The sequence below is a fragment of the Paenibacillus pasadenensis genome, from assembly GCF_002864175.1.
Classification (GTDB): Bacteria; Bacillota; Bacilli; order Paenibacillales; family Paenibacillaceae; genus Paenibacillus_O; species Paenibacillus_O pasadenensis.
This window is the reverse complement of record NZ_NFEZ01000002.1, coordinates 114,644-160,760: the sequence shown is the minus strand read 5'-3', so window position 1 is coordinate 160,760 and position 46,117 is coordinate 114,644. Positions and strand designations below refer to the sequence as shown.

Sequence of the window (46,117 nt, the reverse complement as noted above, 5' to 3'; positions counted from 1 at the left end):
GCGCGCAAGGCCGCGAAGGGCGGCGCTCGGCGGCCGGCGCGGGGCTCCGCCCGCAAGGCGGCGCCGGGCTCGGCGCGCAAATCCGCGCGCGCCGGGCGCTCCGGCGCGCTGAAGCCGAAGCGCCGCGGCCGCCGGCGTTGAGGGAGAGGTGCCGGCGGCGGCCGTCGCTGCGCGCGGTGCTGCGGCCGCCGCGCCGCGTGCAGCGGGCTGGCGTGCCGCGCCGGTTCGGCGCCAATGCGGCAGAAGCCAAACGGAAGGAAGGCGAGCTTGCTCGTCTTTCGTTCCGTTTGGCTTCTTTATGTTGCGGATGGATCGGCCGAATTGGCGGAGTCCGCGGGAACCAAGGCACAAATGCGCCTTGGATTGGCCGAATGGGCGGAGTCCGCGGGAACCAAGGCACAAATGTGCCTTGGATTGGCCGAATGGGCGGAGTCCGCGGCGACCAAGGCACAAATGTGCCTTGGATCGGCCGAATGGGCGGAGTCCGCGGGAACCAAGGCACAAATGTGCCTTGGATCGGCCGAATGGGCGGAGTCCGCGTCAACCAAGGCACAAATGTGCCTTGGATCGGCCGAATGGGCGGAGTCCGCGGGAACCAAGGCACAAATGTGCCTTGGATTGGCCGAATGGGCGGAGTCCGCGGCGACCAAGGCACAAATGTGCCTTGGATCGGCCGAATGGGCGGAGTCCGCGTCAACCAAGGCACAAATGTGCCTTGGATTGGCCGAATGGGCGGAGTCCGCGGGAACCAAGGCACAAATGTGCCTTGGATTGGCCGAATGGGCGGAGTCCGCGGGAACCAAGGCACAAATGTGCCTTGGATTGGCCGAATGGGCGGAGTCCGCGGGAACCAAGGCACAAATGTGCCTTGGATTGGCCGAATGGGCGGAGTCCGCGTCAACCAAGGCACAAATGTGCCTTGGATTGGCCGAATGGGCGGAGTCCGCGGGAACCAAGGCACAAATGTGCCTTGGATTGCATTCGGCTTGCTTTGCCTAGGCTTTGCCGCCGGCCTCCGCCAGTTGGAGCAGCCGCCGGAACAACCCGGCGTAATAGCCGTCGTGCCGTGGGACGAAGTGCTCCGCCCGTACAGCGAGGCTCGCCGCTACCAGCGCTGGCGCTCCGTCGCCCGCATTCGCGTCGCCGCCGTCCTTGCCGCATTTTGCACTCCCGGCGTCCCTGCCTTCGGCACTCCAACCGTCGCCCGCATTCCCGTCGCCCGCATTCCCATCGCCAGCACTCCCGCCACCACCGCCTCCGGCACTCCTGCCGCCGTCCGCATCCTCGCCGCCCCCGCCTCCGGCACTCCTGCCGCCGTCCGCATCCTCGCCGCCCCCGCCTCCGGCACTCCTGCCGCCGTCCGCATCCTCGCCACCACCGCCTCCGGCACTCCTGCCGCCGTCCGCATCCTCGCCGCCCCCGCCAACGGCACTCCTCCCATCGCTCGTACCCTCGCCGCCGCCGCCCGCACTACCCCCGCCAGCCAGCTCGGCGCCTTCCGCCCTCAGCTCGCTGAGCTCGCCTTCGAACAGCCGGATCATGCCGCGCAGCGGCGCCTCGTAGACGCCGAGCACCTCCTCCGGCTGCAGCCGCAGCGACAGCGGACGCCGCTCGCAGCGGAGGGCGTACTCCTCGCTCCGCTCATGGTCGATGAACGGCTCGCCGCCCGCGCTGCCGATCGCCCTGGCCTCGCTCCAGCCGAGATAGGCGAGCTCCTCGAACGCCGCGGCGATGCCGAGCTCCTCCTCCAGCTCGCGCACGGCCTCCCGCACCGTCTCGCCCGCCGCCAGATGGCCGGCCGCCGAGATGTCCAGGAAGCCCGGATACGTGTCCTTGCCGAGCTGCCGCTTTTGAAACAGCACCTTCGGCTCGCCGGAGCCGATGCGGTACACCCAGCAGTGAAAGCTGCGATGCCGCAGGCCGAGGCGATGCACGTCCCGGCGCGAAGCGGTGCCGACCGGCATCCAGCTTTCGTCGTAGATGTCGAATTGTTCTTCCATCCGGATCCGCTCCTTTTCTCATAGCCCTAGATCGACGTGCCGGCAATCCCGCAAACACGCCCTAGTGTACGCGAGCCGGGCGCGAAATTCCAGCCCGCTCCGGCTGTAAGCGCGCCGAAATCGCGGAAGCGGTTTCTGAAAGCGCCTCCCGTCCGGCATGAAAAGGATTTTCTTTCCTGCCGTCGAATTGGGTGGAAAGCCGCAGCAGGACCGGCTCCTCGAACCGATCTCCGTCAAGGAGGCGCGCGCCCGTTCCTGGCTGCGAAAAAGAGCTCCGGCAGAAAGAGAGATGAATGGGGGAGGACCCATTTACATGAAACCATACCTGACGATCGACCATCTGATTTACCTCCTGCTCGCTTTTATCATCACGACGTTCTCCTCGTACACGATGCTGAGCATGACAGGGGGGCTTCAGCGCACTCGGCCCGGCCGCTTGTTCTGGCTCACCGGAGCTGCGGCCGTGTTCGCGCTCGGCGTCTGGTCGATGCACTTTGTCGGCATGCTCGCCTATGATTACGTCATGACCGTCGGCGCGCTGACGGTCCTGCCGCTGATCGTCACGACGATCAGCGCGCTGTTCGCGCTGTCCTTCCTGCTGCGAGGCGGCCATCCCGCCTCCATCCTGCGCCAGCTGACGGCGTCGTCCATCCTGACGGCCGGGGTGCTGCTGCTGCATCTCATGGGCCTGCTGACCCACCGCCTCGGCCATTTCCGCGTCGATCCCATCTACATCTCCGTCGGAGCGCTGTGCTTCTTGAGCGCGACCGTCGCAGCCCTCCATCTCCACGCCAAATACGGCGGAAAATTCCGCCCGCTGTGCAGCCTGCTGCTGGCATGCGGCACGCTTGCCCTTCATGTGCTGTCCCTCGCCGGGACGACCGTATCGAGAACGATGTCGCCGCCGGACTACCGGCTGGACGATTACGTCATGCTCATGGGCCTGCTGCTCGCGCTGGCCGCGATCGTCATTTTCGCCTTCAGCATCATCGCATGGGTGGCCGACCGCCGCTACGGCCTCATCAACGAGCGGTACCGGCTCATCGTCGAGAACTCGATCGACACGATCGCCGTCATCAGCGGCTCCAATTGGGAATTCATCAATCGCTCGGGCCGGCGCATGTTCGAGATCCAGAACGAGTCGGAGATGGTCGGCCGCTCGGTCTACGAATTTCTTTACTCCGGCCATCACGAGCGCATGAGCGCCTACCTGCGGCCGACCTTGCGCCGCAGCGGCAAGGAGAGGAGACGAGGGGAAAGCCCTCCGATCGAGCTCGATTGGGTAACCGTCAAGGGACGGCTCATCAGCACGGAAGTCATCCTTTCGGAATCGACCTTCGTCGGCAAGCCGATCGTCGTCGTCATCATCCGCGACATCTCGGAGCGCAAGAAGAACGAGGAGCTGCTCATCAACTCCGAGAAGCTGTACGTCGCGGGCCAGCTCGCGGCCGGCATCGCCCACGAGATCCGCAATCCGCTCACCTCGCTCAAAGGCTTCCTGCAGCTGATGGCGAGCGGCCGCTCTTCCTCTGCCGGTTATTTCGACATCATGAAGTCGGAGCTGAGCCGGATCGAGACGATCGTCAGCGAGCTGCTCATGCTGTCCAAGCCTCAGGTGTACGAGATGGACTTCGCCGACGTCCGCGTCATGATGCTCGACACGGTGCTGCTGCTGGAGTCGCAGGCGGCGCTGTACGGCATCGAGATCAAGGCGGACTACGGCGACAATCCGCTTTGGATCTACGGCGTCGATTCGCAAGTGAAGCAGGTGTTCATCAACGTGCTGAAAAACGCGATCGAGGTCATGCAGGACGGCGGCGAGATCGGCATCGGCCTGCGCCGGGAGGACGGAGAGGCCGTCATTTCCGTCATCGACCGCGGACCGGGCATCGACGAGGAGCAGCTCGCCAAGATGGGGCAGCCGTTCTATACGACCAAGGACAAGGGCACTGGACTCGGTCTTATGGTATCCTATAAAATTGTGGACAATCATAAAGGACGGATCCGCGTCTCCAGCGAGCTCGGCATCGGCACGACGTTCGAGATCCGGCTGCCCTGCCGCAGCCACAACGCGCGCAGCTCGTTCCGGGAGCCCGAGGCTCCCGCCTCGGCCGGCTGAGGCGGCTGTCCGCTATTTTGCGCGAATCCAAAGGAGGCCCCGCACCATGACGATAGGCGCCCGCGTCCTCAAGACGGGCATGGCCGTGGCGCTGGCCATTTATTTGAGCGGCCTGTTCGGCTTCGTCAATCCGATTTTATCGGCCGTATCGGCCATCTTCACCCTGCAGCCGTCGATCTTCCGCTCGTGGCAGCAGGTCAGCGACCAGTTCCAGACGAACCTGCTCGGCGCGGCGATCGCGCTTGGCGCGGTGCAGCTCATCGGCAACTCGCCGATCACCGTCGGCATCGTCTGCATCGCCGTCATCCTCATCAGCATCAAGCTCAAGATGGAGGCGACCGTTGGCCTGACGCTCGTCACCGTCGTGGCCGTGATGGAGGCCAACTCCACCGGCTGGATGTTCGCCGTGGAGCGCTTCCTGCAGGTGCTGACGGGCATGGGGGCGGCGTTCGCTGTCAACGTGCTCATCTTTCCGCCGAGTCCGCGCCGCCAGTTCCACGATCTCGTGCATCAGAGCTACGCCCAGCTGTCGCTGCTGCTGCGCACGTCGATCTCCGACGAGATGAGGGAGCAGGTGTACAACGCGGAGAAAGACAAGCTTCAAGGCACGATCGGCCGCCTCGAGGAGCGCTTCAAGGTGCTCGAGGACGAGCGCAGCTTCCGCGCGTCGAGCCGGGCGGAGAGGGCCCGCCAGCTGCTGCTGGCGAGGCAGCTGATCCGCGTCGTGAACAAAGGCGCCGACCTGCTCGAGGTCGTCGAGGAGCATTATTTCTCCGCGCCGGGCGCCGAAGCCTGGGCCGGACGGATGGACGCCCAGATCGAGGAGCTGACCAAGTACCACGAATTCCTGCTGCTCAAGCTCGACAACAAGGTCAAGCCCGGCTCGTTCAGCCAGGCGGAGTCGATTACCGGCTCGAGCCTGGCCCGCCAGCTGACGGACTACCTGCGGGACAATCCGGAGGAGCATCGCCGGCTCGTCTTTGTCGCCTCGGCGCTGTTCGAGTACGGCTACCATCTGCGTCGCCTCGAAAAAGTGATCGAGCAGGTGCAGACGCGCGAGGCGGAAGGCGCCTCGAGCCGCTGGCAGATCTTCCCGCTGCGCGGCAAGGATTAAGCGGCGGGCGGAGCTTCGGCTAGCCGCGCAGCCTCGCTGCGGACATGCCGCCCGGATGCTTCCGGCTGTGCAGCCGCCAAAAAGGCGCATTCCGTATAGACGGAACGCGCCTTTTTTGACGTATGGCGAGAGCGGGCCCAAGCGGGCGCCGGGCCTACTCGTCGCCGCGATGCTCTTTGTGCTTATGGCGGCGCGGATGCTGGAGATGGTTCTCCGGATCGTTCGCGCCGTCATGCGGAATCTCGCGCGGGTCGGTGTGGCCCGCGTGATGGTTGCTGAATTCAAGCTCGGTCAGCTTCCATTCCGTCGAGCCCCACATCGGGTCGGCCGGAAAGACGTCTCCGCGCTGCAGCTTTTCCTCGCGTCCCCATTGGTTCGTGTAGACGCCGTCGACCTCGACATGCTCGCCCGAGACCGGTTCCATTTCGTTGTGGACGGGGTTGTCCTCGTTCCTGCTCATCAAGCTTTCCTCCTGTTCCGGGCCGGCTAGACGCCGTGCTTCTTGACTGCCGCGGCGTCGGCGTCGGACTGACGCTCGCTGGCCTGGGCTTTGCCGCGGCCGGAGCGGTCGGCTTGCGACTGCGCCTTGCGCGCGGACAACTGCTTGGCGGACGGCTGCTCGCCTGACATGGCCATTCTCCTCTCGGCATTGGACTGCCTCAACAGTGTGCCGCCGGAGGGGCTGTCCTATAAGCGGGCGGAGCAGGCAACTTTCGGCAGCGCCGGGACGGCGGCCGCTACTTGGCGAGGTAGCGCATCTCGAGCTTCTTGCCGCCCAGCCACATCGCAACGACGACGACGGCCGCCACGGCGATGCGCCAAGGCGCGAGCTCGCCGATATTGAAGCTGAGCAGCGAGATGATCATGATCATGACGGCTTTGCCGAGCAGCACGGCGAGCAGGAACGTGCGCAGCGGCAGCGAGCTCAGGCCGGAGGCGATGTTCACCAGCACCGACGGGGAAAAGGGAAAGCAGCTGAGCAGGAACACCGGCGTGAATCCGCGGCGCTCCAGCCAGTCGAAAAACTTGCCGGCGCGAGGGAAGCGCCGCTCCAGCCACATGCCGAGGCCCGAGCCGAACGAGCGGGCTATGGCGAACACGCAGATGGACCCGGCGCTGACGCCGATCCACGAGTAGAGGAAGCCGAGGCCGAGGCCGTAGATGTTGGCATTGGCCGCGATAAAGACGAACAGCGGCAGGAACGGCAGGAACGCTTCCGCGAACGGCAGCAGGATGCCGGGCAGCGGTCCGTAGTGGGAAAGCTGCTGCAGCGTATGCTCGAGCTGCTGCAGGTTCATGTTTTTGAGTTGGCTGAGCCACTTCTGGACGTGGTTCATGGAAAAAGCTCACAACCTATTCCGGTGGATTAGTGCGGCCGTGATCGGCTTCCGCGAGAGGCAGGAAGCCGTAGCACAGCCCGATGAGTCCGAACAGCAGGGCGCTCAGCCAGACGACGAACGGCTCGCCGCGCCAGGTGGCCGCGAGGCCGCCGGCGACGGGGCCGATCATGCCGCCGACGCCCTCCACTGTGCTCAGCATACCCCAGCCGAGCCCTTTCTGGCTAGGAGGAACATAGGCGGCGAGCAGCGCGTTCCAGGCGGGCAGCACGGCGGCGTAGGACAGGCCGAGCAGGGCGGCCAGCGCCAGGCACAGCCCGAAGCCGCGCGTGAAGGAGAGCGCGTACAGCGAGGCCGCGACAGCGAAGAAGCCGACGACGAGAAACCAGCGCCGATGGCGGCTGAGCCGGTCGGACAGCCTGCCCATCGGCAGGAGCATGCCGATCGTCAGCACGCCTCCGGCCGTGAGCAGCAGCGAGTACTGGGCGCCGCTCAGCGCCAGGCGGTCCGTCGCGAACGTCGGCAGGACAGTGACGAGCATGCCGGCGACGGCAGTCTGCAGCACCATGCCGGGCAGCAGCAGCCGCATCGCCTGCAGCCGCTCCCGGAGCACCGGCAGCTGCCGGCGCAGCGGCACATGCTGCGGAGCGTCCGCTCCGGTGCGGCCGCGCAGCAGCAGCGAGAGGGCCGTAGCGGCGGCGACGGCTCCGAGCAGCAGCAGATAGGCGGCGCCGCTGCTGAAGTCGAGCACGATGTTGCAGACGATCGGCCCGGCGCCGAGGCCGCCGAGCCAGATGGCATAGAGCGTGCCCATTTGCGAGGCTCGCTTTTCTTCCCTGACCTGGGTGAGGCAGACGATCCAGATCGGAGAGATGCCGACGCCGTACAGCGCGGACGCCGCGATGAACAGCCACGGCGCATGCGCGAGCGGCAGCAGCAGGATGCCGGCGAGCGAGGCGAGCATGCCCGCGAAGACGACGGCCCGGATCGAATGCCGGTCCAGCCAGTAGCCGATGCCGAGCTTGAGCGCCGTGTCGGTCAGATAGTGGGCGGCGATCGCCGCTCCGACCGTCCCCAGCGTCAGGCCGAGCGTATCGGTGCCGTACAGGGGCAGGAAGCTGACCAGCGCCGCCCCGCGCGCGAATTCGACGAGCAGCAGGACGGCGGCGAGCAGCGGGAGCTGGGAGCGGCTTCTAGCTTCGGAGCGCAGCAGCGATGGTATTGCCTTCATCCGAGGTTCCTCCTTGAACGGAGCTTGGCCGGATCGGCCGTTCTTTTCCAGTATACCCCTCGAGCCGCTGCAGCAAATCGTCGGCGATCCGTCCGGCGCCGTCCGGCCGGCCAAGCGCTCCCGTCCGGCGCGCGCTTTCCTTAAGACGCTCCGGGTCGTCCAACAGTTTCAGCACCGCTTCGACGAGCGCATCCGGCGTGCGGACGACGGCGGCCGCGCCCAGGCGCGCCGCGTAGGCCGCGTTGCGGCGCTCCTGGCCCGGTACGGGGCGGTAAAGCACGAGCGGCACGCCGGCCGCCAGCCCTTCGGCGATCGTCAGCCCGCCCGGCTTCGTCACGAGGCATGCCGCATGCAGCATCAGCTCCGGCAGCTCCTCGACGTAGCCGAGCACATGCAGGCGGCCCGAATCCGGGCGGCCGGCGAAGCGGCGGCGGGCGTCGCGCGCGAACGCCTCGTTGCGGCCGCAGACGAGCGCGAGCTGGACCTGCGGCCGCTCCGCGAGCAGCCGGCCGCAGGCGGGCAGCAGGCCGCCGAGGATGCCGGCTCCGCCGCCCATGAGCAGCACGAGCGGCAGCTCGGGATCGAAGCCGCGACGCTCCAGCGCGGAGCGGTCGGAGCCGCGCCGGCGCGCGTCGAAGCCGGGCCGGACCGGGATGCCGGCGAAGCAGACGCGCTCCTCGGGCACGCCTTCGGCGAGGAGCTCGCTTTTCATTTCCTCCGAGGCGGCGTAGTAGCGGTCGATGCCGGGGTGGACCCAGCGGCGGTGCAGGTCGTAGTCGGTGACGATCGCGGCCGTCAGCGCGGGACGGTCCGGCGATCCGGCGGGCGGTCCGGGAAAGAGCGGGAACGTATGCAGCACGAGGTCGGGCCGCTCCTCGCGCAGCAGCTGCCGCAGGCGCCTGCGACCGGGGGCGTGCAGGACGGCGGCGAGCGCCGAGCCCGGCGCCGCGAGGCGCGTGCGCTCGTACAGCCAGCCGTACACGCCGGGGAAGAGGCGGTAGCTGCTGCGGTAAAAGCAGCGAGAGAGGGCGTCCAGCAGCGGGTGGGCCTCGGCCATCAGATCGACCATTCGAATCGGGCCGCAGCCTCGTTCGGCGAGCTGGGCGCGGATGGCTTTGGCGGCCTGCAGATGGCCGTCGCCGTAGGAGGCGTACAGCAGCAGCGCCTTCGGCTCGCGGCGGAGCGAGCGGGACGGCGAGGCCGGGAGCGTGGTCGGAGCAGGCGCTCTCGCGGTACGCTCGGCGGCAGCTGGAGCGGAGAGCGGAGCGGAGGGCGGAGCAGACGCAGGAGCGGCAGAGGGCGGGAGCGTGGGCGGAGCAGGCGCTCTCGAGTCACGTTCGGCGACAGCCGGAGCGGGGGGCGGAGCGGACGCAGGGGCGGCAGAGGGCGGGAGCGTGGTCGGAGCAGGCGCTCTCGCGGCACGTTCGGCGGCAGCCGGAGCGGGGGGCGGAGCGGACGCAGGGGCGGCAGAGGCCGAGAGCGTGGGCGGAGCAGGCGCTCTCGAGTCACGTTCGGCGACAGCCGGAGCGGGGGGCGGAGCGGCAGAGGGCGGGAGCGTGGGCGGAGCGGACGCCGGAATGAGCGCCGAGCTTGAGTGAGGCGCGCGAACAAGAGATGCAGCGGATTCCAAGGGCGCGGCAGAAGCGGCGGACGAAGCGGGGGTTCGCAGGAACCGGAAGCGCAGGGCCATTTCGTTCAGAGCTCCTTTCCGGATGGAAGAAGTCGTTCGGCAGAGCGGCAGACACGGCGACGGCCGGGGATACGGCCAATCCAGGGCACAAAAGTGCCTTGGATTCAGAAATCCGCCGCGGATGGGTCGATCCAGGGCACAAAAGTGCCTTGGATTCAGAAATCCGCCGCGGATGGGGTGACGTACAATAAGTTGTGTACCAACATTTGGAGCCTAGCTAGGCACAAAAAAAGTAGGGTATTCTCGGGGTTACGACGCCACCAAGAAAGGACCCTACTTCATGACTAGTATAACCGAAAACCACCTGAACCATCTCTTTGAAAATTCTGTCATCCCCTTCGTAAAGGAGCGGATCGAGTTCCTCATTCGCACGGAGATTCAGCACCACATGGCCGAGGCTGCGGCAGCAGGTATCCGCAACAGCCGAAACGGCTACTACTACCGGGATCTGCACACCCGCTACGGCCTGATCGAGGATCTGGAGATGCCCCGGGACCGAAACGGCGACTTCCAGACGCAGCTGTTCGAGCCCTATCAGCGGCGCGACGGCTGGCTGGAGGAGGCCGTCATTCAGATGTACAAAGGCGGCATGCCGACCCGCGACATCGCTCGGTTCATTGAAGGCATGTTCGGTCAAGCATACTCGCCGACCACGATCAGCAACATTACCTCGACGGTTCTGGAAGACGTGGAACGCTGGCAGACCAGGCCGCTCGGCAAGCGCTACTCCGTCATTTACCTCGACGGCATGTACGTCAAGCTCAAGCGCAGCACGGTCAGCGGCGAAGTCGTTTGTTTTGCGATGGGCATCGACGAAGACGGGTACCGATCCATCCTCGGCTTCTACGTCGGGGGAAAAGAGAGTGCCAACGTATGGCGCGACGTGCTGAAAGACTTGCAGCAGCGCGGCGTGGAGGAAGTTTTGCTTGGCGTATTCGATGGGCTGCCTGGGCTGGATACGGCCTTCCGGGAAGCCTTTCCCAAAGCCGACGTCCAGCACTGTGTCGTCCACAAAGTGCGCTCGACCTTTCCCAAGATCCGCATGCAGGACAAGACGGACTTCGTTGCCGATCTCAAAACCGTCTACAACGCTCTAGACCGGGACTTGGCTTTGGCTGCTTTTGACCGGCTTAAGGACAAATGGCAGAAGCGCTATCCCAAAGAAATTCAGTCCTGGGAAAACCAGCTCGACACGCTGCTCACGTTCTACTCGTATCCCGCCGAAATGAAGCTGGCCATCTACACGTCCAATCCGATTGAACGCATGAACAAGGAATTCCGCAAACGACTTAAGCCCATGAACAGCCTGACCAACATGGAGGCGGTCGAGAAAATCCTTTACCTGACGGCTAGCGAGTACAACGAGTATTATGGCAAAAAAGTCATTCGCGGCTTCGGCGACCCGTCGGTAAAACGTAGGTTGAAGCAGATGTTTGAGAAACGCTACCCCCACCACCAAGAGTGACGTCAACCCATTTTGACTGGGAATATCTTGCTGCTTACACATACTTCTTGACGCTACCGCGGATGGGTCGATCCAGGGCACAAAAGTGCCTTGGATTCAGAAATCCGCCGCGGATGTGTCGATCCAGGGCACAAAAGTGCCTTGGATTCAAAAATCCGTCGCGGATACGGCCAATCCAGGGCACAAAAGTGCCTTGGATTCAGAAATCCGCCGCGGATACGGCCAATCCAGGGCACAAAAGTGCCTTGGATTCAAAAATCCGACGCGGATGGGTCGATCCAAGGCACAAAAGTGCCTTGGATTCAGAAATCCGACGCGGATGGGTCGATCCAGGGCACAAAAGTGCCTTGGATTCAAAAATCCGTCGCGGATGTGTCGATCCAGGGCACAAAAGTGCCTTGGATTCAGAAATCCGACGCGGATGGGTTGATCCAGGGCACAAAAGTACCTTGAATTCAAATTCGACGCGGAGGCGGCAGATCGGCGGCAGCCGCGCCTCTTCAGCCTAGCTTCGCCATGTTAGCGGAGCGTCATCGGCATTGAACGATTTTGTTAGTCGCAACCGCTCTCGTTTCATTTTTGGAAAGGTATATTGGAAAAAGCATGATAAGGGGTTCCCCTGAGCAATGATTGGGTTCCTGTCGAAGCAAAAAGCCGCTGTGCAAGAACGAAACGCGAGGGCGCTGGCAGGACGGGGCGTTCGTCCGCAGGTAGGCGGCATTAAACCACTTCCCTATCGTCTATATCTGGTCTATCAATAACCGAGGCAATAGTAACGTTGCCTTGCAGCCGCTAAAGCCGACTTTCTTGAGTCGACTTTTCGTCTATCGGCATGCAGCGATTTTTTTCCGCCGCCTCTTTCGTTCAGGTATACTGGTAGAGCAATTCATTTCTTGCGTCTGGAAGGGAGTTCGAAGGACAGATGGAGTACACCAAGCTTGGCCGCTCGGGGCTGCGGGTCAGCCGCCTCTGCCTGGGCACGATGAATTTCGGCGTCGGAACGGATGAAAAGGAAGCGTTTACGATTATGGATGCCGCGCTGGATGCGGGCATCAACTTCTTTGATACGGCGAACATCTACGGCTGGGGAGAGAACTCCGGCCGCACGGAGGAGATCATCGGCCGCTGGTTCGCGCAAGGCGGCGGCCGCCGCGAGCGCACCGTGATCGCCACCAAGGCTTACGGAGACATGAATGATCCGCTTGACGGGCCCAACGGCGAGTCGGGCCTGTCGTCGTACAAGCTTCGCCGTCATCTGGAAGGGTCGCTGCGCCGCTTGCAGACCGATCACATCGAGCTGTACCAGATGCATCACGTCGATCGCAGCGCCAGCTGGGACGAGCTGTGGCCGGCGTTCGGCGACATGCAGGCGCAGGGCAAGATCGGCTATGTCGGCTCCAGCAATTTCGCGGGCTGGGATCTGGCGGTCGCCCAAGGCGAGGCCAAGGCCCGCGGCGTGCTCGGCCTCGTTTCCGAGCAGCACAAGTACAATCTGCTGACCCGCCTGCCCGAGCTGGAGGTGCTGCCGTCCGCACAGGCGCATGGCATCGGCATCATTCCGTGGAGTCCGCTTGACGGCGGCCTGCTGTCCGGCAACATCCGCCGCGGCGAAGCGGGCCAGCGGAGCGGCGATAACCGCTCGGATCGGCATCGCGAGCAGCTGGAGGCTTACGGCCGCCTGTGCGACGAGCTCGGAGAGACCGAGGATCTCGTGTCGCTGGCCTGGCTGCTCCATCAGCCGGCCGTCACGGCTCCGATCATCGGCGTCCGTACGCTGGAGCAATTCGAGCGCTCCCTGCGGGCCGTCGAGATCAAGCTCGACGAGAGCACGCTCAAGCGCATCGACGAGATCTTCCCCGGCCCGGGCGGACAGGCTCCGAAAGCCTACGCCTGGTAAGGATATGCGGCCGACAGTTCTTGCCTGATCAGGGCTCTGTCTCCTAGACAAGGAGTCCTCGTTTGCGGCGATCAGGATGGACGGGCTCTACCAACAAAGACCGAACAGAAGGAAGCCGGGCTTCCTTCTGTTCGGTCTTTATTCGTAGATAAGGCAGCTTGCCTGCCTGGCTGTTGGCTATGCTGAGAGCTTTTTTGCAGGCTAAGCTCGTTTCCTTTCCTTCATCGCCTGTCTAAATAGTACGCACAATAAAATCATCCATCGCCTATTGTGACTCATATATAATATGTGTTACATTATATCCGGAAGATCCCTCCTGGCGGAGCAAGAAGCAAGAAGCAAGAAGCAAGAAGCGAGGGGCGAGGAGCCTAAATCGGCAAGCATGCGAAAGGATGAGGGCATGGAACGCGAATTGGCGCTTGAAGTGGTGCGGGTGACCGAGCTGGCCGCCTTGGCCTGCTCCCCGTGGATCGGGCGGGGCGACAAGATGATGGCCGACGGTGCGGCGACGGAGGCGATGCGGAGGATGTTCGGCTCGGTCTCGATCCGCGGACGCGTCGTCATCGGCGAAGGGGAGATGGACGAGGCGCCGATGCTCTATATCGGCGAGGAGCTCGGCGTCGGCAGCGGCCCGGAGGCGGATGTGGCCGTCGACCCGCTCGAAGGGACGGAGCTCGCCGCGCGCGGCCTGAACAACGCGCTGTCGGTGCTGGCGCTCGCGCCGCGCGGCCAGCTGCTGCATGCCCCCGACATGTACATGCAGAAGCTTGCGGTCGGCCCCGCGCTCGCGGGCCGGCTGCGGCTGCAGGATCCGCTTGCGGCGACCATGCGCAAGGCGGCGCATGAGCTCGGCAAGCCGCTCTCCGAGCTGACGGTGTCGCTGCTCGAGCGGGAGCGGCATGCGCCGCTGCTCGCCGAGCTGAGGGCGCTTGGCGTACGCGTCCGGCTGCTGACCGACGGCGACGTGGCCGGGGCGATGGCGCCTTGCTTTCCCGAGACAGGCGTCGATCTGTACGTCGGCTCCGGCGGAGCGCCGGAAGGCGTGCTGGCGGCAGCAGCCGTCAAATGCCTCGGCGGCGAGCTGCAAGGCCGCCTGCTCCCCGAGGGAGAGGAGCAGCTGCGCCGCTGCGCCGCGATGGGCATCGCCGATCCGTCGCGGGTGCTGCGCATGGAGGATCTGGTCGGCACGGGCGACGTCATCTTCGCCGCGACCGGCGTGACGCAGGGAGATTTCCTGGACGGCGTGCGCGAGCTTCCGGGCCGGCTCGCCACGACGCACTCGGTCGTCATGAGAGCGGCGACGCGCACGGTGCGCTTCATCCAGACGCGCCATGACCTGTCGCTCAAAGCCGCGATGCGCAGCGACCAGGCGCTCGGGTAAGCGCCGGCCGACTCTGGACCGACTGCCATCCAGCGGCCGCCGGGCCCGCCTCTGCGACGTCCACCGGGCGACGCCATGGCCATTCGCCGAATTCGGCTCAAGCCCGGACATCTCCGCGGGAGAGCTGGATGCGGCTTTCCCTTGCCTTATGAGGCGTCATATTGTTAATTATACGTCATAAAGGAGCTGCTTTCATGCGAATCGCCATCAACGGCACAGGAAGAATCGGCCGTCTCTGCATCCGCCGGCTGCTGGACCTCGCGGAGGGCTCGGAGCTCGAGCTCGTCGCCGTCAACACGACCTGCGCCCCCGACATGCTGGTCCATCTGCTGGAATACGACACCGTGCACGGCCGCTGGCCGGGACGGGTGAGGACGGACGGCGGAGCGCTGGTTCGGCTGGAGGCCGACGAGCGGCTGGATCGAACCGGGATCCCGCCCGGACGAAGCTCCTCCCCGCAGCCGAGCAGCCGAATCGACTCTGCGTCTGAGCGGAACCCGTCCACGCAGAACCGGATCGAGCCCGCGCCTGAGCGGAACTCGTCGCCCCAGAACCGGGTCGAGCCCGCATCCGAGCAGAGCTCGTCGCCCCAGAATTGGATCGAGCCCGCGCCTGAGCGGAACTCGTCGCCCCAGAACCGGATCGAGCTCGTATCCGAGCGCGACCCGTCCCGGCTGCCGTGGAGGCGGCTCGGCATCGACCTCGTCATCGACGCGACCGGGGCGTTCACCGATCGGGCGGGCATGGAAAAGCACCTCGAGGCGGGAGCGGGACGCGTCTTGCTCACTTCTCCGGGCGAAGCCGACCTGACCGCCGTCATGGGCGTCAACGACGAGCGTTTCGACCCGTCGGTCCACCGCTTCGTCTCCGCCGCCTCCTGCACGACCAACTGCCTTGCCCCCGTGCTCAAGGCCATGCACGAGGCTTTCGGCGTCAGGGGCGGCTGGGCGACGTCGATCCACGCCTTCACGAGCGACCAGAACCATCTGGACAACCCGCATCGCGACTGGCGCCGGGCCCGCTCCTGCGGCGCCTCCATCGTCCCTGCCGCTACCGGCGTCTCCAAAGCGCTGCGCGAGGTGCTGCCGGAGCTCGCTCCCGTCATCCGCGGCTCGGCGGTGCGCGTTCCCGTCGCCGACGTGTCGCTGCTGCAGCTGCAGCTCGAGCTGGCCGCGCCGGCAGCGGCGGACGAGGTCCGCGAGGCGCTGCGCGAGGCGGCTGCCGGGCCGCTCGCGCCGTATGTCGGCTACGCCGACCTGCCGCTCGTGTCCGCCGACTACATCGGCTGCGACAAGTCGGCGGTCGTCGACGGACCGAGCGTGCTGGCCCGCGGCTCCTCCGTGCAGCTGAGCGCCTGGTACGACAACGAATGGGGCTACGCCTGCCGGGTCGTCGACCTGGCGGCGCGGATCGCGGAGCGTGCTTCGGCCGCTGGCCGGCTCGGCGGCGCGCAGGCCGTCCGCGTCTAGCGGCGCCACGGACGCCATTGACCTTCAGCCGCATTGACCTTCGACGCCATCAACATTCAGCATCGCGAATCGTTCCCTTCCCATAGCTGCCGCTGCGCCAAGATGCCCGTTCAACCCACGACTTCATAAGGAGATGGACCCTATGAAAAACGGATTAGCCGCTGCCGAAGGCAGCCTGGACTACGGACTCATTTTATGCCCGAGCTGCAACGAGATCGTCGATACGCTTCCGACGAATCGGGTCAAAATCTTCCACAGCCTTTGCGACTCGCCGCGCTGCCGGGAGGCTGCCGCCGAATCTGGCCTGGACTACGCGCCGCTGACGCGGCCCGCTGCCGGAGAGGGGGAGCGCCCATGAGCGCCAAGCGCGTCTATGCGTTCGAGGAAGGCCGAGCGGACATGAAGCAGCTGCTCGGAGGAAAAGGAGCGGGCCTGGCGGAAATGACCGCCGCCGGCGTGCCGGTTCCCCCCGGCTTCACCGTCACGACGGAAGCGTGCCGGGATTACGGCCGCTCCGGCGGCATGCTGGAGGAGCCGCTCTGGGCGGAGATCCGCGAGGCGCTGGCGGTGCTGGAGGAGCGCGGCGGCCAGCGGCTGGGCGACCGCGCCGACCCGCTGCTCGTCTCGGTGCGCTCGGGAGCGGCGGTGTCGATGCCGGGCATGATGGATACGATCCTCAACCTAGGGCTCAACGACGAGACGGCGGAGGGGCTGGCCGCCGCCACCGGCGACGAGCGCTTCGCCTTCGACTGCTACCGCCGCCTCGTCGCCATGTTCGGCCAGGTCGTGCTCGGCGTCGACGGCTGGCGCTTCGAGCGCCTGCTGGAGGCGCGCAAGGAAGCGGCGGGCGTCGAGACCGACCAGCAGCTCGAAGCGCAGCATTGGCGCGAGCTCGTCCTCGACTACCAGCAGCTCGTGCTCCGCCAGGCCGGCCGCCCGTTTCCGCAGGACGTGCTGGAGCAGCTGCGGCTGGCGGTCGAGGCGGTGTTCCGCTCCTGGGACAACCCGCGCGCCCGCGTCTATCGCAGCGTCAACCGCATCGACGGCTCGGGCGGGACGGCGGTGACGGTGCAGCGCATGGTGTTCGGCAACAAGGGCGCGGACTGCGGCACCGGCGTCGTCTTCACCCGCGACCCGTCGACGGGGGAGCCGGGCCTGTACGGCGAGTTCCTGCTGAACGCGCAGGGCGAGGACGTCGTCGCCGGCGTCCGCACGCCGCAGCCGATCGCCGCGCTCGCCGCGGCGCTGCCGCAGGCGCATGCCGAGCTGGAGCGCTGGGGCCGGACGCTGGAGGAGCGGTACGGCGACATGCAGGACATCGAGTTCACGATCGAGCGGGGCGTCCTGTTCCTGCTGCAGACCCGAACGGGCAAAAGAGGCGCCCAAGCCGCGCTCCGCATCGCCGTCGATCTCGTCCGCGAAGGAAGGATCGCTCGCGAGGAAGCGGTGCGCCGCGTGGAGCTGGCGCATCTGGAGCAGCTGCTCCATCGCGGCATCGACGAGTCGGCCGCCGGACAGCCGCTCGCCAAGGGCTTGCCGGCGTCGCCGGGAGCGGCGATCGGCCGGGCCGTGTTCGACGCCGATACGGCGGAGCGCTGGAGCCGGGACGGACAGCCGGTCATCCTCGTGCGTCCCGAGACGACGCCGGACGACATCCACGGCGTGCTCGCCGCCGAAGGCATCCTCACGAGCCGCGGCGGCATGACGAGCCATGCGGCGGTCGTAGCGCGCGGCATGGGCAAGCCGGCCGTCTGCGGCTGCGAGGCGCTCGCGGTCGACGCCGAGGCGAAGCGGCTCGCCGTGCGCGGCGGCGGGGCCGAGACGATCGCCGAAGGCGACTGGCTGACGATCGACGGCGGCACGGGCCGCGTCATCGCGGGCCGCATGCCGCTGCGCGAGCCGGCCGTGACAGAGGAGCTGCTGCAGGTGCTGCGCTGGGCCGACGAGCTGCGGCGGCTGGAGGTGCATGCCAACGCCGATACGCCGGAGGACGCGCGCGCCGCGCGCCGGCTCGGCGCGCAGGGCATCGGGCTGTGCCGCACGGAGCATATGTTTTTCGCTCCGGAGCGGCTGGCCGTCATGCAGCGGATGATCGCCGCCGAGACCGACGAGGCGCGGGAGGCGGCGCTGGCGCAGCTGCGGCCGATGCAGCAGGCCGACTTCGAAGGGCTGCTGGAGGCGATGGACGGCTTGCCGGTGACGATCCGGCTGCTCGACCCGCCGCTGCATGAGTTCCTGCCGGGCCGCGAGGAGCTGCAGCGCAAGCTCGAGGCCGCCCGCGAGGGCGAGCGCGCCGAGCTGGAGGCGCTGCTGCGCCGCTCGGATGCGCTGCGCGAGGCCAACCCGATGCTCGGCCAGCGCGGCTGCCGGCTCGGCATCATGCATCCGGAGATCTACCGGATGCAGGCGGAGGCGCTGTGCCTGGCGGCAGCGGCCTGCGCGGAGCGCGGCGTCGACGTGCGGGCGGAGATCATGATCCCGCTCGTCGGCGAAGCGGCGGAGCTTGGCCTGCTGCGGGCCGAGGTCGAGGCCGTTGCGGAGCGGCTGCTGCCGGAGCCGCTGCGGCGCGAGCGGCCGATCCGCGTCGGCACGATGATCGAGGTGCCGCGCGCCGCGCTGACGGCCGGGCGGATCGCAGAGCATGCGGACTTCTTTTCCTTCGGCACGAACGACCTGACGCAGATGACCTACGGCTGCAGCCGCGACGACGCCGAAGGCAAGTTCCTCGCGCGCTACGTCGAGCGCCGGCTGCTGCCGTTCAATCCGTTCCAGGTGCTCGACGAGGAGGGCGTCGGCCAGCTCATCCGCATCGCCACGGAGGCGGGGCGCGCCGCGCGGCCGGGCCTCAAGGCCGGCATCTGCGGCGAGCACGGCGGCGAGCGCGACTCGATCTTCTTCTGCCACGAGATCGGCCTCGACTACGTCAGCTGCTCGCCGTACCGCATCCCGATGGCGCGCATCGCGGCCGCCCAGGCCGCTCTTGCCAGGCCCGGCCGGGACGCTGCTCCTTCCGCTTTAGCGGACGCTTTGCCGGTGTGAAATCGTCCTGCCATCGGTTACAATGGATGGTAGAACATGAAGCGAGCGGAGGGAAAGGCGATCAAACTATCGACGAGGCAAAAGAAGATCGTAGAGACGGTCCGCCGCCGCGCGCCGATCACGGGCGAGCAGATCGCCGAGCTGCTCGGAGTGACGCGCCCGGCGATCCGCTCCGACCTCGGGCTGCTCGTCATGCTCGGCTATCTTGACGCCAAGCCCAAGGTCGGCTATTTCCTCGGCAGCCGCGACGAGTCGGAGCGCGCCGCGGACTCCAGCGCCGCCGCCGCGCTGCTGCCCGTGCGCGAGGTGATGGGCGTGCCGGTCGTGCAGCGCGAGACGGCGACGGTGAGCGATGCGGTCGTGACGCTTTTTCTGGAAAATGTAGGCAGCCTCACCGTCGTCGACGAAGCTGGCCGCCTGGCGGGCATCGTCTCGCGCAAGGATCTGCTCAAGGTCGCCCTCGGCAATCCGCAGGCCTCCTCGATGCCGCTCGGCCTCGTCATGACGCGGCTGTCCAATCTGGCGACGGTGACGCCGGAGCAGACGGTGCGCGAGGCGATGGCGGTCATGATCGCCCGCGAGATCGACGGCCTGCCGGTCGTGCGGCCGCTCGGGGACGGGCCGGAGGCGGGGCTGGAGGTCGTCGGCCGCATTACCAAGACGACCGTGACCCGGCTGTTCTACGAGGCGTCGGCGGAAAGCTAGGAGGAGGCGGGGAAGAGGTTGAGCCAACGGTTGAACGAAGACAGGAAACGCATCGTCGTCTGCTCCGATTCGGCGGGGGAGACGGCGGAGACGGTCGTGCGCGCGACGCTGCGCCAGTTCGAGGCGGAGTCGGTCCAGGTGGAGCGCTGGGCGAACGTCAAGTCCGAGGAAGAGGTGCGCGAGCTGATGGAGCACGCCGCCTCGATCGGCAGCTTTGTCGTCTACACGCTGGTGCTGCCCGAGCTGCGGGAGATGATCCGCCAGGAGTCCGCGCGCCTCGGCGTCTGCGCCGTCGACGTGATGGGACCGGTCATGGAGGGCTTCGTCCGCACGTTCAACTCCGCGCCCAAGCAGGAGGCGGGACGGCCGCATCGGATGGACGAGGAATATTTCACCCGGGTGGAGGCGGTCGAGTTCACGGTCAAGTCGGACGACGGGCAGCATGTCGTCGGATGGAAGGACGCGGATCTGATCCTGCTCGGCGTCTCCCGCACGTCCAAGACGCCGCTTGGCATCTACCTGGCGCACAAAGGCTACAAGGTGGCGAACTACCCGCTCGTGCCCGAGGTCAAGCCGCCGGAGGAGCTGTTCCGCATGCCGGGCTCCCGCTTCGTCGGCCTGACGATGCAGCCGGAGAAGCTCATCTCGATCCGCATCGAGCGGCTGAAGAGCATGGGGCTGCCGGCCGGCGTCAGCTACGCCCGCCTGGAGCGGGTGGCGGAGGAGCTGGAGTACGCGCAGGAGCTGTTCCGGCGGCTCGGCTGCCTCGTCGTCGACGTGACCGACCGCGCGATCGAGGAGACCGCCGGCGTCATTCTCGATGCGCGCAAGCATTTGCTGGGCTGAGCGGGCGAAGAAATGGACCAAGGCTTTGAAGCTCGCAGGCGAGCCCCTTTCAAACCGAAAGGGGCTTTTTGCTTGTGTTTTTTTTTGGATTGATTTCAGGTTTCAATTCATTCTATTGATTTTACAAAAATTGATGGGATAAATAGAAAATGGTAATATATTGAGGGGTTTCTATCGCTTGGCAATAACAGGCCGTGGCGTGAATGGCAGGGGAACTGCCGATCTTCCAGTCTGACTCGCTCCGCGAGGGAGTCGAGAGTGCCTTGGTTGGTGGACTTCAGTCTGACTCGTCTCTCCAGGGAGTCGAGAGTGCCTTGGTTGGTGGGCTCCGGTCTGACCCGCCCCGCCAGGGAGTCGAGAGTGCCTTGGTTGGTGGACTCCGGTCTGACTCACCCCGCGAGGGAGTCGAGAGTGCCTTGGTTGGTGGATTTCAGTCTGACTCGTCTTCCGAGGGAATCGAGAGTGCCTTGGTTGGTGGATTTCAGTCTGACCCGTCCCGCCAGGGAGTCGAGAGTGCCTTGGTTGGTGGACTCCGGTCTGACCCGCCCCGCGAGGGAGTCGAGAGTGCCTTGGTTGGTGGATTCCAGTCTGACTCGTCTCCTCAGGGAGTCGAGAGTGCCTTGGTTGGTGAATTTCAGTCTGACGCGTCTCCCCAGGGAACCGAGAGTGCCTCGATTCGTGGATTCCGGTCTGACCCGCCCCGCCAGGGAGTCGAGAGTGCCTTGGTTGGTGGACTCCGGTCTGACTCACCCCGCGAGGGAGTCGAGAGTGCCTTGGTTGGTGGATTTCAGTCTGACTCGTCTTCCGAGGGAATCGAGAGTGCCTTGGTTGGTGGATTTCAGTCTGACCCGTCCCGCCAGGGAGTCGAGAGTGCCTTGGTTGGTGGACTCCGGTCTGACCCGCCCCGCGAGGGAGTCGAGAGTGCCTTGGTTGGTGGATTTCAGTCTGACTCGTCCCGCGAGGGAGTCGAGAGTGCCTTGGTTGGTGGATTTCAGTCTGACGCGTCTCCCCAGGGAGTCGAGAGTGCCTTGGTTGGTGGACTCCAGTCTGACTAGCCCCGCGAGGGAGTCGAGAGTGCCTTGGTTAGTGGATTTCAGTCTGACCCGTCCCGCCAGGGAGTCGAGAGTGCCTCGGTTCGTGGACTCCGGTCTGACCCGTCCCGCCAGGGAGTCGAGAGTGCCTTGGTTGGTGGATTTCAGTCTGTCCCGCCCCGCGAGGGAGTCGAGAGTGCCTTGGTTGGTTGATTCCAATCTGTCACGCCCCGCCAAGGAGTCGAGAGTGCCTTGGTTCGTCGATTTCAGTCTGACCCGCCCCGCCAGGGAGTCGAGAGTGCCTTGCCAGAAAGCAGAGTGCATTTGGAATCGGACTTGGCGAATGCAATAGCAATAGCAATAGCAATAGCAATAGCAATAGAAGCTGGAACGGTGAATTCTGCCGAATCCAGAGAGGAGGGGGAAACATGAAACGTCCGGCAAAGCTGCTGCTGGCGGGGAGCCTGCTTCTTGTGGCTGCGCTGAGCGCATCGTGGTTTTTATCTGCCGACAACAACGGAGGCAGAAATTCTGCCTCTTCCCGAGCTCCGATCTTGAACGAACCGATGTCCGGTCGCGTATCAGTCAAGTTGGACGACTCCCCGGCTGCGGTCGGCTTGCCCGCGAAGCCCGGCGTTCCCGACGAGGACGCCGCATGGTCCGGCAGGACCAGCGGCAGCAAGATGACCTCCGTTTCCTTCGAGGTTCCTCGGCATCACGGCTTCGTCGCCTTGGACTTCCTCAATGAGGGAGAAGGTGCGACGACGATCTCCGTCTCTCATCCTTCGTCCGGCGCGTTCTACTTCACGGAGAGCGTCGAACCGGGACAGCCTTTCGCCTGGAGCAGCGAACGCGACTATCCCGAAGGCATGCCGTCCGGCACCTACACGGTCAGCTTCCATTCCTCGACGGCTGAGGTGGAGGTAAGCTACTCGGGACGCGCGTCGCAGAGCGGGAATTCTTGAACGCATCTAGGAAAAAGACGGCTCCGCCTGGCGCGGAAGCCGTCTTTGCCGTTTCAATCCTTCCAATCATGCGAATCACTACAATCACTCAAATCAGCAGATCGAACAGCACCGGGTCCTTGTTCAGCTCGACGAACTGGTAGCCCTTGCCCTTCATCCGCTCGATGAGCGGACCGTAGTCCTCGCGGCGCTTGAGCTCGATGCCGACGAGCGCGGGGCCGTTCTCCTTGTTGTGCGTCTTGGTGTACTCGAAGCGCGAGATGTCGTCGTCCGGGCCGAGCACCTCGTCGAGGAATTCGCGAAGCGCGCCGGCGCGCTGCGGGAAGTTGACGGTGAAATAGTGCTTGAGCCCTTCGTAGATGAGCGAGCGCTCCTTCATCTCCTGCATGCGGTCGACGTCGTTGTTGCCGCCGCTGATGATGCAGACGACCGTCTTGCCCTCCAGCTCGTCGCGGTACAGGTCGAGCGCGGCGACCGGCAGCGCGCCGGCCGGCTCGGCGACGATGGCGTTCTCGTTGTACAGGCTGAGCAGAGTCGTGCACGCCTTGCCCTCGGGCACGAGCGCGACGTCGTCGAGCAGGTCGCGGCAGATCGCGAACGTCAGGTCGCCGATCCGCTTGACGGCCGCGCCGTCGACGAACTTGTCGATGGAGTCGAGCGGCGTCACCTCGCCGGCGCGCAGCGACAGCTCGAGCGAAGGCGCGCCTTTGGGCTCGACGCCGATGATGCGGGTGCGCGGCGACACCGCCTTGATGTACGAGGCGACGCCAGCGGCGAGGCCGCCGCCGCCGACGGTGACGAACACATAGTCCGGAATCGTATCGGTCGCATCCATGATTTCTTTGCCGACGGTGCCGTTGCCGGCGATGATCGCCGGATCGTCGAACGGATGGATGAACGCCGCGCCGGAGCGCTCGCATTCGCGGGCCGCCTCGGCATACGCGTCGTCATAGGTGTCGCCGGTCAGCACGATGTCCACCTGGTCGCCGCCGAAAAACTCCACCTGCGTCACTTTCTGGCGCGGCGTCGTGCTCGGCATGAAAATCTTTCCGCGGATGCCGAGCGTCTGACAGGAGTAGGCCACGCCCTGGGCATGGTTGCCGGCGCTGGCGCAGACGACGCCCTTGGCCAGCTCCTCCGGCGGCAGCGTGCGGATGCGGTGGTAGGCGCCGCGGATCTTGAAGGAGCGGACGACCTGCAGATCCTCCCGCTTGAGCAGCACGTTGCAGCCGTAGCGGGCGGATAAGACGCGGTTCGGCTGGAGCGGCGTGCGGGTAATGACCTCGTTGAGCGTCATCTGCGCATGCATGATGTCCTCCAGGGCGATCCGGACCGCGGGCGGCTGGTCCGCGCCGGCTGCGTCGGGACGCCTTGGAGGCTGCGGGGTGCTGGGGTTCATTCGCTTCTTCTCTTCCTTTCCGATAGATGAGATGATTGTCTTGTTATACCGCTGGGACTTGCCTTTGTCAATGGCGGGGGCAGGCCGCGGCGGGCTTCGGGCAGGACAGGCGCAGGACCGCGGGCAGAGACGACAGGAGGAGATCTACGTATGGGAAAAGTCGCAAAAGGATTCATCGGCCTGCTCGTCGCGCTGCTCGTGCTGGCCGCAGCCGGCGCGGCCGCGGCCGTCTGGTACATCCGGCCGCAGCAGGAGCTGACGCTCGCGCATGAGCCGATCGACCTCGCGGCCAAGGGGCTGGAGATGGTCCAGTCCGGCAAGGCCGAGCTGTTCCTGAGCGGGCAGGACATCAACAATCTGGCGCGGGAGCGTCTCTCCGCCCAGCCGCAGGTGACGCCGGAATTCCGCATCGAGGGGGCGCAGCTGACGCTGCAGGGACAGCGGCTGACGGCCGACATCGCCGGACGCTACCGCGACCTGCTGGATGCGGGCGTGCAGGCCGAATACCGGCTGGAGTGGCGCGATCCCGACCTCGTCGCGACGCCGCTTTCCGCCAAGCTGCGCGGCATCGCCTTGCCGGCCGGGACGCTGGAGCCGATCGTCATTCCGGTCGGCTCGCAGCTGCCGTCTGTCGTCGGCATCCGCTCGGTCGAGTTCCGGGACGGCGGCGTCGCCGTCGCGCTCCAGCTGCGGCTGTAGGCGGCGAAGGGGGGCCGGAAGGCCCTTCTTTATTTTATGTCGTTGACATCGGCGGCTGGAATCCGTATCCTATATGATGAGATTGAGAATCATTATCATACAAGCCGATGAGGCCGACCGCATGTCGGAAGCGTCGGATTGGAAGCGCCGCTGAGCGCATAGATCCATACGGAATCGAGAGAGGGTGAGAGCAGCCATGTCGAGGGACCACGCGGCGGAGACGCGCGAGGCGAGGGAGCCGCTGTCCTGCTCGTCGGTGCTGGCGGGGGGCGGCACGCTGTACGCCGCTACGATGGGCAGCGGCATTTACCGCAAGCGCGAGGAGCACCGCTGGGAGCGAATCAGCACGCCGGAGATGGACGGATTGACGGTCAACCGGCTCGTCCTGGCGGGAGAGAGGCTGCATGCGTGCACGAGCCGGGGACTGTATATCTTTGACGGAGAAGAGTGGGAGACGGAGGAGCTGGAGCTGCCGGTATTCCAGTACCGCGCCGAGGGCGGATGCCTGTATGCGTGCACGACGCACGGCCTCTGGTGCTCGCATGGAGCGGACTGGGGCTCGGCGGCGTTCGCGGACCGCAAGGTGTACGACATCGTGAACGTGCCTCAGTACCTTATCCTCGGATGCGAGAAAGGGCTGGCGCTGTACGACCGCTTCAGCTCCGCCTGGATGGAGTTCGATCTCGGGGCGGGCGTGACGAGCGTGGCGGTATGCCACGGCCGGCTGATCGGCGTGAGCGAGCTCGGCGAGCTCGTCGTCGGCACGCCTCAGCATGGCTTTGAGCGCTACCGGTATCCGGGGCTGTTCCTGTTCTCGATCGCGGTCCGGGGCGGGCAGCCGCTGCTCTGCTCGGACCGCGGCCTTTACCGCGCGGCGTGGCTGGGAGGCCGGATCGCGCTCCGTCCGGTGGAGACGACGGGACCGGTGACGGACGTGGATGCGAGCGGGGAACGGCTGTATCTGGCGACTTTATATGAGGGCATCCGTCAGCTCGACGGCATGCTGCCGGGCTGATCGCCCGAGCGAAAGGGAGGAGCGGGGAGATGGAGAAGATCATCCTGGTCTGCTGCAGCATGACCGGCAATACGGAGGAGATGGCCGACGCGATCGCCGCCGGCGCCCGCGAGGCGGGCGCGCAGCTGACCGTGCGGGATATTCTGGACGCGGAGGCGGCGGAGCTGGAGCAGTACGACGGCATATTCATCGGAGCTTACACCTGGGGCGAGGGCGATCTGCCCGACGAGAGCCTCGATCTGTACGAAGGGCTCGACGCGGTGGACTTGGCCGGCAAGACGGCGATGGCGTTCGGCTCGGGCGATACGTCGTACGACATCTACTGCGGGGCCGTCGACCAGTTCGAGGCCAAGCTGGCCGAACGCGGAGCGGCGATTCTCGCGCCCGGCTTCAAGGTCGAGTTCAACCCGTCCGACGAGGAAAAGGAGCAGCTGCGCGAGCTCGGCCGCCGCATGGCCGAGCTGACGGTCGAGGCGCTGTGACGGTTCGACCCGCCCCCTGGGCGTAACATTCAAAGCAGGCCGGATGGAGCGACAGGCGCTCCATCCGGCCTGCTTTTGCTTGCGGCGAGACGGGCGACGCCCTGCGCGCGATAAAATCGTGCAGCCGGCCGGCGGGCGAGCAGACGCCCTGCGCGCGAAAAACCGGGCGTGCTGCACGGACAGCCTGCTACTTTTTTGACGAAATGTGAAAAAGAGCGTTCTCCTAATCTCTCGGAGCGGCTATAATCAAGCAGTGCGTCTTTGGGCCGCCCTGCGGAGGGTCCGGGCGCAGAGCACTGGGGCAAGCCGCGCCAGCAAGCGAAGCGAGGCCGACTAGCCGCGCCAGTCAGGCCAGCCGCGCCAGCAAGCAAAGCCTGCCCTGCAGGCCAGGCCAGCCCGGCATGCCCAGATCAGGCCGGCAAGTCCCGGCAAGCCGAGAACGGCTGCCGGCAAGCATTCAAGGGGGAAGCAGCTACGATGAGTCATGCGCCATATATCGCCGTCGAGGGGCCGATCGGGGCCGGCAAGACGACGCTCGCCACGATGCTGGCCGAAGCGTGGGGATACCCGCTGGTCAAGGAGATCGTCGAGGAGAATCCTTTTCTGGACAAATTCTATCAGGACATGGACGATTGGAGCTTCCAGCTGGAGATGTTCTTTCTGTGCAACCGCTACAAGCAGCTCGAGGACGCCGTCATCCCGAGGCTGGCCGCGGGCCAGGCGATCGTCTCGGACTACCATATCTACAAGAACCTGATCTTCAGCGAGCGCACGCTGAAGGGCGTGAAGCGCGACAAGTACCGCCACATCTACCATGTGCTCACCGACGATCTGCCCAAGCCGAACGTCATCGTCTACATCCGCGCCAGCCTGGACGTGCTGCTGGAGCGCATCGCGAAGCGCGGCCGGCCGTTCGAGGACGAGATGTCCACGGCCTACCTGCAGCAGCTGATCGAGGACTACGATACGGCGATGAGCCAGCTGGCCGAGCGCGAGCCGGATACGATCATCCTGCCGATCGACGGCGACTCCGTCGACTTCGTAGCCGACCGCGGCGAGTTCGACAAGATCGTCGCGCGCGTAAAGGAGTGCATCCGATGAGCGCCAACCCCTACGGCATCCCGCAAAACGCCGTCATCACCGTCGCGGGCACGGTCGGCGTCGGCAAGTCGACGCTGACCGCGGCGCTTGCGCAGCGGCTCGGCTTCCGCACGTCGCTGGAGAAGGTCGATTTCAACCCCTATCTGGAGAAGTTCTACCACGACTTCGAGCGCTGGAGCTTCCACCTGCAGATCTACTTCCTCGCCGAGCGCTTCAAGGAGCAGAAGAAGATGTTCGAGCTCGGCGGCGGCTTCGTGCAGGATCGCTCGATCTACGAGGACACGGGCATCTTCGCCAAAATGCACGCCGATCAGGGGACGATGTCCCCGGTCGACTACGAGACGTACACGAGCCTGTACGAGGCGATGGTCATGACGCCGTACTTCCCGCATCCGGACGTCCTGCTCTATATCGAGGGCAGCCTGCCGTCGATCTTAGCCCGCATCACTGAGCGCGGCCGGGAGATGGAGATCCAGACCGATGTCTCCTACTGGGAGCATATGCACGAGCGTTATGCCAAATGGATCGACGGCTTCAGCGCCTGCCCGGTGCTGCGCCTGAACATCGACGAGTACGACGTCAACGATCCGGCCTCGACCGCCGACATCCTGACGCGCATCGGCCGCGTCATCGGCGGCTGAGCGCAGCCCGTCATTCGAAAAAGGACCTCGATCGTCGCCGGCACGGCGCGATTCGAGGTCCTTTTCATCGCTTGAAACGGGTCAATCCCGCTCCTGCGCCGCTTCCTTGCCGGAGCGGCGCTCCTGCTTGCGGCGCTGCTTGTTCCGGGCGGGCGGCAGGCTCTTGCGCGCCGCGGCCTGCTCCTTGCGGGCGACGCGCGCCAGCTCGCGGCCCGTCTTGAGGTAGTTCTCGTAGCGCCCGGCGTCCAGCTCTCCGCTGGCGAGGGCGCTTTTGATCGCGCAGCCCTGCTCGCGCTTGCCGTGCGTGCAGTCGCCGTAGCGGCACTGCGAGGCGAGCTCCTCGATGTCGGCAAAGGCGCCGGCATGCGCAGACGACGAGCCGCCCTCGTCCCATAGCTGCAGCTCGCGCATGCCCGGCGTGTCCATGAGCAGCGCGCCGCCCGGCAGGCGGAACAGCTCGCGATGCGTCGTCGTGTGGCGGCCGCGATCGTCGCCTCCGCGCACGCCTTGCACGCGCTGCGAGGCTTCGCCCGCCAGCTCGTTCAGCAGCGTCGACTTGCCGACGCCGGACGAGCCGGCGACCGCGATCGTGCGTCCCGGCTGCAGGTAAGGCCGCAGCTGCTCGAGCCCTTGGCCGAGCTGCGCGCTGACGGCATGCACGGCGACGCCGGGAGCGGCTCCTTCGACCTCGCGCACGAGCGCTTCTGGATCGTCCGCGAGGTCGGCCTTTGTCAGCAGCACGACCGGCGTCGCCCCGCTCTCCCACGCCGCCACCAGGTAGCGCTCGATGCGCCGCAGGTTGAAGTCGTGGTTCAGCGCCATCGTCAGGAACAGGACGTCGATGTTGGCGGCGACGACTTGGCCCTCCTGGACCTGGCCGGCTTCCTTGCGGATGAGCGCCGAGCGGCGCTCCAGCAGCGCGTGGATGCTGGCGCGGGAGCTGTCGCCGGGCTTCGGCACGGAGGAGAGCACCCAGTCGCCCACGGCCGGGTAGGAGGTGCGGGACGCCGCGCCGTGCGCGTAGCGTCCGGTCACTTCGGCGAGATGCTCGCCGTCCGCCGCCGCGAGCCGGTACAGATGAGAGAACTGCGCGACGATGCGCGCAGGCTCCAGGCCGGCCGTGGACAAGCCGCCGGCTTGCAGCCGGCTGGCGGCCGCCGCGAGCGGCTCGGACCAGGCTTCGTTCCAGCCGAGCGGCTGCAGCGCTTCTTCGTCGAAGGCAGCGAGGCTAGGAGCGGTAACGATGCCGTCCGGTCCGTTCGTTTCGAGCGGTGGACGGGGAGCTTGAGGGACGCTGTTTTTATCGGTGTGGAATGGGTTCAAGGGAATCTCTCCTTTTTTTGTAGGGGAATGAAAAAAAGCCCGCAGCGGCCGGAAGGCCGGGTCTGCGGACCGATTGAGGGAGGCGACGGAGCGGGCGAGCGGCGCCGCCTGCCCGCGAGCCTGCGGACGGGGGGCGCGGCTGCACGGCCGAAGGCCAAGCAAAAAGCCGCAGGAGACAGCGGTCTCCTGCGGCTTAGGCATGGGCATGGCGTCAGGCAGGCAGCCTCGTCCCGGAGGGGACGGCAGGCGGCCTGGCCCGCGTCATGCGGCAAGCTCCGTAGAAACCGGCATAGGGACAATCGACGACATGCGCATTGCGATAATAGTCACCATAGAACATCGGCCTCCTTGACTAAGATAGGTCCAGTATAGCCTCCGGCGAGCCGGAGGAGCAAGGTAGAGAACGGGTATAGCGGATTGCGGTCCCGACCGTGGAAGAAGCCCACGCTGCTCGGAGCGAGGGCTTTTGTGCACATGCCGTTATTGCCGTAAGGGAGCGCGGTCCGCCAGCAGAGGCGCTTCCTAACGGCATTTTTGCCGTAAGGGAGAGCGATCCGCCAGCTGCGGCGCGTCCTAACGGCATTTTTGCCGTAAGGGAGAGCGATCCGCCAGCAGAGGCGCGTCCTAACGGCGTTAATCCGTGAAGACGGCTTCGAGCTGGGCGCTCATGCAGTCCCGAGCCTCGCCGGTGAAGCCCGGTTGCCGCGGTTCGCCTTGGTGCATGCGGGGAACCATGCGGGACGGCGACAGCGGCCGCCGCCTCAGTCCGCGCTGGGCGGCAGCCAGTCGATCCGCTCCACGGGCAGGCCGATCTCAGCGAGCAGGGCGGAGCTGACGTACAGGCGGTCGCCGAGCAGCTGGCTCGTTGCGCTGTCGGCGCGGACGGTGCCGGCCGGGCCGGTCAGCTCGAACCAATTCTCGCTGCCGCCCTTGCCGGGAACTCGGTGCGCCTCGACGTGGAGTCCGGCGGTCTCGATCAGCTCCCGTGCGGGCAGCAGCGTGCGGCCGCCGCGGATGAAGGCGAACGACAGGTCGACGCTGATGCCGGGAGCGATGAAGGCGCGGGCGACCGGCTCTACGTCCAGCGTCGTCGCGGTCACCGGCAGCTCCTGCGGCTGCAGGCCGGCCGGCGGAGGCTCCGCCGGCGGGGCCGGATTTTGATACGACGTCCCGGGCTGGATCGGCGAGCGAATCTCGCGCAGGTCCTTGTCCGAGGCGGGCCGCCGGGAGCCGTCCTTAAGGTCGAGCACGGAGCCGGGGCGGCCCGGCTCGTTGAGCAGGAGGAGCGCCCGGTTGCTCTTGGGATCGTAGGCTTGCAGGCAGGCGAATGCGACATGAGACGGATTGCCGGTGCGGGGATCGATGCGGAGCACCTCGATCCGCTTGCTGCGAGCATTGTAAGCCTCGCCGATCATGCCGCCGTCCGGCAGCGGAAAGAAGCCGGACGACCAGCCATAGTCGCCGATTTCCCGAACAAGGCCTTTCGGCGAACGGTAATAAAGCTTGTACGAGACGCTCGTGCTGATGCCGTCCTGGAGCTTCTTATAGGACTCGATGCGCAGCATAGTCATGCCCGTAGCGCCTTCGCTGAAGGAGGCGCTTACGCCGGCCCGGTCGCGTGCCGGATCGTAGCGGCCGACGAGCGGCGTCGTGCGATTGTACATGCCGGTCAAGGCGAGCCGAGGCTCTCCGGCCACGCCGTCCCAGTAGGAGACGACATCAGGCTCGAGCGCGTGCCAGGAGCCCTCGCGGTCCTGGTAGACCTGTCGGATCAAGGGGAGGTAGCGGCCGGTCTCGTAGGCGTAGGCGGTATAATAGGAGCGGCCGCTCGCTTCATCGGCGTAGGCGGGCGAGAACGACCAGTCGTAGCGTGCCGCCGCGTCGTCGCTGTAAACCGAGGCGGAGACGGTCGCGGACGGCTGCCGCTCCTGCGGCGCGGCTCCTGCGGCAAGCGCCTGTGACGGCAGCGCCGCCGTCAGCACGGCCAAGGCGCCGAGCGCGGGCAGGACGGCCAAGGCGCTGAGCGCAGGCAGCAGGCGGCGGATCGGTTTTTTCATCGGCAGGTCTCCTTCGTTGCAGAGGGATGCGAATCTGCTCCGTTGGACGCGAGAGCCGAAGGAAAAGTTGCATGAAATGGAAGATCCCGGTTGGCGACAGCGGCGGATCGGGCGGGCTACAATGAGCGTTCAACGACAAATGGCGGAGGGTGGATCAATGACGGTTCCGCCCGCAAGACGGTGAGCGGCCAGGAGTGGATCTGGATGAACGAGGACGGACGGAAATTCGAAAGAATGGAGAAGGGGCCGTCTCTCGGCCCCTAGGAAAGCTCTCGTTCCGCCAGCCGCGGATGAAGGTGAACGACAGCCGACGCCGATGCCGGGAGCGAAGACGGCGCGGGCGACAGGCTCTACGTTCAGCGTCGTCGCGGTCACCGGCAGCTCCTCAGGGCTCCTTTTCCCTCGAATGATGCGGCTGACAGCTTGGACGCGGGCCGGCAGAGTAAGGTTTCGGCGCCAAGACGGAATCTCCGATTTCTATATGAAAACGGCTGCGAATCAGCGGGTGACCAATCGATTGAAAACGCTTTATGATAGAGTGAGTCGTCCTTTGCCCCAGCGGGCAAGGGAGAATCCGGACTGGACGAAGGAGTGCCGAGCATGAGCGAGAACACGAATGCAACCGCTGCTGCAAGCGCGGAAGCTGAGGCCATTGTCGATTCAACCGCCACGACGAGCACGAACGCCGACGCGACGCGAGCGTTCGCTTTTTATAACCATGAGCTGCCGCTGCCGGAAAGGGTCGCGGACCTCGTCTCGCGGCTGACGCTGGAGGAGAAGATCGGGCAGATGCCGCAGTACCAGGAGGAGGTGCCGCGGCTCGGCCTCTCCAAGTACAAGCACGGCACCGAAGGCGCGCACGGCATCGCCTGGCTCGGCGAGGCGACGGTATTCCCGCAGCCGATCGGGCTGGCGTCCACCTGGGACGAGGAGCTGCTGCGGCAGGTCGGCGAGGCGATCGGCACCGAGGCGAGGGTGTTTTACCAGCGCGACCCGGAGCGCAACGGGCTGACGATCTGGGCGCCGACGGTCGACATGGAGCGCGACGCCCGCTGGGGCCGGACGGAGGAGGCTTACGGCGAGGACCCGCTGCTGGCGGGCAAGCTGACGGCGGCGCTCGCGCGCGGCATGCAGGGAGACGACCCGGCGTATTTGCGCGCGGTCGCGACGCTGAAGCATTTTTATGCCAACAACAACGAGCTGCATCGCGGCTTCGGCTCGGCCAGCATCGACGCCCGCAGCAAGCGCGAGTATTACCTCAAGGTGTTCGAGCTGGCGTTCAAGGAGGGCGGCGCGAAGTCGATGATGACCGCCTACAACAGCGTCAACGGCGTGCCGGCCAACCTGCTGGACGACATCGAGGCGATCGTGCGCGGCGAGTGGGGCATGGACGGCTTTGTCGTGAGCGATGCGGGCGACGTGCTCGGCACCGTGCATGAGCACAAGCATGTCGACTCGTACGCCGAGGCGGCCGCGCTCTCGATCCGGGCGGGCATCGACAGCATCACCGACGACGCGGAGACGGTCAAGCGGGCGATCCGCGACGCTCTGGAGCAGGGCTTGCTGGAGGAGGCCGATCTCGACCGCGCTCTGTCGCGCACGTTCTCCGTGCGGATGCGTCTGGGCGAGTTCGACCCGCCGGGGCTGAATCCGTATGAAGGCGTGCCCGAGGAAAAGGTCGGATCGCCCGAGCATGCCGCCCTGTCGCGCCTGGCGGCGGAAAAGTCGGTCGTGCTGCTGCGCAACGAGCCTGCGGCAGCAGGAGCGGACGGCACGGCGGCTCCGCAGAGCGAAGCGGCGGCCGCCGGCAGCGAGGCCGCGACCCGAGGCCGCGGCGAATCTTCAGCTGCCAGCGAGGCGGCTCGGACCGTAATCGCTGGCGCCGCCGCCGGGGATGCCGCGCCGCTGCTGCCGCTCGCGCCGCAGGGGCGGATCGCCGTCATCGGGCCGCTGGCCGACGAGGCGTTCACGGACTGGTACAGCGGCACGCCGCCGTACCGGAGCACGCCGCTGGCCGGCATCCGGGAGCGGCTCGCCGACGCCGGCGAAGCCGTCTATGCGACGGGCGGCAGCAAGCTGCGTCTGCGCAGCGTGACGAGCGGCCGCTACGTCGGGAGCGGGCCGGTGTTGACGGCGGACGCGGCAGGGCCGGAGGAGGCCGAGATATTCGAGGCGACCGACTGGGGCTATGGCAATGTGACGCTGCGCGCCCAGTCGAGCGGCAAGCTCGTCACGGACGCCGAGGACGGGCTGACGGCAAGCGCGGACGAGGCGCGCGGCTGGTTCGTCAAGGAAGTGTTCCGTCTGGAAGACGCGCAGGCGGGCTTGGGTGACCAGGCGCAGGCGGCGGCTGATGGAGTCCGTGCAGGCGCGCAGCCAGCAGCGGGGGCCGGCTCGTCCGGGACGGCTGCGGGCAGCCGTTTTGGCAAGGAGGAAGAGCGCGGCGCGCGGACCGTCGAGCTGCGCACCTGGGACGGCACGCCGGTAGGCCTGCTGGCGGACGGGCGGCTCATGCCGGCGGAGCTTGCGCCGGAGGCGGCGGTCAACGCGGCCGACGCGGCCAATCCGGACGCCGCCGCCGAGGCGGAGCGCGCCGAGCGGCTGCGTCAGCGCCGCAAGCCGGCGCAGGCGGAACGGTTCCTCGTCGAGGTCGTCGAGGACGGGATCTCGGCGGCGGTGCGGCTGGCGGCATCGGCGGACGCGGCGGTCGTCGTCGTCGGCAACCAGCCTTTCATCAACGGCAAGGAGGATGCGGACCGCCCCGGCATCGCGCTCGCGGCCGCCCAGCAGGAGCTGATTCGCGCCGTTCTGCGCGCCAATCCGCGCACGGCCGTGCTGCTCGTGAGCAGCTATCCGTTCGCGCTCGAGGGCCTCGAGCGGGAAGCTCCTGCGATCTTGCAGCTATGCCATGCCTCGCAGGAGCTCGGCCGCGCGGCGGCCGGGGCGATCTTCGGCGATTACAGCCCGGCAGGACGGCTGCCGATGACATGGCCGGCGACGGAGCAGGGGATGCCGTCGATCATGGACTACGACATCATCCGCAGCGGCCGCACGTACCATTATGGAGACATTTCGGTGCTCTATCCGTTCGGCCACGGCTTGTCGTATGCGGCGTTCCGCTACGGGGAGCTGCGCGTGGACCGTGAGGCGCTGGAGGCGGGCGATGCGGCGACGGTGCGGCTGGAGGTCACGAATGAGAGCGGCCTGGAGGCCGACGAGGTCGTGCAGCTTTATGCCCGCATCGAAGGCTCGGCGTTTCAGCGGCCGAAGCGGCAGCTGGTCGGCTTCCGCCGGCTGCGGCTCGCGGCAGGGGAGACGGCGACGGCGGAGTTCCGCGTCGAGGCGTCGCAGCTGGCCGTCTGGGATCCGGCGGCAGACCGCTGGGCGTTCGAAAGCGGCGTCTGCCGTCTGCTCGCCGGCGCGAGCTCGGCGGACATCCGCGCCGAGGCGCAGCTGCGTCTGGACGGCGAGCCGCTGGCCGCCCGGCCGCTCGGCGATTGGACGGCAGCCTCGTCCTATGACGAGGCGCGCGGGCTCGCGATCGACGCCTGCCGGGACGGCGGCGACAGCGTGCGCCCGGCCGGAGCGGATGCGGCAGCTTTGACGGCAGCTTTTGCAGGCGGAGCGCCCGGCCAGGGCTGGGCGCGCTTCGGGCGCGGCTTGCTGCCGGCGGGCGCGGACCGCTTCGAGGCGCGCGTGTCGGGCGCTGGCAGCGGCAGCGTCGAGCTGCGCCTCGGCGGCCCGGACGGCGAGCTGCTCGCGCGCTGCGACGTGCCGCGCACCGGCGGTCCGCAGGCGTGGACGACCGTCGCCGCGCCGCTGGCGCTGCCGGCGTACTCTGCTGCCGCGGCCGGTCGAGATGGAGCGGACACTGTTTCCGTCGTGCTGCGCGGCGAGATCGGATTGGCGCGATTCCGCGTCGTGAAGTCGTAGACGATTGGAGCGGCCTCATTTCGGCATCAAGCCGAAATGAGGCCGCTTTTCTTGCGAGCAAGAATTTCCTAGCCATCTATAGGACGGTGCTATCGGTCTGGTAGCCGAGACGCTGCCTTGGTCGCCGGGTCGTTACGAATAGACTCTCAAAAGCAAACCAGGACGTGCCGCGGCACGTCCTGGTTTGCTTTCAGCAAGCTGGAATGGTTGGCTTTGTTAAGCCGGGTCGCGCTTGATGCGGGCATCGAGCCAGAACGTGCCGAACGGCACGAACGACAGCAGCACGGCTCCGACGACGCGGCCAAGCTTCCAGCGGGCGGAGATCGTGGCCAGCAGCAGCGTGATCATATACAGCACGAACAGTCCGCCGTGGGCGGCGCCGACGATCGTGACGGGCAAGCCCCAGCCGCCCAAGTATTTGATCGGCATGGCGATGAACAGCAGGATCAGAAAAGACCAGCCTTCCAGCAGAGCGACGAACCGGAAGCGGCCGACAGCCGTTTTGAGCATGGGAACCTCCTCGGATGATGGAAACGATAAGAGCGCAGCAGACTGCGAGCCGCAGAGCGGATAAGCTCCCGCATGGCCGCTGTTGGATGCCCTTGTCCGTGTAACGGCTGAGGCAAGCTGCGGTTTCGCATTCTCGGCCGGAAGTTGTGACAACTCTGGGACAGTTGCGGCGGGATGGAGCGGAGGGCCGGAATGAAGTAGGATGGAAGGAAACAAGCGGAAGCGGAGGAAGCGTCATGCGCATCACGAGAGAAGGGCTGGAGCGCCGCCAGATCGCCGTCTACGCGGCGGCTTTGCTGGCCGGGGCGGCGATCGGCCTGACAGCGGGAGAAAAAGCGGAACCGCTCGGCGTCGTCGTCAGCCCGGCGCTCGCGCTGCTGCTGTACGGCATGTTCACGCAAATTCCGTTGCTGGAGCTGCGGCAAGGCCGGGCGCAGGGCCGCTTCGCCGCCGGGCTGCTGCTCGTCAACTTCGTCCTCGTGCCGCTTGCCGTCCTGGCGTTGGCCTGGCTGGTCCCGCTGGAGCCGGCCGTGCGCTTCGGGCTGTGCCTCGTGCTGCTCGCGCCCTGCATCGATTATGTGGTCGTCTTCGCCCAGATGGGCCGTGGCGACGGCAAGCTGATGCTCGCCTCCACGCCGCTGCTGATGCTGGCGCAGCTGGTCGCGCTGCCGCTCTGGCTCTGGCTGATCCTCGGCCGCGAGGCCGCCGCTCTTGTCGAGGCCGGTCCGATCGTACAGGCCTTCCTGCTGCTTGTCGCCGCTCCGCTCGTACTGGCGGCGCTGACGCGGCTCGCCGCCCGCCGCAGCCGCGCCGGGGCAAAGGCGCTTGATGCGGCTGCCTGGCTGCCGGTGCCCGGCATGGCGGCGGCGCTGCTGCTCATCGTCGCCTCGCAGGCAGGCACGGCTGTCCGCCATCTGGACGCGATCGGTCCGGCGATCCCGGCCTATGCCGCTTTCCTGCTCATCGGCCCGGCTCTAGCCTGGCCGACCGCGCGCCTGCTTCGGCTCGGCGCCGAGGCTTCGCGGACGCTTGCGTTCAGCGCAGGCACGCGCAACTCGCTCGTCGTGCTGCCGCTTGCGCTTGCGCTGCCCGGCGAGGCGGGGCGGCTGGCCGCGGCCGCAGTCGTCGCTCAGACGATGGTGGAGCTGATCGGCGAGCTGGTTTACATCCGCGTCATGCCTCGGCTTTTTCGCGGGGGGCGAAGAGCATGAAGACCGCCGTTCGGATCGATGCACGAAGGCAAATGACTCGATCCGACGAATCGGCCTTGGGTTAGCAATTCAGGGCGCATTTGTGCCTTGAATCCGGCGAATCGGCCTTGGGAAGAGCAATCCAAGGCACATTTGTGCCTTGGATCCGGCAAATCGGCCTTGGGAAGAGCAATCCAAGGCACATTTGTGCCTTGGATCCGGCAAATTGGCCTTGGGAAGAGCAATCCAAGGCACATTTGTGCCTTGGATCCGGCAAATCGGCCTTGGGAAGAGCAATCCAGGGCACATTTGTGCCTTGGATCCGACGAATCGGCCTGGGAACAGCAATCCAGGGCACATTTGTGCCTTGGATCCGGCAAATCGGCCTTGGGAAGAGCAATCCAGGGCACATTTGTGCCTTGGATCCGGCAAATCGGCCTTGGGAAGAGCAATCCAGGGCACATTTGTGCCTTGGATCCATAGATTTGGCGGGAGAATGAAAGGAGCAAGTCTAAAGTCAAAAAATCTGCTTCGGCAATAAGCTCCTCCGCTGGCGTTCCGCCGAACCATGGCCCTAAACAGGCCCCGTTTCGTAGAGCGAGCGGGGGCGATTAGCTCGGTGCCGCGCGCTCGGGAGGTTAGCTTCTTCGGAGGGGCGGGCGAGCTGAAATCGGCCTAGATAGCGGCCTTGATGGTATAAAAAGGGTGTGGTATGCTTAAAAATAGATAGAGGCCCCGGTGTTGACGCACCGGGACCTCCGGGAAATGGCTTCCGCATTAAGAGCGGCGGCTTGCCCCCGTAAGTGTCAGCAGCAGCAAAATAGACCGCCGACCTTATGAGGGGTGTGGGCGGTCTACTTCTTTTTCAGGTACGTGAGCAGCGCCAGCAGGAACATCCCGAACATGAACATGAGGGATAAAGCCTGAAACACTTCCACGGGCAACACCTCCCTTCAACCGGGAGAGCCGCCGACCGCCCTTAAAGCCTATGCGCATTTCTTGAATCGATTATACCAAGATTTTCTAGATTGAGAAGGCGAACATAGAAAAGAAAGGCATGATCATCTACTTCTGCCCGTTACGCCGTCGGAATGCCGACGGCGTTTCTTTGAGCTGCCGCTGGAATTGGCGCACGAAGTAGCTGATGTTGTCAAAGCCGCATTCCAGCGCGATGTCGGCGATGCGCAGCTCGGTCCGTCGGAGCCGCTCGGCCGCGCGGCGAATGCGCAGCGCGTTGAGGTAGGCGATCGGCGTCTGGCCGGTCATCTCGCGGAAGAAGCGGCTGAAATGCCCTTCGCTCATCGCGGCCAGGCCGGCCAGCTCGGCGATGCGGATCGGGCGTCCGTAATGCTCCTGGAGATGAGAGATGACCCGCTTCAGCCGCTCGACCTTGGCCGCGTCCGCCGCCACCCCGCTCGCCGGGCCGCCGTCCGCGCCCGCCCGTCGATCCTCGGCCGCGCCGAGCGCATGCGTGCCGGCGAGCATGAGCAGCAGCCGGCCTTTCACCGCCGCCTCCCAGCCCGGCGGACGCTGGCGGCAGGCTTGCCGGATGTGCGCCAGCTCGCCGAGCAGCAGCGCGCCGGCCGGCTCCTGCGGCCGCGCCTGCCGCGGGAACATCGCGCGCCGCTCCAGCAGCGGCAGCACGACGCGTTCCTCCACCGCGTCGAAGGCCGCGCCCGACAGCAGCGCTCCGTGAAACACGAGCGCGAAGAAGCGGCAGCCTGCGCTTCCGCTCGCATGCGCCGCATGCAGCTCGCCGCTCGGCACGAACGCCGCTTCGCCCGCGCGCAGCAGCAGGCTTTCCGTGCCGATCTGCAGCAGCGTCTCCCCCTCGGCGACGTACAGCCACTCCATCTCCTCATGCCAATGCGCCTCGATGACATGCTCGCCGGGACCATACCGGTACTCGTAGCTGCCGAACAGCCGGCGCGCCTCGTTGTGGCCGCGGGCTTCCCGCAGCCGCTCGAAGCGCTCCTTGCGCTCGGCTTTTCCTTGTGCAAAGCCGAACGGCCCGCCTTGGGCCAAATCCGCGTCTCCCGCCAAGTCTGCGTTTCCCGCCCAGTCCGCGTTTCCTGCCAAGTTCGCGTTTCCCGCCCAGTCTGCGTTTCCCACCAAGCCCGCGTCTCTCGCCGAATCAACGTCTCTCACCGAGGCCCCTTCTCTCGCCCAGTCCGTATCTCCCGCCCAGTCCGCGTTTCCCGCCAAGCCCGCGTCTCTCGCCGCATCCGCGTCTCTCACCGAGGCTCCATCTCCCGCCCAGCCCGCATCTCCCGTCCAATCCGCCTCTTCTGCTCCGGCCGGATCGCCTGTCGGCCGTTCGCCGCCTTGCCGCGGCGCCATCTCGCTGCCCATGCTCGTGCCTCCCCCTGCGCGACGATCAGAATCGTGTCAGAAACATCACGGGATTCTGCAAGATTAACGATCCGTCCATCGGTATACTGTCAGTATAACGCTTACACTCCCGATACGGAAGGATGGTTCCTCCCATGAAATTCACCGATGGAAACTGGCTCGTCCGCGAAGGCTTCGCCATCGACGGCGCCGTGCAGGCGCATGAAATCGTCGCCGAGGACGGCGGCCTGACCGCCTACATCTCCACGACGCCGCTCCCCGGCCGCGGCGCGATGATCAACACGCAGCTGCTGACCGTGCGCGCCCATGCGCCGCGCGAGGGCATCATCGGCGTGAGCATCTCCCATTTCGAGGGCGAGCGGGAGCGCGGCCCGCGCTTCGAGCTCAGCCGGTCGGCCGATCCGGCCGGCTTCACCGCGATCCGCCAGACGGACGAGTACGCCGAGCTGACGAGCGGCGGCCTGACCTTGCGCATGAGCAAGGGGCCGCAGTGGTCGATGGCCTTTTACCGGGGAGAGGAGAGGCTGACGGGCAGCGCGTTCAAGTCGATCGCCCATGTGACGGGGCCGCACGGCGAGCCGTACACCCGCGAGGAGCTGGACCTGACGGTCGGGGAGAACGTCTACGGCCTCGGCGAGCGCTTCACCTCGTTCGTGAAGAACGGCCAGATCGTCGACATCTGGAACAAGGACGGCGGCACGAGCTCCGAGCAGGCGTACAAGAACATCCCGTTCTACCTGACGAGCCGCGGCTACGGCGTGTTCGTCGACGAGCCCGGCGCGGTGTCGCTGGAGGTCGCCTCGGAAAAGGTCAAGAAAGTGCAGTTCAGCCTCCCCGGCGAGACGCTGAGCTATTATGTCATCGACGGCCCGACGCCCAAGGAGGTGCTCGGCCGCTACACCGATCTGACCGGCAAGCCGGCGCTGCCGCCGGCGTGGTCGTTCGGCCTGTGGCTGTCGACTTCGTTCACGACGGAGTACGACGAGGCGACGGTGAATTCGTTCGTGGACGGTATGGCGGAGCGCGACCTGCCGCTGTCGGTGTTCCATTTCGACTGCTTCTGGATGAAGGAGTTCCACTGGACGGACTTCAAGTGGGACGAGCGCGTCTTCCCCGATCCGGCGGGCATGCTGCAGCGGCTCAAGGACAAGGGCCTGCGCGTCTGCGTCTGGATCAACCCGTACATCGGGCAGCGCTCGCGGCTGTTCCGCGAGGGCCGGGAGCGCGGCTACCTGCTGCGCAAGCCGAACGGAGACCTGTGGCAGACGAACCTATGGCAGCCGGGCATGGCGCTCGTCGACTTCACCAATCCGGACGCTTGCGCGTGGTACGCGGGCTATCTGGACGAGCTGATGGACATGGGCGTCGACAGCTTCAAGACGGACTTCGGCGAGCGCATCCCGACGGATGTCGCCTACCACGACGGCTCGGACCCGCAGGGCATGCACAACTACTACACGTTCCTGTACAACAAGGTCGTGTTCGAGGCGATCGAGCGCAAGCTCGGCCAGGGCGAGGCGGCGGTGTTCGCGCGCTCGGCGACGGCCGGCGGCCAGCAGTTCCCGGTGCACTGGGGCGGCGACTGCTACGCCGACTACGAGTCGATGGCCGAAAGCCTGCGCGGCGGCCTGTCGCTCGGCTTGAGCGGCTTCGGCTTCTGGAGCCACGACATCGGCGGCTTCGAGAACACGGCGTCGGCGCATGTGTTCAAGCGCTGGCTGCAGTTCGGCCTGCTGTCCACGCACAGCCGCCTGCACGGCAGCACGTCGTACCGGGTGCCGTGGGCGTACGACGAGGAGTCGGTGGAGGTGACGCGGACGTTCACCCGGCTGAAAATGAAGCTCATGCCGTATCTGTACGATACGGCGGTCCAGGCGCAGGAGCAGGGCGTGCCAGGCATGCGCGCCATGCTGCTGGAGTTCCCGGACGATCCGGCCGCGGAGACGCTCGACCGCCAGTACATGCTCGGCCGCTCGCTGCTCGTCGCGCCGATCTTCAGCGAGAGCGGCGACGTCTCGTACTACGTGCCGGAGGGCGAGTGGACGTCGCTGCTGACGGGCGAGACGGTGCAGGGCGGGCGCTGGCGCAAGGAGCGCCACGGCTTCCTCAGCCTGCCGCTGCTCGTGCGGCCGAACACGCTGCTCGCGCTCGGCGCGGAGGACGGCCGCCCGGACTACGACCATGCGGACGGCGTGGAGCTGGCGCTGTACGCGCTGGCGGACGGAGCCTCGGCCGAGGCGGCCGTGCGCGACCTGAAGGGCGCGCCGCAGCTGGCGGCAAGCGTGTCGCGCTCCGGCGGCACGCTGACGCTGCGCGTGTCCGGCGCGGGCAAGCCGCTGCGCCTGACGCTGCACGGCGGCCTGCCGGCGGCGGCTGCCGTCAGCGGCGCGGGCGCGCGGCTCGAGGACGGAGCCGTCTGGCTGAGCGGCTGGGGCGGCGAGGCGACGGTGACGATCGAGCTGCAGGCGTAGGCGTTGGAGTCGGGCGCGGCGCAGGCGCAGAATAAGTGCGTCTGCGCCGCGCCCGCGAGCTTTCCGGCCCAGCGGCCCAGCGGCCCCGCCGCGCTAGACGCAAACGAAAGGAAGCGGAGCCGCCAGGCCCCGCTTCCTTTCGTTTCCTTGCCGGCCTCGCTCAGCTGCCGAACAGCTTCTGCGCGTCGTCGAGCGCCATCTTGTGGCCGAGCGAGGAGTAGTCCAGCCATTTTTGGCCGTCGAGCACGTACACATGGCCGTTCTTCACCGCTTTGAGCCCGGCCCAGAGCGGATTGCTTTCCAGCAGCTCGAAGTTTTTCTTCGCTTCGGAGCCTTTGCTGATGATGACCAGAATCGCATCGGCGTCGAAGTCGTCCAGCACTTCCTGGGAAATGACCTCGTACGCCTTGCCGATGTTCTCGACGCCGTCGGCCGGCTTGAGGGCCAGATCCTCGTACAGCAGCGGGCCTACCGGCCGCGCCATGCCCATGACGCGCAGCTCCTTGGCCGTCATGCGGATGGCCATCACCTTGGCGTCGGCGCCGAGCTTGCTTTTGATGAGCTCGGACGTCTCGGCGGCTTGCTTCTCGTAGTCGGCGATGAACGTCTCGGCTTGCGGCTCGCGTCCGGTCTCCTTGGCGACCAGGCGCAGATGGTCGCGCCAGGTGCCCTGGTCGAGATCGATCGCGACGACGGGAGCGATCGGCTCCAGGCGCGGCTGATCCGCCGCGGTTTGCTGCACGTCGATGAAGATGCGGTCCGGCTTGAGCGCAAGCACCGCTTCGAGATCGGGCTCGGCGGCGACGCCGAGCTTTTCGACGCCCTCGAGCTGATCCTTCACATGCGGGAGGAAATCCTTCACGTCCCCGCCGATGGCGGAGCCGACCGGCTTCAGGCCGAGCGCGAGCAGATGGTTGGTGAGATGGATCGACAGCGAGGCGATGCGCTCCTCCGTCGGAGCGGGCGAGTCGGCCGGAGCGGAAGGAGAGGGAGCGGCGGAGCTGGCCGCCGAGGCTCCGTTCGCGGGATCGTTCGTGCCGGCGGAGCCTCCGCAAGCGGATAGAAGCAGGCAAGCGCTTAGCAGCAGCGCGGACAGGGAAAAGATGCGTTTCATGAGATGGTTCAACCTCCAGGAATAGGGTCGCTTCGGCGGCTAGCGCCTGCGTTTGAACAGCAGATACAGGAAATAGGGGCCGCCGATGGCGGCGCAGACGACGCCGGCGGGGATGGCGACCGGCTGGAACAGCGAGCGGCCGATTGTGTCCGCCGACAGCAGCAGGATGAGGCCGCACAGAGCGGCGATCGGCAGGAAGTGCCGATGCTGCGGTCCGGCGATCCGGCGCGCGAGATGCGGAGCGGCGAGGCCGATGAAGCCGATGCTGCCGGTCATCGCCGTGCTGGATGCCGCCAGCGCGACGGCGGCTAGCGCAAGCAGCAGGCGGCTGCGCTGCACCGGCTGGCCGAGGCCGGTGCCGAGAGCGTCGCCGAGAGCGAGCAGATCGAGCTGGCGCGAGGCTCGGTAGACGAGCGGCGTCAGCAGCGCGATCCAGGGCAGCAGCGTCCACGCGTGGATCGGATCGCGCCCCCATACGCTGCCGGCGAGCCAGCGCGCGGCGAAGGCGTACGTGTCCGGGTCGAGCCGCAGCGACAGCATCAAGGTCGCCGCGCTGAGGCCGGCCTCGACGGCGATGCCGACGAGCAACAGCTGGATCGGCTGCAAGCCGCGCGTCCGGCTCCAGGAGAGCAGGAAGACGATCGCCGCGGCTGCCGTGCCGCCGACGAAGCTGAAGGCGGGAATCCAGAGCGCCGCCGATCCTTCCAGCGTGCGGAAGAAGGAGATGAACAGCATCAGGCCGAGCGCCGATCCGGCATGGATGCCGAGCAGGCCGGGATCGGCCAGTCCGTTGCGCGTCGCGCCCTGCAGCACCGCTCCGGCGACGCCGAGTCCGATGCCGGCGAGCATCGTCACCACGATGCGGGGCAGACGGTATTGGAACAGCACGAGCTGCTCCTGCTCCGTCCCGCCGCCGAGCAGCGTGCGCAGCACAGCGTCAGGGCCGAGGCGCAGCGTGCCGGCATTGAGGCTGGCGAGCGCGATCGCCGCCGCCACGGCCGCCAGCGCCAGCGCGGCGAGCAGCGCCTTGCGGGAGCGCGGGGAGAGGGAGGCGGGCATCTACAGCTCCCTCCTTTCGCGGCGGGCCAAGTACAGGAAGAACGGCACGCCGACGAACGCCGCCATCGCGCCGACGGCGAACTCGCGCGGCGGCTGGACCGTGCGCGAGGCGAGATCGGCTGCGAGGAGCAGCGCCGCGCCGAGCAGCGCGGACAACGGCACGACGAGCCGATAGTCGGTGCCGGCAAGCCTGCGCGCCGCATGCGGCGCGATCAAGCCGATGAAGCCGATGCTGCCGGCCGCGGATACGGAGGCTCCGGCCAGCACGGCCATCAGGCCGAGCGCGGCCAGACGCGTGCGGCCGGTGCGGGCGCCGAGTCCTTCGGCGGCCTCGTCGCCAAGGGAAAGCAGCGACAGCCGGCGGCCGAGCAGCGCGGCCAGCAGCAGGCCGAGGACGAGCACGGGAGCGAGCAGCCGCAGCTGCTCCCAGCGGACGGCGGCCAAGCCGCCCGCATACCAGAACGCCAAATCCTGGCTCAGCTCGAAATAGATCGCCAGGCCCACGGCGAGGCTATGCGCCATCGCGGACACGACCGCTCCGCCGATCGTCAGCTCGAGCGTGGCGAAGCCGCCGCGCGACAGCCAGGCCAGCAGCGCGATGACCGCGGTAGCGGCCGCCGCCCCGCCGAAGGATGCCAGCATGACGAGTCCGTAGCCCATCCACGGGCTGAGCGCGAAGCAGAGCACGACGGCGAGCGCGGCGCCGGCATTGATGCCGAGCACGCCCGGATCGGCGAGCGCGTTGCGCGTCGCGCCTTGGACGAGGGCGCCGGCCGCCCCGAGCGAGGCGCCGACGAGCAGCGCCGCCAGCGCCCGGGGCAGCCGCAGGCCGTGGATGGCGGCATGCTCCGGCAGGCTCGGATCGTAGGCGGTCAGCGCCCCCCAGATGACGGGAAGCGAGACGTCCTTGGCGCCGTAGGCCAGAGCGGCTGCGAGCAGCAGCAGCACCAGGGCGGCAGAAGCGGAAAATGCGGCCGCCTTCGTCCAGCGGCGGGAATGGCTCATCACAAGCGGCAAAGCCTCCTTCAGATCGGTGAGAGCGAGAATCATTATCAGTCAAAAAGGGACAAGCCCCAGTATACCAGCTTTCGGGGCGGAGTCCATGTGGAGATTGTGGAATGTGGACTGGACATTTTTCAGATCGGAGAAGCGGATCAAAAGGGGGCGGCTTGTCCGGCCATCAGCCGAGGCAGGAGCGGCTCCAGCTCCTCCAGCTGGCGCAGCAGCGCGCCGGGAGCGTACGGCAGCCAGAAGCCGCGGTCGAGCAGCGCCCAGCGGCCGGAGCGGATCGCCGGATGGCGCTGCCAATGGGGATTGCGGGCGACGAGCTCCAGCAGCTCCTCCCGTTCCTGCGGACTCCCGGCGAACAGCAGCAGCGCGTCCGATTCGTAGCGGCGCAGCTCGTCCGGAGCGATGGCGGTCCAGTTGAAGCCGGTGCCGGGCGGATGCTGCCGCAGCTCGTCCGCGATGCGTCCGCCCGGGGCGTAGCCGAGCGAGCGGTAGAGCGCATGCCCGAGGTTGCGCTCGCCATAGATGCGCAGGCCGCGCCTCATCGCCGCCAGGCAGGTGAAGCTGGCGCCGCCGACAGCCGCTTCCGTGCGGGAGCGCACGCGGGCAGCCAGCGCGTCATGCCGCTCCCGCCAGCGCCGCGCCTCGTCCGCGCGGCCGGTCAGGCGGGCGATCTCCTCCATTTGGCCGTACACGTCCAGCCCGTTCCAGGGGACGCTGCGGACGGGCGCGATGTCGGCGAGCTGCTCGCGCGCTTTGGCCTCGACATTGGGCTTGCACAGGATCAGCTCCGGGCGCAGCTCCTCGAAGTCGCCGCGCTGCGCCTCCCAAGGATCGACCGCATGCTCCGGCAGCCGCAGCCCGCGCGCCAGCGCATCGGGCGCGAGCGCATAGGCCGGCAGCTGGGCGGCGGCCGGCTGCACGCCCAGCGCGAGCAGATGATCCGTGTACGGCGCCGACAGGCAGACGATGCGGGCGGGCGCGGAGGCGGCGTAGCGGGCGGGCGAGCGGCCCGCGTCCGCCTTGAAGCGGCGGCTGAAGTAAAACTCGTCGGGGTAGCCGCATTCCGCGGCGATCTCCCGGATCGGCCGCTGCCGCCCTTCGCCGAGCAGCAGCTCCTTGGCCCGGTTCAGCCGGATGGCGGTCAAGTAAGCGAGCGGCGTCTTGCCCCAGCGCTGCTTGAACACCTGCGAGAAATACCCCGGATGCAGGCCGGCCTCCTCGGCGAGCGACTCGATGCGCAGCGGCTCCCGGTAGGCGGCCTGCATCGTCTCCGCAGCCCGGTCGAGACGGTCCAGCAGCTCGTCCCTCGCTGCCGGACGGGCGCCGGCGATCAGCGAGGCGAGCAGATCGTGGAGCAGCTGCTGCGCGCCATGCCATCCGTGCTCGCGGGCTTGAACGGCTTGGGCAGCGAGCCTGCGCAGCAGCCGGCGATGCCGCTGGCCGGACACGCGCAGCAGCCCTTGCAGCGGCA

Annotated in this window: 37 protein-coding genes (1 of these 37 only partly in view); 21 read left to right on the top strand and 16 right to left on the bottom strand. The window is 66.7% G+C overall.

Translation table 11 applies throughout. The annotated features are described in order from the left end of the window. Positions 1–267 precede the first annotated feature (267 nt). Entirely contained in the window at positions 268–999 is a 732-nt protein-coding gene (locus B8V81_RS03825) for a hypothetical protein (protein ID WP_101807770.1), read from the top strand. Here the strand turns inward: B8V81_RS03825 and B8V81_RS03820 are convergent. Beyond that, the gene (locus tag B8V81_RS03820; RefSeq protein ID WP_101807769.1) at positions 996–2,000 is read right to left on the bottom strand and encodes an NUDIX hydrolase; all 1,005 of its coding nucleotides are present in this window, start codon (positions 1,998–2,000) and stop codon (positions 996–998) included. The two genes, B8V81_RS03825 and B8V81_RS03820, sit on opposite strands and share 4 nt — an antisense overlap. Positions 2,001–2,313: 313 nt before the next feature. Between B8V81_RS03820 and B8V81_RS03815 the strand changes: the two genes are divergently transcribed. Both B8V81_RS03815 and B8V81_RS03810 read left to right on the top strand, forming a co-directional pair. Further along, entirely contained in the window at positions 2,314–4,119 is a 1,806-nt protein-coding gene (locus B8V81_RS03815; RefSeq protein WP_052333141.1) for an ATP-binding protein, read from the top strand. Between the two features lie 46 nt (positions 4,120–4,165). Next, on the top strand, positions 4,166–5,233 hold the full coding sequence (locus B8V81_RS03810) for an FUSC family protein (RefSeq protein WP_052333142.1): 1,068 nt from the start codon (positions 4,166–4,168) through the stop codon (positions 5,231–5,233). Between the two features lie 154 nt (positions 5,234–5,387). Here B8V81_RS03810 and B8V81_RS03805 read toward each other — a convergent pair whose 3' ends face one another. The 5 genes from B8V81_RS03805 to B8V81_RS25605 form a co-directional block, all read right to left on the bottom strand. Further along, positions 5,388–5,693 carry a hypothetical protein gene (locus tag B8V81_RS03805; protein ID WP_028598552.1) on the bottom strand — a complete coding sequence of 102 codons (306 nt, stop codon included), beginning with the start codon at positions 5,691–5,693 and terminating at the stop codon, positions 5,388–5,390. Positions 5,694–5,719: 26 nt separating this feature from the next. Then, on the bottom strand, positions 5,720–5,869 hold the full coding sequence (locus tag B8V81_RS25110; protein WP_156876705.1) for a hypothetical protein: 150 nt from the start codon (positions 5,867–5,869) through the stop codon (positions 5,720–5,722). Between the two features lie 101 nt (positions 5,870–5,970). Continuing rightward, positions 5,971–6,570: a TVP38/TMEM64 family protein gene (locus tag B8V81_RS03800; RefSeq protein WP_028598553.1), complete on the bottom strand. Its 600-nt coding sequence runs from the start codon at positions 6,568–6,570 to the stop codon at positions 5,971–5,973. Positions 6,571–6,586: 16 nt separating this feature from the next. Then, positions 6,587–7,801: an MFS transporter gene (locus tag B8V81_RS03795; protein WP_101807768.1), complete on the bottom strand. Its 1,215-nt coding sequence runs from the start codon at positions 7,799–7,801 to the stop codon at positions 6,587–6,589. Then, positions 7,764–8,930 (bottom strand): MGDG synthase family glycosyltransferase, encoded by a 1,167-nt coding sequence (locus B8V81_RS25605; RefSeq protein ID WP_280522967.1) that lies wholly within the window; start codon positions 8,928–8,930, stop codon positions 7,764–7,766. The genes B8V81_RS03795 and B8V81_RS25605 overlap by 38 nt, the downstream gene beginning before the upstream one ends. A gap of 79 nt (positions 8,931–9,009) precedes the next feature. On the opposite strand from B8V81_RS25605, the gene B8V81_RS25600 reads away from it, so the two are divergent. From B8V81_RS25600 to B8V81_RS03740, 10 genes are all read left to right on the top strand, one after another. Continuing rightward, positions 9,010–9,399: a hypothetical protein gene (locus B8V81_RS25600; protein WP_244912715.1), complete on the top strand. Its 390-nt coding sequence runs from the start codon at positions 9,010–9,012 to the stop codon at positions 9,397–9,399. Positions 9,400–9,771: 372 nt separating this feature from the next. After that, complete coding sequence (locus B8V81_RS03785; RefSeq protein WP_101807766.1) at positions 9,772–10,956, top strand: IS256 family transposase; 1,185 nt, start codon at positions 9,772–9,774, stop codon at positions 10,954–10,956. A gap of 922 nt (positions 10,957–11,878) precedes the next feature. Next, positions 11,879–12,853: an aldo/keto reductase gene (locus B8V81_RS03780; RefSeq protein ID WP_028598555.1), complete on the top strand. Its 975-nt coding sequence runs from the start codon at positions 11,879–11,881 to the stop codon at positions 12,851–12,853. Between the two features lie 400 nt (positions 12,854–13,253). After that, on the top strand, positions 13,254–14,234 hold the full coding sequence (gene glpX / locus B8V81_RS03775) for a class II fructose-bisphosphatase (protein WP_028598556.1): 981 nt from the start codon (positions 13,254–13,256) through the stop codon (positions 14,232–14,234). 194 nt (positions 14,235–14,428) lie between these two features. Beyond that, positions 14,429–15,703, top strand: a complete 1,275-nt coding sequence (locus B8V81_RS03770) for a type I glyceraldehyde-3-phosphate dehydrogenase (protein WP_228551714.1) — start codon at positions 14,429–14,431, stop codon at positions 15,701–15,703. 142 nt (positions 15,704–15,845) lie between these two features. Continuing rightward, positions 15,846–16,061 (top strand): GapA-binding peptide SR1P, encoded by a 216-nt coding sequence (locus B8V81_RS03765; protein WP_228551712.1) that lies wholly within the window; start codon positions 15,846–15,848, stop codon positions 16,059–16,061. Continuing rightward, a complete protein-coding gene (gene ppdK, locus B8V81_RS03760; RefSeq protein WP_101807764.1) occupies positions 16,058–18,742 on the top strand; it encodes a pyruvate, phosphate dikinase in 2,685 nt (894 codons plus the stop codon). Before B8V81_RS03765 ends, ppdK begins: the two co-directional genes overlap by 4 nt. Before the next feature lie 36 nt (positions 18,743–18,778). After that, entirely contained in the window at positions 18,779–19,447 is a 669-nt protein-coding gene (locus tag B8V81_RS03755; RefSeq protein ID WP_043111202.1) for a helix-turn-helix transcriptional regulator, read from the top strand. Between the two features lie 18 nt (positions 19,448–19,465). Then, a complete protein-coding gene (locus B8V81_RS03750) occupies positions 19,466–20,293 on the top strand; it encodes a pyruvate, water dikinase regulatory protein (RefSeq protein WP_043111203.1) in 828 nt (275 codons plus the stop codon). 1,459 nt (positions 20,294–21,752) lie between these two features. Next, on the top strand, positions 21,753–22,289 hold the full coding sequence (locus tag B8V81_RS03740) for a hypothetical protein (RefSeq protein ID WP_101807762.1): 537 nt from the start codon (positions 21,753–21,755) through the stop codon (positions 22,287–22,289). Positions 22,290–22,377: 88 nt separating this feature from the next. Here B8V81_RS03740 and ilvA read toward each other — a convergent pair whose 3' ends face one another. Then, entirely contained in the window at positions 22,378–23,688 is a 1,311-nt protein-coding gene (gene ilvA, locus B8V81_RS03735; protein WP_084137080.1) for a threonine ammonia-lyase IlvA, read from the bottom strand. A gap of 150 nt (positions 23,689–23,838) precedes the next feature. Between ilvA and B8V81_RS03730 the strand changes: the two genes are divergently transcribed. The 5 genes from B8V81_RS03730 to B8V81_RS03710 all read left to right on the top strand — a co-directional run bounded on the left by B8V81_RS03730 (position 23,839) and on the right by B8V81_RS03710 (position 27,626). Next, entirely contained in the window at positions 23,839–24,387 is a 549-nt protein-coding gene (locus tag B8V81_RS03730) for a hypothetical protein (RefSeq protein ID WP_101807761.1), read from the top strand. A 196-nt stretch (positions 24,388–24,583) separates the two neighbouring features. Beyond that, entirely contained in the window at positions 24,584–25,402 is an 819-nt protein-coding gene (locus B8V81_RS03725) for a hypothetical protein (RefSeq protein WP_101807760.1), read from the top strand. 29 nt (positions 25,403–25,431) lie between these two features. After that, positions 25,432–25,884 (top strand): flavodoxin, encoded by a 453-nt coding sequence (locus B8V81_RS03720; RefSeq protein ID WP_028598562.1) that lies wholly within the window; start codon positions 25,432–25,434, stop codon positions 25,882–25,884. Between the two features lie 477 nt (positions 25,885–26,361). After that, positions 26,362–26,985, top strand: coding sequence for a deoxynucleoside kinase (locus tag B8V81_RS03715; RefSeq protein ID WP_028598563.1), 624 nt, complete (start codon positions 26,362–26,364; stop codon positions 26,983–26,985). Next, a complete protein-coding gene (locus tag B8V81_RS03710; RefSeq protein WP_101807759.1) occupies positions 26,982–27,626 on the top strand; it encodes a deoxynucleoside kinase in 645 nt (214 codons plus the stop codon). The genes B8V81_RS03715 and B8V81_RS03710 overlap by 4 nt, the downstream gene beginning before the upstream one ends. Before the next feature lie 81 nt (positions 27,627–27,707). Here B8V81_RS03710 and rsgA read toward each other — a convergent pair whose 3' ends face one another. Both rsgA and B8V81_RS03700 read right to left on the bottom strand, forming a co-directional pair. Then, positions 27,708–28,871: a ribosome small subunit-dependent GTPase A gene (gene rsgA, locus B8V81_RS03705; protein ID WP_425320482.1), complete on the bottom strand. Its 1,164-nt coding sequence runs from the start codon at positions 28,869–28,871 to the stop codon at positions 27,708–27,710. A gap of 839 nt (positions 28,872–29,710) precedes the next feature. After that, complete coding sequence (locus tag B8V81_RS03700) at positions 29,711–31,006, bottom strand: hypothetical protein (protein WP_101807757.1); 1,296 nt, start codon at positions 31,004–31,006, stop codon at positions 29,711–29,713. Positions 31,007–31,606: 600 nt separating this feature from the next. Between B8V81_RS03700 and B8V81_RS03695 the strand changes: the two genes are divergently transcribed. Next, positions 31,607–34,939: a glycoside hydrolase family 3 C-terminal domain-containing protein gene (locus B8V81_RS03695; RefSeq protein WP_101807756.1), complete on the top strand. Its 3,333-nt coding sequence runs from the start codon at positions 31,607–31,609 to the stop codon at positions 34,937–34,939. 216 nt (positions 34,940–35,155) lie between these two features. Here B8V81_RS03695 and B8V81_RS03690 read toward each other — a convergent pair whose 3' ends face one another. Then, the gene (locus B8V81_RS03690; RefSeq protein WP_101807755.1) at positions 35,156–35,449 is read right to left on the bottom strand and encodes a DUF3817 domain-containing protein; all 294 of its coding nucleotides are present in this window, start codon (positions 35,447–35,449) and stop codon (positions 35,156–35,158) included. A 236-nt stretch (positions 35,450–35,685) separates the two neighbouring features. Here B8V81_RS03690 and B8V81_RS03685 point away from each other — a divergent pair, with 236 nt between their 5' ends. Beyond that, positions 35,686–36,660 (top strand): arsenic resistance protein, encoded by a 975-nt coding sequence (locus B8V81_RS03685; protein WP_219623304.1) that lies wholly within the window; start codon positions 35,686–35,688, stop codon positions 36,658–36,660. A gap of 833 nt (positions 36,661–37,493) precedes the next feature. Here the strand turns inward: B8V81_RS03685 and B8V81_RS25595 are convergent. After that, positions 37,494–37,571, bottom strand: a complete 78-nt coding sequence (locus B8V81_RS25595; protein ID WP_228551919.1) for a putative holin-like toxin — start codon at positions 37,569–37,571, stop codon at positions 37,494–37,496. Positions 37,572–37,704: 133 nt separating this feature from the next. After that, the gene (locus B8V81_RS03680; RefSeq protein ID WP_244912711.1) at positions 37,705–38,991 is read right to left on the bottom strand and encodes an AraC family transcriptional regulator; all 1,287 of its coding nucleotides are present in this window, start codon (positions 38,989–38,991) and stop codon (positions 37,705–37,707) included. A 134-nt stretch (positions 38,992–39,125) separates the two neighbouring features. On the opposite strand from B8V81_RS03680, the gene yicI reads away from it, so the two are divergent. After that, complete coding sequence (yicI, locus tag B8V81_RS03670; RefSeq protein ID WP_101807754.1) at positions 39,126–41,462, top strand: alpha-xylosidase; 2,337 nt, start codon at positions 39,126–39,128, stop codon at positions 41,460–41,462. Positions 41,463–41,622: 160 nt separating this feature from the next. Here yicI and B8V81_RS03665 read toward each other — a convergent pair whose 3' ends face one another. From B8V81_RS03665 to B8V81_RS03650, 4 genes are all read right to left on the bottom strand, one after another. After that, positions 41,623–42,576 (bottom strand): ABC transporter substrate-binding protein, encoded by a 954-nt coding sequence (locus B8V81_RS03665; RefSeq protein ID WP_101807753.1) that lies wholly within the window; start codon positions 42,574–42,576, stop codon positions 41,623–41,625. Positions 42,577–42,615: 39 nt separating this feature from the next. Then, entirely contained in the window at positions 42,616–43,635 is a 1,020-nt protein-coding gene (locus B8V81_RS03660; protein ID WP_028598571.1) for a FecCD family ABC transporter permease, read from the bottom strand. Beyond that, a complete protein-coding gene (locus tag B8V81_RS03655; protein WP_244912713.1) occupies positions 43,636–44,640 on the bottom strand; it encodes a FecCD family ABC transporter permease in 1,005 nt (334 codons plus the stop codon). It abuts the gene before it with no gap. 149 nt (positions 44,641–44,789) lie between these two features. After that, positions 44,790–46,117, bottom strand: partial view of a helix-turn-helix domain-containing protein gene (locus tag B8V81_RS03650; protein WP_180968374.1) — the 3' portion only. It continues 340 nt past the right edge of the window; only the last 1,328 of its 1,668 coding nucleotides appear in the window; its start codon lies off the right edge, out of view — the gene reads right to left on this strand; the stop codon is at positions 44,790–44,792.

What these genes read in the sequence shown, in the direction of transcription:
- B8V81_RS03820 (WP_101807769.1), bottom strand. Translation starts at nt 2,000, where the DNA reads ATGGAAGAACAATTCGACATCTACGACGAAAGCTGGATGCCGGTCGGC.
- B8V81_RS03815 (WP_052333141.1), top strand. Translation starts at nt 2,314, where the DNA reads ATGAAACCATACCTGACGATCGACCATCTGATTTACCTCCTGCTCGCT.
- B8V81_RS03810 (WP_052333142.1), top strand. Translation starts at nt 4,166, where the DNA reads ATGACGATAGGCGCCCGCGTCCTCAAGACGGGCATGGCCGTGGCGCTG.
- B8V81_RS03805 (WP_028598552.1), bottom strand. Translation starts at nt 5,693, where the DNA reads ATGAGCAGGAACGAGGACAACCCCGTCCACAACGAAATGGAACCGGTC.
- B8V81_RS25110 (WP_156876705.1), bottom strand. Translation starts at nt 5,869, where the DNA reads ATGGCCATGTCAGGCGAGCAGCCGTCCGCCAAGCAGTTGTCCGCGCGC.
- B8V81_RS03800 (WP_028598553.1), bottom strand. Translation starts at nt 6,570, where the DNA reads ATGAACCACGTCCAGAAGTGGCTCAGCCAACTCAAAAACATGAACCTG.
- B8V81_RS03795 (WP_101807768.1), bottom strand. Translation starts at nt 7,801, where the DNA reads ATGAAGGCAATACCATCGCTGCTGCGCTCCGAAGCTAGAAGCCGCTCC.
- B8V81_RS03785 (WP_101807766.1), top strand. Translation starts at nt 9,772, where the DNA reads ATGACTAGTATAACCGAAAACCACCTGAACCATCTCTTTGAAAATTCT.
- B8V81_RS03780 (WP_028598555.1), top strand. Translation starts at nt 11,879, where the DNA reads ATGGAGTACACCAAGCTTGGCCGCTCGGGGCTGCGGGTCAGCCGCCTC.
- glpX (WP_028598556.1), top strand. Translation starts at nt 13,254, where the DNA reads ATGGAACGCGAATTGGCGCTTGAAGTGGTGCGGGTGACCGAGCTGGCC.
- B8V81_RS03770 (WP_228551714.1), top strand. Translation starts at nt 14,429, where the DNA reads ATGCGAATCGCCATCAACGGCACAGGAAGAATCGGCCGTCTCTGCATC.
- B8V81_RS03765 (WP_228551712.1), top strand. Translation starts at nt 15,846, where the DNA reads ATGAAAAACGGATTAGCCGCTGCCGAAGGCAGCCTGGACTACGGACTC.
- ppdK (WP_101807764.1), top strand. Translation starts at nt 16,058, where the DNA reads ATGAGCGCCAAGCGCGTCTATGCGTTCGAGGAAGGCCGAGCGGACATG.
- B8V81_RS03755 (WP_043111202.1), top strand. Translation starts at nt 18,779, where the DNA reads ATGAAGCGAGCGGAGGGAAAGGCGATCAAACTATCGACGAGGCAAAAG.
- B8V81_RS03740 (WP_101807762.1), top strand. Translation starts at nt 21,753, where the DNA reads ATGAAACGTCCGGCAAAGCTGCTGCTGGCGGGGAGCCTGCTTCTTGTG.
- ilvA (WP_084137080.1), bottom strand. Translation starts at nt 23,688, where the DNA reads ATGAACCCCAGCACCCCGCAGCCTCCAAGGCGTCCCGACGCAGCCGGC.
- B8V81_RS03730 (WP_101807761.1), top strand. Translation starts at nt 23,839, where the DNA reads ATGGGAAAAGTCGCAAAAGGATTCATCGGCCTGCTCGTCGCGCTGCTC.
- B8V81_RS03725 (WP_101807760.1), top strand. Translation starts at nt 24,584, where the DNA reads ATGTCGAGGGACCACGCGGCGGAGACGCGCGAGGCGAGGGAGCCGCTG.
- B8V81_RS03720 (WP_028598562.1), top strand. Translation starts at nt 25,432, where the DNA reads ATGGAGAAGATCATCCTGGTCTGCTGCAGCATGACCGGCAATACGGAG.
- B8V81_RS03715 (WP_028598563.1), top strand. Translation starts at nt 26,362, where the DNA reads ATGAGTCATGCGCCATATATCGCCGTCGAGGGGCCGATCGGGGCCGGC.
- B8V81_RS03710 (WP_101807759.1), top strand. Translation starts at nt 26,982, where the DNA reads ATGAGCGCCAACCCCTACGGCATCCCGCAAAACGCCGTCATCACCGTC.
- B8V81_RS03700 (WP_101807757.1), bottom strand. Translation starts at nt 31,006, where the DNA reads ATGAAAAAACCGATCCGCCGCCTGCTGCCTGCGCTCAGCGCCTTGGCC.
- B8V81_RS03695 (WP_101807756.1), top strand. Translation starts at nt 31,607, where the DNA reads ATGAGCGAGAACACGAATGCAACCGCTGCTGCAAGCGCGGAAGCTGAG.
- B8V81_RS03690 (WP_101807755.1), bottom strand. Translation starts at nt 35,449, where the DNA reads ATGCTCAAAACGGCTGTCGGCCGCTTCCGGTTCGTCGCTCTGCTGGAA.
- B8V81_RS03685 (WP_219623304.1), top strand. Translation starts at nt 35,686, where the DNA reads ATGCGCATCACGAGAGAAGGGCTGGAGCGCCGCCAGATCGCCGTCTAC.
- B8V81_RS03680 (WP_244912711.1), bottom strand. Translation starts at nt 38,991, where the DNA reads ATGGGCAGCGAGATGGCGCCGCGGCAAGGCGGCGAACGGCCGACAGGC.
- yicI (WP_101807754.1), top strand. Translation starts at nt 39,126, where the DNA reads ATGAAATTCACCGATGGAAACTGGCTCGTCCGCGAAGGCTTCGCCATC.
- B8V81_RS03665 (WP_101807753.1), bottom strand. Translation starts at nt 42,576, where the DNA reads ATGAAACGCATCTTTTCCCTGTCCGCGCTGCTGCTAAGCGCTTGCCTG.
- B8V81_RS03660 (WP_028598571.1), bottom strand. Translation starts at nt 43,635, where the DNA reads ATGCCCGCCTCCCTCTCCCCGCGCTCCCGCAAGGCGCTGCTCGCCGCG.
- B8V81_RS03655 (WP_244912713.1), bottom strand. Translation starts at nt 44,640, where the DNA reads ATGAGCCATTCCCGCCGCTGGACGAAGGCGGCCGCATTTTCCGCTTCT.